The organism is Lacticaseibacillus mingshuiensis (assembly GCF_016861785.1).
Lineage (GTDB): Bacteria > Bacillota > Bacilli > Lactobacillales > Lactobacillaceae > Lacticaseibacillus > Lacticaseibacillus mingshuiensis.
Genome location: NZ_BOLS01000011.1, coordinates 1 through 55,262, shown reverse-complemented (window position 1 = coordinate 55,262; position 55,262 = coordinate 1). Strand labels below are relative to the sequence as shown.

General features: G+C 55.5%; 61 protein-coding genes and 1 other annotated feature (1 of these 62 running past the window's edge). Of the genes, 43 read left to right on the top strand and 18 right to left on the bottom strand.

Annotation, left to right across the window (positions count from 1 at the left end; all coding sequences use genetic code 11):
• The 20 genes from glyA to JUE67_RS08025 all read left to right on the top strand — a co-directional run.
• Nucleotides 1-970 carry the 3' portion of a serine hydroxymethyltransferase gene (glyA, locus tag JUE67_RS08120; RefSeq protein WP_203627414.1) on the top strand. 263 nt of this gene lie to the left of the window's left edge, so the window shows 970 of its 1,233 coding nt (coding positions 264-1,233); its start codon lies off the left edge, out of view; its stop codon occupies nt 968-970.
• 86 nt (nt 971-1,056) lie between these two features.
• Entirely contained in the window at nt 1,057-1,686 is a 630-nt protein-coding gene (upp, locus tag JUE67_RS08115) for a uracil phosphoribosyltransferase (RefSeq protein WP_203627415.1), read from the top strand.
• Between the two features lie 827 nt (nt 1,687-2,513).
• The gene (gene atpB, locus JUE67_RS08110; RefSeq protein ID WP_203627417.1) at nt 2,514-3,230 is read left to right on the top strand and encodes a F0F1 ATP synthase subunit A; all 717 of its coding nucleotides are present in this window, start codon (nt 2,514-2,516) and stop codon (nt 3,228-3,230) included.
• 15 nt (nt 3,231-3,245) lie between these two features.
• Nucleotides 3,246-3,461, top strand: coding sequence for a F0F1 ATP synthase subunit C (gene atpE / locus JUE67_RS08105; RefSeq protein WP_203627418.1), 216 nt, complete (start codon nt 3,246-3,248; stop codon nt 3,459-3,461).
• A gap of 38 nt (nt 3,462-3,499) precedes the next feature.
• Entirely contained in the window at nt 3,500-3,991 is a 492-nt protein-coding gene (gene atpF, locus JUE67_RS08100) for a F0F1 ATP synthase subunit B (protein WP_203627420.1), read from the top strand.
• Entirely contained in the window at nt 3,978-4,523 is a 546-nt protein-coding gene (gene atpH, locus JUE67_RS08095) for an ATP synthase F1 subunit delta (RefSeq protein ID WP_203627422.1), read from the top strand. The genes atpF and atpH overlap by 14 nt, the downstream gene beginning before the upstream one ends.
• A gap of 22 nt (nt 4,524-4,545) precedes the next feature.
• Complete coding sequence (gene atpA, locus JUE67_RS08090; RefSeq protein WP_203627424.1) at nt 4,546-6,060, top strand: F0F1 ATP synthase subunit alpha; 1,515 nt, start codon at nt 4,546-4,548, stop codon at nt 6,058-6,060.
• 11 nt (nt 6,061-6,071) lie between these two features.
• The gene (locus JUE67_RS08085; RefSeq protein WP_125697366.1) at nt 6,072-6,998 is read left to right on the top strand and encodes a F0F1 ATP synthase subunit gamma; all 927 of its coding nucleotides are present in this window, start codon (nt 6,072-6,074) and stop codon (nt 6,996-6,998) included.
• Between the two features lie 21 nt (nt 6,999-7,019).
• Nucleotides 7,020-8,477 carry a F0F1 ATP synthase subunit beta gene (atpD, locus tag JUE67_RS08080; protein WP_203627426.1) on the top strand — a complete coding sequence of 486 codons (1,458 nt, stop codon included), beginning with the start codon at nt 7,020-7,022 and terminating at the stop codon, nt 8,475-8,477.
• 35 nt (nt 8,478-8,512) lie between these two features.
• Complete coding sequence (locus JUE67_RS08075; RefSeq protein ID WP_203627559.1) at nt 8,513-8,923, top strand: F0F1 ATP synthase subunit epsilon; 411 nt, start codon at nt 8,513-8,515, stop codon at nt 8,921-8,923.
• Between the two features lie 232 nt (nt 8,924-9,155).
• Nucleotides 9,156-9,392, top strand: coding sequence for a DUF1146 family protein (locus JUE67_RS08070; RefSeq protein WP_125697368.1), 237 nt, complete (start codon nt 9,156-9,158; stop codon nt 9,390-9,392).
• A 53-nt stretch (nt 9,393-9,445) separates the two neighbouring features.
• Entirely contained in the window at nt 9,446-10,435 is a 990-nt protein-coding gene (locus JUE67_RS08065; protein WP_203627428.1) for a rod shape-determining protein, read from the top strand.
• Between the two features lie 16 nt (nt 10,436-10,451).
• The gene (locus JUE67_RS08060; RefSeq protein ID WP_125697370.1) at nt 10,452-10,622 is read left to right on the top strand and encodes a DNA-directed RNA polymerase subunit beta; all 171 of its coding nucleotides are present in this window, start codon (nt 10,452-10,454) and stop codon (nt 10,620-10,622) included.
• A 10-nt stretch (nt 10,623-10,632) separates the two neighbouring features.
• Entirely contained in the window at nt 10,633-10,920 is a 288-nt protein-coding gene (gene yidD, locus JUE67_RS08055) for a membrane protein insertion efficiency factor YidD (protein WP_125697371.1), read from the top strand.
• Nucleotides 10,921-10,922: 2 nt separating this feature from the next.
• On the top strand, nt 10,923-11,144 hold the full coding sequence (locus JUE67_RS08050; protein WP_203627430.1) for a DUF2969 domain-containing protein: 222 nt from the start codon (nt 10,923-10,925) through the stop codon (nt 11,142-11,144).
• A gap of 80 nt (nt 11,145-11,224) precedes the next feature.
• Entirely contained in the window at nt 11,225-12,442 is a 1,218-nt protein-coding gene (locus JUE67_RS08045; protein WP_203627437.1) for an FtsW/RodA/SpoVE family cell cycle protein, read from the top strand.
• A gap of 3 nt (nt 12,443-12,445) precedes the next feature.
• Nucleotides 12,446-12,736, top strand: coding sequence for a glycine cleavage system H family protein (locus JUE67_RS08040; RefSeq protein WP_203627439.1), 291 nt, complete (start codon nt 12,446-12,448; stop codon nt 12,734-12,736).
• 403 nt (nt 12,737-13,139) lie between these two features.
• On the top strand, nt 13,140-13,952 hold the full coding sequence (locus JUE67_RS08035; RefSeq protein WP_203627441.1) for a MetQ/NlpA family ABC transporter substrate-binding protein: 813 nt from the start codon (nt 13,140-13,142) through the stop codon (nt 13,950-13,952).
• 21 nt (nt 13,953-13,973) lie between these two features.
• Nucleotides 13,974-15,035, top strand: coding sequence for a methionine ABC transporter ATP-binding protein (locus JUE67_RS08030; RefSeq protein WP_203627449.1), 1,062 nt, complete (start codon nt 13,974-13,976; stop codon nt 15,033-15,035).
• Entirely contained in the window at nt 15,032-15,730 is a 699-nt protein-coding gene (locus tag JUE67_RS08025) for a methionine ABC transporter permease (RefSeq protein ID WP_203627451.1), read from the top strand. Before JUE67_RS08030 ends, JUE67_RS08025 begins: the two co-directional genes overlap by 4 nt.
• Before the next feature lie 74 nt (nt 15,731-15,804).
• On the opposite strand, the gene JUE67_RS08020 is transcribed toward JUE67_RS08025, so the two are convergent.
• Both JUE67_RS08020 and JUE67_RS08015 read right to left on the bottom strand, forming a co-directional pair.
• The gene (locus JUE67_RS08020) at nt 15,805-16,503 is read right to left on the bottom strand and encodes an SDR family oxidoreductase (RefSeq protein ID WP_203627453.1); all 699 of its coding nucleotides are present in this window, start codon (nt 16,501-16,503) and stop codon (nt 15,805-15,807) included.
• Between the two features lie 59 nt (nt 16,504-16,562).
• The gene (locus JUE67_RS08015) at nt 16,563-16,964 is read right to left on the bottom strand and encodes a hypothetical protein (protein ID WP_203637115.1); all 402 of its coding nucleotides are present in this window, start codon (nt 16,962-16,964) and stop codon (nt 16,563-16,565) included.
• Between the two features lie 221 nt (nt 16,965-17,185).
• On the opposite strand from JUE67_RS08015, the gene sufC reads away from it, so the two are divergent.
• The 8 genes from sufC to JUE67_RS07975 all read left to right on the top strand — a co-directional run bounded on the left by sufC (nt 17,186) and on the right by JUE67_RS07975 (nt 24,766).
• On the top strand, nt 17,186-17,953 hold the full coding sequence (sufC, locus tag JUE67_RS08010) for a Fe-S cluster assembly ATPase SufC (protein WP_125697385.1): 768 nt from the start codon (nt 17,186-17,188) through the stop codon (nt 17,951-17,953).
• Complete coding sequence (locus tag JUE67_RS08005; RefSeq protein ID WP_203627457.1) at nt 17,946-18,965, top strand: SufD family Fe-S cluster assembly protein; 1,020 nt, start codon at nt 17,946-17,948, stop codon at nt 18,963-18,965. Before sufC ends, JUE67_RS08005 begins: the two co-directional genes overlap by 8 nt.
• Nucleotides 18,958-20,154: an aminotransferase class V-fold PLP-dependent enzyme gene (locus tag JUE67_RS08000; protein ID WP_203627459.1), complete on the top strand. Its 1,197-nt coding sequence runs from the start codon at nt 18,958-18,960 to the stop codon at nt 20,152-20,154. Before JUE67_RS08005 ends, JUE67_RS08000 begins: the two co-directional genes overlap by 8 nt.
• A complete protein-coding gene (gene sufU, locus JUE67_RS07995; RefSeq protein ID WP_203627461.1) occupies nt 20,141-20,584 on the top strand; it encodes a Fe-S cluster assembly sulfur transfer protein SufU in 444 nt (147 codons plus the stop codon). Before JUE67_RS08000 ends, sufU begins: the two co-directional genes overlap by 14 nt.
• Nucleotides 20,577-22,013: a Fe-S cluster assembly protein SufB gene (gene sufB / locus JUE67_RS07990; RefSeq protein ID WP_203627463.1), complete on the top strand. Its 1,437-nt coding sequence runs from the start codon at nt 20,577-20,579 to the stop codon at nt 22,011-22,013. The genes sufU and sufB overlap by 8 nt, the downstream gene beginning before the upstream one ends.
• Before the next feature lie 252 nt (nt 22,014-22,265).
• Entirely contained in the window at nt 22,266-22,646 is a 381-nt protein-coding gene (locus tag JUE67_RS07985) for a DUF1694 domain-containing protein (RefSeq protein WP_203627465.1), read from the top strand.
• 15 nt (nt 22,647-22,661) lie between these two features.
• On the top strand, nt 22,662-23,639 hold the full coding sequence (locus tag JUE67_RS07980; protein ID WP_203627467.1) for a DUF2785 domain-containing protein: 978 nt from the start codon (nt 22,662-22,664) through the stop codon (nt 23,637-23,639).
• A 251-nt stretch (nt 23,640-23,890) separates the two neighbouring features.
• Nucleotides 23,891-24,766: a helix-turn-helix transcriptional regulator gene (locus JUE67_RS07975; protein ID WP_203627469.1), complete on the top strand. Its 876-nt coding sequence runs from the start codon at nt 23,891-23,893 to the stop codon at nt 24,764-24,766.
• Between the two features lie 343 nt (nt 24,767-25,109).
• On the opposite strand, the gene JUE67_RS07970 is transcribed toward JUE67_RS07975, so the two are convergent.
• The 4 genes from JUE67_RS07970 to JUE67_RS07955 all read right to left on the bottom strand — a co-directional run bounded on the left by JUE67_RS07970 (nt 25,110) and on the right by JUE67_RS07955 (nt 28,171).
• A complete protein-coding gene (locus JUE67_RS07970; RefSeq protein WP_125697252.1) occupies nt 25,110-25,610 on the bottom strand; it encodes a universal stress protein in 501 nt (166 codons plus the stop codon).
• Nucleotides 25,611-25,665: 55 nt separating this feature from the next.
• The gene (locus JUE67_RS07965; RefSeq protein WP_203627471.1) at nt 25,666-25,956 is read right to left on the bottom strand and encodes a hypothetical protein; all 291 of its coding nucleotides are present in this window, start codon (nt 25,954-25,956) and stop codon (nt 25,666-25,668) included.
• A gap of 411 nt (nt 25,957-26,367) precedes the next feature.
• The gene (locus JUE67_RS07960; RefSeq protein ID WP_203627473.1) at nt 26,368-27,645 is read right to left on the bottom strand and encodes a replication-associated recombination protein A; all 1,278 of its coding nucleotides are present in this window, start codon (nt 27,643-27,645) and stop codon (nt 26,368-26,370) included.
• Nucleotides 27,646-27,718: 73 nt separating this feature from the next.
• On the bottom strand, nt 27,719-28,171 hold the full coding sequence (locus JUE67_RS07955; RefSeq protein ID WP_203627475.1) for a YueI family protein: 453 nt from the start codon (nt 28,169-28,171) through the stop codon (nt 27,719-27,721).
• An 83-nt stretch (nt 28,172-28,254) separates the two neighbouring features.
• Between JUE67_RS07955 and JUE67_RS07950 the strand changes: the two genes are divergently transcribed.
• Nucleotides 28,255-28,857: a DUF1054 family protein gene (locus JUE67_RS07950; protein ID WP_203627477.1), complete on the top strand. Its 603-nt coding sequence runs from the start codon at nt 28,255-28,257 to the stop codon at nt 28,855-28,857.
• A 10-nt stretch (nt 28,858-28,867) separates the two neighbouring features.
• Nucleotides 28,868-29,881, top strand: coding sequence for a TMEM175 family protein (locus JUE67_RS07945; protein ID WP_203627479.1), 1,014 nt, complete (start codon nt 28,868-28,870; stop codon nt 29,879-29,881).
• Nucleotides 29,882-30,159: 278 nt separating this feature from the next.
• On the opposite strand, the gene JUE67_RS07940 is transcribed toward JUE67_RS07945, so the two are convergent.
• A complete protein-coding gene (locus JUE67_RS07940; RefSeq protein WP_203627481.1) occupies nt 30,160-30,780 on the bottom strand; it encodes a hydrolase in 621 nt (206 codons plus the stop codon).
• Nucleotides 30,781-30,884: 104 nt separating this feature from the next.
• Here JUE67_RS07940 and JUE67_RS07935 point away from each other — a divergent pair, with 104 nt between their 5' ends.
• Complete coding sequence (locus JUE67_RS07935; protein ID WP_203627483.1) at nt 30,885-31,082, top strand: helix-turn-helix domain-containing protein; 198 nt, start codon at nt 30,885-30,887, stop codon at nt 31,080-31,082.
• Between the two features lie 111 nt (nt 31,083-31,193).
• A complete protein-coding gene (locus JUE67_RS07930) occupies nt 31,194-31,808 on the top strand; it encodes a hypothetical protein (RefSeq protein WP_203637114.1) in 615 nt (204 codons plus the stop codon).
• Nucleotides 31,809-32,019: 211 nt separating this feature from the next.
• Here JUE67_RS07930 and JUE67_RS07925 read toward each other — a convergent pair whose 3' ends face one another.
• Together JUE67_RS07925 and JUE67_RS07920 are read right to left on the bottom strand one after the other, a co-directional pair.
• Nucleotides 32,020-32,295, bottom strand: a complete 276-nt coding sequence (locus tag JUE67_RS07925) for a hypothetical protein (RefSeq protein WP_203627486.1) — start codon at nt 32,293-32,295, stop codon at nt 32,020-32,022.
• Between the two features lie 16 nt (nt 32,296-32,311).
• Nucleotides 32,312-32,650: a hypothetical protein gene (locus tag JUE67_RS07920; protein WP_203627488.1), complete on the bottom strand. Its 339-nt coding sequence runs from the start codon at nt 32,648-32,650 to the stop codon at nt 32,312-32,314.
• A 313-nt stretch (nt 32,651-32,963) separates the two neighbouring features.
• On the opposite strand from JUE67_RS07920, the gene JUE67_RS07915 reads away from it, so the two are divergent.
• Both JUE67_RS07915 and JUE67_RS07910 read left to right on the top strand, forming a co-directional pair.
• Nucleotides 32,964-33,227: a hypothetical protein gene (locus JUE67_RS07915; protein ID WP_125697263.1), complete on the top strand. Its 264-nt coding sequence runs from the start codon at nt 32,964-32,966 to the stop codon at nt 33,225-33,227.
• 319 nt (nt 33,228-33,546) lie between these two features.
• Entirely contained in the window at nt 33,547-34,788 is a 1,242-nt protein-coding gene (locus JUE67_RS07910) for an MFS transporter (RefSeq protein ID WP_203627497.1), read from the top strand.
• A 78-nt stretch (nt 34,789-34,866) separates the two neighbouring features.
• On the opposite strand, the gene JUE67_RS07905 is transcribed toward JUE67_RS07910, so the two are convergent.
• The 3 genes from JUE67_RS07905 to JUE67_RS07895 form a co-directional block, all read right to left on the bottom strand.
• Nucleotides 34,867-35,073: a hypothetical protein gene (locus tag JUE67_RS07905; RefSeq protein WP_203627500.1), complete on the bottom strand. Its 207-nt coding sequence runs from the start codon at nt 35,071-35,073 to the stop codon at nt 34,867-34,869.
• Between the two features lie 69 nt (nt 35,074-35,142).
• Nucleotides 35,143-35,592: a hypothetical protein gene (locus JUE67_RS07900; protein ID WP_203627502.1), complete on the bottom strand. Its 450-nt coding sequence runs from the start codon at nt 35,590-35,592 to the stop codon at nt 35,143-35,145.
• An 81-nt stretch (nt 35,593-35,673) separates the two neighbouring features.
• Nucleotides 35,674-36,096 (bottom strand): MerR family transcriptional regulator, encoded by a 423-nt coding sequence (locus JUE67_RS07895; protein WP_203627504.1) that lies wholly within the window; start codon nt 36,094-36,096, stop codon nt 35,674-35,676.
• A gap of 78 nt (nt 36,097-36,174) precedes the next feature.
• Between JUE67_RS07895 and JUE67_RS07890 the strand changes: the two genes are divergently transcribed.
• Nucleotides 36,175-37,644 (top strand): MFS transporter, encoded by a 1,470-nt coding sequence (locus JUE67_RS07890; protein WP_203627506.1) that lies wholly within the window; start codon nt 36,175-36,177, stop codon nt 37,642-37,644.
• Nucleotides 37,645-37,870: 226 nt separating this feature from the next.
• Nucleotides 37,871-40,045: a Tex family protein gene (locus JUE67_RS07885; protein WP_203627508.1), complete on the top strand. Its 2,175-nt coding sequence runs from the start codon at nt 37,871-37,873 to the stop codon at nt 40,043-40,045.
• A gap of 134 nt (nt 40,046-40,179) precedes the next feature.
• Here JUE67_RS07885 and JUE67_RS07880 read toward each other — a convergent pair whose 3' ends face one another.
• The 4 genes from JUE67_RS07880 to JUE67_RS07865 all read right to left on the bottom strand — a co-directional run bounded on the left by JUE67_RS07880 (nt 40,180) and on the right by JUE67_RS07865 (nt 42,889).
• Nucleotides 40,180-41,121: an alpha/beta hydrolase gene (locus JUE67_RS07880; RefSeq protein ID WP_203627510.1), complete on the bottom strand. Its 942-nt coding sequence runs from the start codon at nt 41,119-41,121 to the stop codon at nt 40,180-40,182.
• 68 nt (nt 41,122-41,189) lie between these two features.
• Complete coding sequence (locus tag JUE67_RS07875; RefSeq protein ID WP_203627512.1) at nt 41,190-41,558, bottom strand: Crp/Fnr family transcriptional regulator; 369 nt, start codon at nt 41,556-41,558, stop codon at nt 41,190-41,192.
• 48 nt (nt 41,559-41,606) lie between these two features.
• A complete protein-coding gene (locus JUE67_RS07870) occupies nt 41,607-41,780 on the bottom strand; it encodes a hypothetical protein (RefSeq protein ID WP_203627514.1) in 174 nt (57 codons plus the stop codon).
• 98 nt (nt 41,781-41,878) lie between these two features.
• Nucleotides 41,879-42,889 carry an NAD-dependent epimerase/dehydratase family protein gene (locus JUE67_RS07865; RefSeq protein WP_203627516.1) on the bottom strand — a complete coding sequence of 337 codons (1,011 nt, stop codon included), beginning with the start codon at nt 42,887-42,889 and terminating at the stop codon, nt 41,879-41,881.
• Nucleotides 42,890-43,091: 202 nt separating this feature from the next.
• Between JUE67_RS07865 and JUE67_RS07860 the strand changes: the two genes are divergently transcribed.
• Nucleotides 43,092-43,673 (top strand): TetR/AcrR family transcriptional regulator, encoded by a 582-nt coding sequence (locus JUE67_RS07860; RefSeq protein ID WP_203627518.1) that lies wholly within the window; start codon nt 43,092-43,094, stop codon nt 43,671-43,673.
• 107 nt (nt 43,674-43,780) lie between these two features.
• Here JUE67_RS07860 and rpsD read toward each other — a convergent pair whose 3' ends face one another.
• Both rpsD and msrC read right to left on the bottom strand, forming a co-directional pair.
• Entirely contained in the window at nt 43,781-44,392 is a 612-nt protein-coding gene (gene rpsD / locus JUE67_RS07855) for a 30S ribosomal protein S4 (RefSeq protein ID WP_203627527.1), read from the bottom strand.
• A 174-nt stretch (nt 44,393-44,566) separates the two neighbouring features.
• Complete coding sequence (gene msrC, locus JUE67_RS07850; RefSeq protein WP_203627529.1) at nt 44,567-45,049, bottom strand: free L-methionine (R)-S-oxide reductase MsrC; 483 nt, start codon at nt 45,047-45,049, stop codon at nt 44,567-44,569.
• Nucleotides 45,050-45,248: 199 nt separating this feature from the next.
• Between msrC and ezrA the strand changes: the two genes are divergently transcribed.
• The 6 genes from ezrA (at nt 45,249) to JUE67_RS07820 (ending at nt 54,950) form a co-directional block, all read left to right on the top strand.
• Complete coding sequence (gene ezrA, locus JUE67_RS07845; protein ID WP_203637113.1) at nt 45,249-46,955, top strand: septation ring formation regulator EzrA; 1,707 nt, start codon at nt 45,249-45,251, stop codon at nt 46,953-46,955.
• 292 nt (nt 46,956-47,247) lie between these two features.
• The gene (locus tag JUE67_RS07840) at nt 47,248-48,411 is read left to right on the top strand and encodes a cysteine desulfurase family protein (protein ID WP_203627533.1); all 1,164 of its coding nucleotides are present in this window, start codon (nt 47,248-47,250) and stop codon (nt 48,409-48,411) included.
• A 13-nt stretch (nt 48,412-48,424) separates the two neighbouring features.
• Nucleotides 48,425-49,642: a tRNA uracil 4-sulfurtransferase ThiI gene (gene thiI / locus JUE67_RS07835; protein WP_203627535.1), complete on the top strand. Its 1,218-nt coding sequence runs from the start codon at nt 48,425-48,427 to the stop codon at nt 49,640-49,642.
• A 174-nt stretch (nt 49,643-49,816) separates the two neighbouring features.
• Nucleotides 49,817-50,458 carry a redox-sensing transcriptional repressor Rex gene (locus JUE67_RS07830; protein WP_203627537.1) on the top strand — a complete coding sequence of 214 codons (642 nt, stop codon included), beginning with the start codon at nt 49,817-49,819 and terminating at the stop codon, nt 50,456-50,458.
• A 163-nt stretch (nt 50,459-50,621) separates the two neighbouring features.
• Nucleotides 50,622-52,019 carry an MFS transporter gene (locus JUE67_RS07825; RefSeq protein WP_203627539.1) on the top strand — a complete coding sequence of 466 codons (1,398 nt, stop codon included), beginning with the start codon at nt 50,622-50,624 and terminating at the stop codon, nt 52,017-52,019.
• Nucleotides 52,020-52,047: 28 nt separating this feature from the next.
• Nucleotides 52,048-52,257: a binding site (T-box leader), on the top strand.
• Between the two features lie 47 nt (nt 52,258-52,304).
• Complete coding sequence (locus JUE67_RS07820; RefSeq protein WP_203627548.1) at nt 52,305-54,950, top strand: valine--tRNA ligase; 2,646 nt, start codon at nt 52,305-52,307, stop codon at nt 54,948-54,950.
• Nucleotides 54,951-55,262 lie beyond the last annotated feature (312 nt).

The window sequence follows — 55,262 nt, the reverse complement described above, 5'->3', positions numbered from 1 at the left end:
TCAGCCACATTCCGGCTCGCAGGCCAACGAAGCCGCCTACAGTGCCTTTTTGGAAAATGGGGACAAGGTGCTGGCCATGGATCTGACCGATGGCGGCCATTTGACGCATGGGGCGCCGATGAATTTTTCCGGCAAGATCTATCACTTCTATCATTACGGCGTGGCCCCCGAGACCGGGTTGCTCGACTACGACCGGATCCTCGAGCAGGCGCTTGAGCTGCATCCGAAAATGATCGTCGCCGGCGCCTCTGCCTATAGCCGCGCCATCGATTTTGCCAAGTTCCGCGATATCGCGGATCGCGTCGGCGCGTTTTTGATGGTCGACATGGCGCATATCGCCGGGCTTGTCGCGGGTGGGCAGCACCAAAATCCGGTGCCGTATGCTGATGTCGTGACGACCACCACCCATAAGACCTTGCGCGGCCCCCGCGGCGGCATGATCTTGGCCAAGGCACAATATGGCAAGGCGCTGAACGCCGCTGTTTTCCCCGGCACGCAAGGCGGCCCACTGGATCACGTGATCGCGGCAAAGGCTGTTGCCTTGGGCGAGGCGCTGCGTCCGGAGTTCAAGGATTATGCCAAGGCCGTGGTCACCAACATGCAAGCCATGTGCGAGGGCTTCCTGGATGATCCGCAGCTGCGGTTGATCTCGGGCGGCAGCGACAATCATCTGGTGTTGGTCGATGTAACGGGCTACGGGCTCAATGGCCGGCAGGTGCAAGACTTACTGGACAGCGTGATGATCACAGCCAACAAGAATCAGATTCCTGGCGAGCAAAATGGGCCGTTCAAGACTTCGGCTATTCGCGTTGGGACTGCGGCGATCACGACGCGCGGTTTTAGCCCGGCTGAATGCAAGACAGTCGCCCATTTGATCTCACGGGCCATTGCTGAGCGCGACGATCAAGCAAAACTTGATGAAATTCGCCAGTCAGTACTTGCGCTCACAGGGGCTCATCCTTTATCATAGGAAAGGTTTTGTGCACTTACAGTTGCGCCTTGTTGCCCCGCGTGGGCGGCAAGGCGCATGTCATATGATCGAAGGAGGACCCTTGCATGGGCAAATTTACGGTTTTGAACCACCCGCTGATTCAGCATAAGCTGACCTTGATTCGGGATAAGAATGCAGGCACCAAAGAGTTTCGCGAGATCGCAAACGAGATCGCGGAGTTGATGGTGTACGAGATCACGCGCGACCTGCCACTGGAGGACGTCGAGATCGAGACCCCGATGGGCAAAACGGTTCAAAAGCAGCTCGCTGGTAAGAAGCTTTGCATCGTGCCGATCTTGCGCGCAGGATTGGGCATGGTCGATGGCGTTTTGGAACTCATTCCGGCAGCCAAGGTCGGCCACGTCGGCATGTACCGCGATGAAAAGACGCTTAAGCCGCACGAGTATTTCGTAAAGATGCCTGCTGACATCGACCAGCGTGACATGATCATTGTCGATCCAATGCTGGCGACCGGTGGCTCCGCTAACATGGCCATCGAGGCGCTGAAGAAGCGCGGCGCCCAGAGCATTCGCCTGGTCGTTTTGGTTGCGGCGCCTGAAGGGGTCAAGGCTGTTCAAGACGAAAATTCGGATGTCGACATCTACGCCGCTGCGCTCGATGATCATCTGAATGAAAATGGCTATATCGTGCCAGGACTTGGTGACGCAGGTGACCGGTTGTTTGGGACAAAGTAAAGATGCTACTATTAAGGTTGAGTGAAAGCTCAACCTTTTTTGATGCCGCCGTTTTCGAGCATCGTGAGTCTGGGCACCCTTTGCAGTTGGGCTCCGGCTCGCATGGTGGGGACATCTAACTGTCTTGTGCACTCGGTGGCAAGGGGCGCCACCAAGCACCCAAGCCAAGTTAGCTGCCCCACCATCCCGCGAGCCTACGCACCCTTTTTTAGTTGGGCTCCGCGGGGCAGGGGTGGGACATCTAGTTGACCCAGTTACTCGGGGCCAAGACCAGCCCCAAGCGTCTGGGCCAAACTAGCTGCTCGCCCCAAAGCGCCCCGCTCCGCACCCCTTGCAGTTGGGCTTCGGCTCGAATGGTGGGGACATCTAACTGTCTTGTGCACTCGGTGGCTAAGAGCGCCACCAAGCGCCCAAGCCAAGTTAGCTACCCCACCATCCCGCGAGCCTACGCACCCTTTTTCAGCTTACGATTTTCTAAAGTTGCGGGGATGACTAGCATTTCGTACTTACAAGGTGTAAAACAGGGGAGTTGCGGTTCAGTGTCGCGCGCTTGCGTGGCGTCCGTCATACACTTGTCAAACTGCACCGCCATCCGGCTGAAAAGAAGCCGCTTTCACTGAAAAAAACGATGAAAAGCCCCGTGTGGTAGGCATTAAAAAACCATGAATCGTTTTGTCTTTTCATGTGAATGGTGTTACAGTAATGGTTGTGTTTTGGGGGATCTGTATCCGTCATACCGCGATTTTTAAAACTCGCGCGCTGGCAAGCACGGCCGCTTGCGGCTTTCATACATACTAGCGAGTCAGTTTTGCAAGGAGGTGAATTCTGTGAACGAAAAATATCCCTATGTTACATTTCTCGGGCTCCATTTCAATCTGACCAACGACATTGCGATCTTGGTCTCCGCCGTGATCGTATTTTTCTTGCTCTTTTGGCTGGCGCGCAAGCCGCAGCTGAGACCAGGGGGCAAGCAAAATGTCTTGGAATATCTGATCGACTTCACCAATGGAATCGTCAAACAGGCGATGCCGGGTCCTGAAGGCAATCGATTTGGGCTTCTGGCATTGGTGCTGTTTGTTTTCATCTTTGTCAGCAACCAGATTGGGCTGATCTTCCAGGTCGATGCTGGCGGTTTGACCTGGTTCCGCTCGCCGACTGCTGATCCTGTGATCACGATGGGCCTCGCGCTGATCGTCCTAGTGATGTCGCATTTCTTCGGGGTCGCTGTCAAGGGCATTTCCGGGTATCTGAAGGGATACGTTTCGCCAGTTGCATTTTTGGCACCGATCAATGTGATCGAAGAGTTTACCAACTTTATCACATTGGCGCTACGTCTTTATGGGAATATCTATGCTGGGGAAGTCCTGCTTCTGCTTGTTCGACAGCTTGCATTTTCCGGTGCTGGCGGTCCAGTCAGCTTTGTTGCAGGATTCCTGCTGGAGATCATCTGGCAAGGGTTCTCAGTCTTCATTGGTTCGATCCAAGCATATATCTTTGTCACCCTGGCGATGGTCTACACCTCGCACAAGGTAGTTTCGGAATAATAGGAGGAAAAGAATATGAACTACATCGCAGCTGCTATCGCATCCGCCTTTGCCGCGCTTGCCGCATCCTATGGTAACGGCCAAGTCATCTCCAAGACGCTTGAGAGTATGGCACGCCAGCCGGAGATCTCCGGTCAGCTTCGTGGGACCATGTTCATCGGTGTCGGCATGATCGAAGCTGTTCCGATCATGTCGATCGTTATCGCGTTCATGTTGCTACTCGCCAAGTAAGCACCGACTATCTTGTCTAGAAAGGAGTGGCATGATCAATGGCTACATTAGGTGATACGCTTTTTCTGGTCGCGACGTTTGTTGTCCTGCTTATTTTGGTCGGGCATTTTGCGTGGAAACCAGTCACCAAGATCATGACAGAGCGCCAGACCAAGGTCGATGGTGACCTGGATTACGCAGAAAACGCGCGTAATGAGGCGCAGACCCTCCAAGCAAAGCGTGAGGCAGAGCTCAAGAACTCCCGCGCCGATGCCGTCAAGATCGTCAATACGGCGAAGGAAAACGGTGAAAAGCAGCGTCAGCAAATGCTCGATACCACGACGCAAGAAGTCGCGACGTTGAAGCAAAATGCGAGTGCCGACATCGCCCAAGAGCGCCAAGATGCGCTTGCGAGTGCGAAGGACGACGTTGCCGAACTCTCCGTTGCAATTGCAACGAAGATCATCGGTAAGGAACTGAACGCAGCCGATCAGCAGGCGCTGATCGACGATTACATCAAAGGCTTAGGTGATGCCAATGGCGTTGACTGATCGCGCTGTGGCACCGCGCTATGCCAAGGCCTTGTTTGAAGCGGCTGAAGACCAGCAGCTTCAATCACAGGTCCATGATGAACTTCAGGCTTTGCTCGGCGTGGTCGAGCAAGAAGCTGGCCTGATGCAACTGCTCACATCTCAGACTGTCCCGCAGCAGGCAAAAACTGAGCTGGTGGCCGCCATGTCTGATGGCGCCAGTGACTTGGTGAAAAATCTGCTCACGATTTTGGCCGGCAACGGCCGCATCGGCGGGCTCAAAGATGTGATCGACGATTATGAGCGACGCTATGAAGCGACCAACGGCATTTTGTCCGCGACCGCGACCACAGCTGTTGCTTTGACCGACGATCAGGCAGCGGCATTACGCCAAGCAATCGCAAAGAAATTTGACGTCCAGCGTGTGACCCTTACCCAAAAGGTTGATGCGCACATTGTGGGCGGCGTCAAAGTCGAGACTGGGACCGCCATTATCGATGGCACAGTCGCCACTCGACTGAAGAAGCTCCACACATTGCTGACAGCCAAATAGCGAAAGTGAAGAGGTGAACCGGATGAGCATCAAGACTGAGGAAATCAGTTCTCTCATCAAAAAACAACTAGAAAATTACCATGATGACCTCGATGTTCAAGAAGTCGGCACGGTGACCTACGTCGGTGACGGGATCGCACGTGCAACAGGCCTTGAAAATGCGATGGCCAGTGAATTGTTGCAGTTTAGCAACGGCTCATACGGGATGGCGCAAAACCTCGAGACCAATGATGTGGGTATCATTATTTTGGGGGATTTTGACGACATTCGTGAAGGTGACCAGGTCAAGCGAACTGGCCGTATCATGGAAGTGCCTGTCGGTGAAAATATGATCGGGCGCGTGGTCAACGCGCTGGGTCAGCCCATCGACGGCAATGGTCCGATTCAGACCGACCATACTCGTCCAATCGAAGTCAAGGCACCGGGCGTCATGCAGCGCCAGTCTGTTTTCGAACCATTGCAGACAGGGCTCAAAGCGGTCGACGCCTTGGTCCCGATCGGTCGTGGCCAACGTGAATTGATCATCGGCGACCGTAAGACCGGGAAGACCTCGATCGCGATCGATACGATCATCAACCAAAAAGACCAGAACATGATCTGTGTGTACGTTGCGATCGGTCAAAAGGATTCGACCGTGCGTACCCAGGTCGAGACCCTGAAGAAATACGGGGCGATGGATTACACCATCGTGCTTTCTGCTGGGCCGTCCGAACCTGCCCCAATGCTCTACATCGCGCCTTATGCCGGTGCTGCGATGGGCGAAGAGTTCATGTACAACGGCAAGCATGTCCTCATCATTTACGATGATCTGTCCAAGCAGGCCACGGCTTACCGTGAGCTCTCCTTGCTGCTCCGTCGTCCGCCTGGTCGTGAAGCCTACCCAGGGGATATCTTCTACACGCACTCCCGTTTGCTCGAGCGTGCCGCGAAGTTGTCCGATAAACTGGGTGGGGGCTCGATGACGGCTTTGCCGATCATCGAAACGCAAGCCGGCGATATCTCTGCATACATTCCGACCAACGTGATCTCGATCACCGATGGCCAGATCTTCCTGCAAAGCGACCTCTTCTATTCAGGCACACGCCCAGCGATCGATGCTGGGGCCTCTGTTTCCCGAGTGGGTGGGGATGCGCAGATCAAGGCGATGAAGAAAGTTGCCGGGACCTTGCGTTTGGACCTCGCGTCCTTCCGTGAGCTGGAAGCCTTCACGCAGTTCGGCTCCGATCTGGATGCGGCCACTCAGGCCAAACTCAATCGTGGTCGCCGGACGGTTGAAGTGCTGAAGCAGCCCGTTCACAAGCCGTTGCCAGTGGCCAAGCAGGTCTTGATCCTGTACGCGCTGACCCACGGCTTCCTGGATGCAGTGCCGATCGATGATATCACTCGGTTCCAAAACGAACTGTTCGATTATGCTGATAGCAACGGCGCGGATCTTTTGAAGACCATCGCCGAAACAGGCCAATTACCGGATACTGATAAGCTTGATGCACTCATCAAGGCCTTTGCCGATGGGTTCACCAGCAGCGCCGCGAAATAAGGAGGTGCCGCATGGCTGAATCATTGATGGACATCAAACGCCAGATCGCTTCGACCAAGAAAACAGGTCAGATCACGCAGGCCATGCAGATGGTCTCCGGGGCAAAATTGACCCAGATCGAAAAGCGAGCTGGTGAATATCAGCTCTATGCCGGTAAAGTGCGTGAGATCGTCACGCACTTGGCGGCCGCTCAGCTGCTCGCCATCGAACGCGAACAAGCCACAGAGCTTGCCGGCGATGGCAACAAAGCACGTCTGCAGTTGGCCACACTTTTGGAGCAGCGTCCTGTCAAGAAAACAGGTTATCTGGTCATCACCTCTGACCGTGGCCTTGTCGGGGCGTATAACAGCACTATTCTGAAGGCAATGATGCAGATGATCAAACAAGATCATCAGGCTGCCGATGACTATGTGATCATGGCTGTCGGTGGGGTCGGCGCGGACTTTTTCAAGGCCCGTGGCGTCAATCTCGCCTATGAGTACCGCGGGGTCTCCGATATCCCGACCTTTAACGAGGTGCGGGAGATCGTTAAGACCGCGGTCACGATGTTCGATAGTGGTGTCTTTGATGAGCTTTATGTCTGCTACAACCATCATGTCAATTCACTGACATCGGCTTTCCGCGCTGAACGGATGCTGCCGATCTCTGACCTTGATGTCGATGAAGTATCGGACAAGCCGATCGAATACATCACCGAACCGGATCCAGAACAAGTGCTTGAAGCGATTCTCCCGCAGTATGCTGAAAGTCTGATCTTCGGGGCCATTATGGACGCGAAGACAGCGGAGCATGCCGCGTCGACCACCGCGATGAAGAGTGCGACCGATAACGCAAATGATCTGATCTCTCATCTGTCTGTGACCTATAACCGGGCCCGACAGTCGGCCATCACGACCGAGATCACCGAGATCGTTGGCGGTGCTGCAGCACTTGAATAATCAACAGGGAGGACGATTTCATTGAGTAATACTATTGGTAAAATCGTGCAAGTGATCGGCCCTGTTGTCGATGTTGAATTTCCTCTTGATCAGAATCTGCCTGAGATCAACAACGCGCTTCATGTCCATAAATCCGACGACTCCCTGCTGGTGCTCGAAGTCGCTTTGGAACTTGGCGATGGCGTGATGCGGACCATCGCGATGGAGTCCACTGATGGGCTTCAGCGCGGCATGGCAGTGGAAGATACCGGCGGCCCGATCACGGTGCCAGTCGGCAAGGATACCCTTGGGCGCGTGTTCAACGTGCTTGGGGAAAGCATCGATGACGGTCCAGTATTTGGCCCTGATCACGAACGCGACGGCATCCATAAAGACGCGCCCGCCTTTGAGGATCTGAGCACGAGCTCTGACATCCTCGAGACCGGGATCAAAGTCATCGACCTGCTCGAGCCCTACCTGCGTGGGGGTAAAGTTGGTCTGTTCGGTGGTGCCGGTGTTGGCAAGACCGTTCTGATTCAGGAATTGATTCATAACATCGCCGAAGAGCACGGCGGCATCTCGGTCTTTACCGGTGTCGGCGAACGCACGCGTGAAGGGAACGACCTGTACTTCGAAATGAAGGAATCAGGCGTGCTCCAAAACACGGCCATGGTCTTTGGTCAGATGAACGAGCCGCCTGGCGCCCGGATGCGGGTCGCCTTGACTGGCCTGACCATTGCGGAATACTTCCGTGATGTCCAAGGCCAGGACGTCTTGCTTTTCATCGACAACATTTTCCGCTTCACTCAGGCGGGCTCAGAAGTTTCCGCGCTGCTTGGTCGTATTCCTTCTGCCGTTGGGTATCAGCCAACGCTGGCCACCGAAATGGGTCAGTTGCAGGAACGAATCACTTCGACCAAGAAGGGTTCTGTGACATCGATTCAGGCCATTTATGTGCCTGCCGATGATTACACGGATCCAGCGCCGGCGACGACTTTCGCCCATTTGGACGCGACGACTAACCTCGAGCGTCGCCTGACTGAGCAGGGCATCTACCCGGCCGTTGACCCGCTGGAATCTTCTTCCAGTGCGCTGACTCCGGAAATCGTTGGTGATGAGCATTACGCCGTTGCGACCCAGGTCCAGCAGGTCTTGCAGCGCTATCGTGAACTCCAGGACATCATCTCCATTTTGGGGATGGATGAATTGTCCGACGACGAAAAGATCACCGTTGCGCGTGCTCGCCGGATCCAGTTCTTCTTGTCACAAAACTTCAACGTCGCTGAGCGGTTTACCGGCCAGCCAGGGTCTTATGTCCCAGTTGAAGAAACGGTCAAAGGGTTCAAGATGATCCTTGACGGCAAGATGGATCAATATCCCGAAGATGCCTTCCGTCAGGTCGGGCGCATCGAAGAAGTGGTCGAAAAGGCCAAGAAGATGGGTTTTGCCCCTGACGATGCGGACGAGGCTGACCAGCCTGCTGCCGCCGCCGCCAATTAAGGAGGCGAGGGCCTGTGGCTGATGAAAAAACGCCGATGACGGTCAACATCGTGACGCCGGATGGTAAAGTCTATGATCACCATGCCAACATGGTCATCGTGAAGACGACTTCTGGCGAAATGGGGCTGATGGCCAATCACGAGCCAGTTGTTGCGCCTCTGGAGATCGGTGAGGTGCGTGTGCGCCGGGTCGATAATCCAGGCCACGAAGACTCGATCGCGGTCAATGGCGGCTTCATGGAGATGTCCAACAACGTCGTCTCCGTAGTCGCCGATTCCGCTGAACGTGCGCGTGATATCAACTTGTCCCGTGCCGAAGCGGCTCGTCAGCGCGCCGAAAAGCGCATTGAAGAAGCCAAAACGACTCAGGATACGGATGAACTGCAGCGTGCCCAAGTGGCCCTGCAGCGCGCCATCAACCGAATCAACGTCAAAAACGGCAACTAAACAAAAAGCGACAGTCCACCGTGTCCAACACAGGTGGCTGTCGCTTTTTTTGATTCAGGGTGCAAAGGTGCGCGGGATGGTCGGGGTGAAAGAAAGTTTGGGCATTTTGCGTTGCGGCCGCCAGCCCCCACCCGCTATTTTCAGAATAATTTCTTAAGACCTCTCACCGGTTCGCGTTTACCGCGAAATATCGGTATAATGAAAGCCAGTGGTCAATCAAGGAGGGGTGTGGATGTATCAGAGTATGGGCCTTTCTGGGCTGGTGACGCTGTTGTCGCATTTCTTTTTCATCACCCTGACGTTCAAGCTGCTGCTGAGTTTAGACATGAATAAATGGTTCAAGCCGCATCAGGTACGGGCCAGTCAGCTGCTTGTCATGTTCCTTGCGATCGCGATCGGCTATAACGTCAGCGAGTTCGTCTTATCGCTGGTTCAAAGCGCGCAGAGTCTGCCGCTGATATTCAAGTAGGCGCAGCGTCTGTGGTATAATGCACTGTTAGCGAATATTGAGGAGAAGAGATCATGGCAAAAGACATCGGAATCGATCTGGGAACCGCCAACGTACTGATCAATGTCAAGGGTAAGGGCATTGTTCTGAATGAGCCGTCGGTAGTCGCGATCGATACACATAGTGGCAAAGTGTTAGCGGTAGGGACCGAGGCTTACAAAATGGTCGGCCGCACCCCTGGCAACATCCGTTCGATTCGCCCGCTTAAAGACGGCGTGATCGCGGATTTTGACATCACCGAAGCGATGCTTGAGTATTTCATTAATAAATTGAACGTGAAGGGCTTTTTATCTAAGCCAAATATTCTGATCTGCGCGCCGACCAACATCACGTCGATCGAGCAAAAGGCGATCATTCAGGCCGCTGAGAAATCCGGCGGCGGCCGTGTCTACTTGGAATTCGAGCCAAAGGTGGCCGCAGTTGGTGCCGGTTTGGATATTTTCCAGCCGCAGGGCAACATGGTCATCGATATTGGTGGTGGGACGTCGGACATCGCGGTGTTGTCGATGGGCGAGATCGTCACTAGTCGCAGTTTGCGTCTGGCGGGCGATAAGATGGATGCGGCGATCGCGGCTTATGTCAAAAACAAGCATAAGCTCTTGATTGGTGAGCACACAGCCGAGCAGATCAAGATTCAGATCGGCGCCGTGTTTGAAGCTGATCCAAAAGAGACCATCGAAGTCCGTGGGCGCGACATTGCGACGGGCTTGCCGCGTGAGGTCGAAGTGACCTCGCCGGAAGTCGCCGAGGCGCTGCATGATACCATGATGCAGATCGTTTCCGCGGCCAAGGATGTCTTGGAAAAGACGCCACCGGAGCTGTCTGCGGACATCATCGATCGGGGCGTCATGCTGACAGGCGGCGGGGCATTGCTTAAGGGCATCAGCCAGCTGTTTGCCTCTGAGCTCAAGGTGCCGGTCCTGCTGGCGGATGATCCACTGGACGCCGTCGCATTGGGCACTGGCACATTACTGGATAACATCGCACATCACAAGCAATATTAAGGCAGGGGGGCCGCAGATGAACACGGATCACGCAAAGCGTGTGACCAAGAAATTGGGCTGCGGTCTTTTATTGGCATTGCTCATGATCGTTTTAGGGGCAATGCTCGGCTATGCGATCGGCGGCGGGAATCCCTGGGCTGTTTTTGACCCGGAGACCTGGCAACATATTTTTGATTTTCTGAAGTGAGGCGAGCAGTGTGAAACGCGTCTTGATGTGGCTGGTCAAAGGCTACCAGCGCTTTATCTCGCCGCTGTTGCCGCCGAGCTGTCGGTATTATCCGACCTGCTCGACGTACATGATCCAGGCGCTGTTCAAACACGGTGCCGTCAAAGGGTTGATCATGGGCTTGGCGCGCATTTTGCGGTGCAACCCATTTGTGCCTGGCGGGCTCGATCCCGTGCCGGACTTTTTCACGCTACGGCGCAACCCGGATCCAGAGAAGAATATGGCCGAAGCAGCGAATTTTAACTATCATCGAGGGTAAATATGGCAAAAGAACAACGTATCAGTGTCACGGAAGAAGAAGTGACGCGCAATGGGCACACCGTCACTGTCCTGACAGTCGGGAAAAATGAGATCGGCTATATTCAGACGGAAGAGGACCGCTTCTTGGCTTACGTCGCCGGCGCGACAACGGCCAACCGGTTCAAGACGATGGACGACGCGACGAACTTTCTCATTTCGGAGTATCATCTGCACCGCGCTTAATTTTTCGTTATCTTGGCCGCGTCGGACTTGTTGCCGAGGTGGCCTTTTTGGAAAATAGGACAAGGAAAGAGGTGCGTGCAATGGCGCAGGAAGTGACGCCTGAAAAAAAGGGCAACCGAATCGATTACGGCATCATTTTATCCGTGATGCTGCTGGCGCTGGTCGGCATGGTGGCGATCTATATGGCCGTCAGTCATGATACGAGTCCGACGATCGGCACACCGCGGCATGCCATGATCATGCAGGCGGTGTGGTATGTGATCGGCGGCGTCGGCATTTTCATCGTGATGCAGTTTGATGCCGAGCAGCTCTGGCGGGTGGCGCCGCTATTGTACGCGCTGGGCATCGGGTTATTGGTGCTGGTGCTGGTCAAGTATGACCCACAAGTCTTCAACAACACCGGGGCCAAGAGCTGGTTTCGGATGGGCAGCATCACCTTTCAGCCTTCTGAGGTCATGAAACCCGCCTACATTCTGATGATGGCGCGGGTGGTCTCGCAGCACAACGCCCGTTTTCGCCACACCACGCTCAACGACTGGCGTTTGTTGGGCGAAATGCTGCTGTGGACGCTGCCAGTGCTCGTGCTTTTGAAGCTCCAAAACGATTTCGGGACCTCATTGGTTTTTGCCGCGATCTACGCGGGGGTCGTGCTGGTTTCCGGGGTCACCTGGAAGATCATCATTCCCGTCGGTGCAGGGGTCGGTGTGGTCGGCGCCGGGGCGTTGACCATGGTCACGACCGACTGGGGCCGCGCGATCTTGGACAAGCTCGGGTTCAAGGCCTATCAGTTCGCGCGTATCGATTCCTGGCGCAACCCATCTGGCGCGGCAAGTAGCGATTCGTATCAGCTGTGGCAGTCGATGAAGGCGATCGGCTCCGGTGAAATGACGGGGCGGGGCTTCAACAACCTGAAAGTGACCGTACCGGTGCGCGAATCGGATATGATCTTCTCGGTGATCGGCGAAGCATTTGGGTTTTTGGGCTGCGCGATCGTCATCTTGCTGTTTTTCTTGTTGATCTACCAAATGATCCGCGTGATCTTCGACACGAAAAACGAGTTTTACGCGTACATCACCACCGGCGTGATCATGATGATTCTGTTCCACATTTTTGAAAATATCGGGATGAACATCGGCCTGTTGCCGCTGACCGGGATTCCGCTGCCCTTTATCTCACAAGGGGGGTCGTTCCTGCTGGCGAATATGCTGTCGGTGGGGATGGTCTTATCGATGCGGTTCCATCATCAAAGCTATATGTTTTCCGGCGATAACGATTCGTTTCAGAAGCAGGGGGTATAACTCATGGCGCAATATTTTTGGCAGGAAACAGAAAATGACCGGGTGCGTATCGGTCTGACGGAAGGCGCGCAAGAAGCGTTTGGCAAGATCAAGTTTGCAAAGTTGCCAGCCGTTGGTGAAACGGTGACAGTCGGCAACGCGTTTTTATCCGTTGAGGCGGAAAAGGCGGTGCTCGATCTGGATGCGCCGCTTTCTGGGCAAGTCGTTGCCGTGAACGAGGCGGCCAACGCGACCCCGGCGCTGCTGGACGACCCTGAGCGCAAGAATAATTGGATTGCGGAGATCAAGGCCTGACGCGGCGTGGCGCAAGAATGGAAAATTATTTTGCGAGAACTGCTTGACAGGGCTTTGAAAGTTGATTAGTATCATAGTCAATTCAACGCAACAAACGAACGATGTGAGAGAGTAGTGATCACTGAGCTGCACAGAAAACCCGGTTAGCTGAGAGCGGGGAAGCAGGTGGTCGCGAACATGGCTCACGGATCGGTGCACCGAACCGCTTGGCGGTAAGGCTGCAATGGGTGGCAACCATTATCTTGCACACGGGTTGAAAACGACCCGTTAGCGAGGACTGTGTGTGCACGCACGGTCGAATTAGAATGGTACCGCGGATGATCCGCTTCTAACTTTGGTTAGGAGCGGATTTTTTTTGTGGCAACGATCCGCGTTTGGGGCAAACATTAGGAGGATAATCATCATGAAATTGTTAAAAAAATTAGCTTTGGCAGCAGCAGTGATCGCACCAGTTTTGGCTTTGGCGGCTTGTGGGAATAGCAGTGCCAGCAGCCCTGATACCGTGAAGGTCGGCATCATGGCAAACGACTTGCCGATCTGGAAAGACATTCAAAAGCGCCTGAAGAAGGAAAATGTCGACATCAAGCTTGTCGAGTTCAGTGATTACAACAAGCCAAACAAATCTCTGGAAGCCGGCGACATTCAGCTCAACTCGTTCCAGCACTATGATTTTCTCGGCAACTGGAACAAGAAGAATGGCACCAAGATCGTGTCTGTCGGCGATACTTACATCGCACCGATCCGCGCTTACTCCAACAAAATCAAGTCGCTGAAGGATCTCAAGAAGGGCGACACCGTCTCCGTACCAAACGATCCATCTAACGAAGGGCGTGCGCTTCAGTTGCTGGATCAGGAAGGCATCATCAAGTTGGATGATGCGAGCCAGCCAACGGTCAAGGACATCAAGACCAACAAGCTTGACCTGAAGATCTCCGAATTGGATGCGGCCCAAGTTGCCCGTAGCCTGAACGATGTGCAAGCCGCGATCGTCACCAACGATATCGCTGCGGCGGCCGACCTCAACCCAGACAAGGCCATCGCCGTTTCCGATCTGAACAAGGCGGCGCATCCATGGATCAACATCATCGCCGCAAAGTCCAGCAAGGATAAGGACAACAAGACCTACAAGAAGATCGTGAAGGCTTATCAGTCTGATCGCACCGCGGCTTTGATCAAGAAGTACTACAAAGGCGCAGCCGTTCCAGCTTGGAAGTAATCAAGAGAAACGAGGAAGAACATGGCGAGTGAAACAGTGATCGAGCTGCAACAGATCGATGTGCAGTTCAGTGAAAAAGGGCAGGAAGTACACGCGGTCGATCATGTCGATCTGACCGTCAGCCGAGGCGATATCTACGGCATTGTCGGGTATTCCGGCGCCGGCAAATCCACCTTGGTGCGCACGATCAACCTGTTGCAGCGCCCGACCGGTGGCAAGAGCCTGGTGCTTGGGCAAGACATGCTGAGCCTGAACGCGAAGCAGTTGCGCCAGGAGCGCCAGCGCATCGGCATGATCTTCCAGCATTTTAACCTGATGAATTCCCGCACCATTGCTGAAAATGTGGCTTTTCCCCTAAAAGGCCACAAGAGCAAGGCGGAGATCAAGGCCAAAGTTGATAGCCTGCTGAAACTCGTCGGTCTGGACGAACGCGCGGATGCGTATCCGGCGGAATTATCCGGGGGCCAAAAACAGCGTGTCGGCATTGCCCGGGCGTTGGCCAGTGACCCCGAGATCCTGATCTCTGATGAAGCGACCAGCGCGCTGGACCCCAAAACCACCTCATCGATTCTGGATCTGCTCAAGCATCTGAATGAAACGTTGGGCCTGACGATCGTTTTGATCACCCATGAAATGGAAGCCGTCAAGCAGATCTGCAACAAGGTCGCGGTGATGGACGCCGGCCGGATCATTGAGCGCGGCGATCTCCTTCAGATCTTTGCCCAGCCGAAAGAGCAGCTGACCAAGGACTTCATCGACACCACCATTCAGTTGGATGCGGCGCTTGAAGCGGTTCGCCAAGAGCCGGCTGTGCAAAATTTGGCGCCAAGCGATCGCCTGCTCAGGCTGACTTATGTCGGTGCGAGCACGGACCAGCCACTTGTCGCAACGCTGTTTAAAGACTACCAAGTCACGGCCAACATTTTGTTTGGCGACATCCAGATCCTGCAGGGCACCCCGTTTGGTAACTTGATCGTGGTGCTGTCCGGGACAAGCGCAGACCTTGCGCGGGCCTTTACCTATCTGCATGACAATGATGTGACCGTGGTCGCCCTGGATGGAAAGGAGGAGACCCCCGCATGACCGGATTAGAAAATTGGATCGAGAAGATCATGCCAAATGTCGTTGAGAACTGGAGCGGCGACACGGGCTTCATCCAATCCACCAAGGACACCATTTACATGACCTTTTGGACGTCGGTGATCGCCGGCGTCATCGGCCTTGCGCTCGGCGTCTTGCTGGTGCTGACCGACGACCACGGCTTGTGGGAAAGTCGCCCGGCGTATTTTATCCTCGATAAGCTCGTCAACATTTTCCGCGCGATTCCGTTTATCATTTTGCTCGCCGTCTTGGATCCAGTCACTCGGGCGCTGGTCGGCATCGGTATCGGCCCGACTGCGGCGTTGGTGCCGTTGGTCGCAGGCACTGCCCCGTTTTTCGCGCGGCAGGTGCAAAATGCGTTGTTGACCATCGATCCTGGGGTCGTTGAAGCGGCCGAAGCGATGGGTCTCTCGCCGCTGGCCATGGTGTGGCGTGTCTACCTGCGCGAAGGCCTTTCTGAGCTCGTCCGTGTCGGCGTTCTGACCATTATCTCGGTCATCGGGTTGACCGCGATGGCTGGGGCGATCGGCAGTGGTGGCTTGGGGAACCTCGCCATTCAGATCGGCTACAACGGCTTCAAGAACGACGTGATCTGGGTCGCCACGATTTTGATCTTGATCATGGTCTTCATCGTTCAGTTTGTCGGCGATATCATTGCCAAAAAATTGCATCACTAAGCTGTCAGGCACAAAAACACCAGTCCATTGTGGGCTGGTGTTTTTGTCTGTCGTCTTGCCGGTGCGAGCAACGGCTAAAGATCCACGCCGCCATCGATGTGCAGGACCTGGCCTGTCATGAAGGTGTTTGTCATGGCGAAAAGGTAGGCCGCTGCAACTTCATCGATCGTCCCGACGCGGCCAAGCGGGATACTACTGGCCAAGGCGTCCGCTTGCTGCTTTTGCTGCGCGTCCGGCATCGTGCGCCACAGACCAGTCGGCGTCCAAAACGGGGAGACCACGTTGACGCGCAAACGCGGCGCAAGTTCGACCCCCAGCCCCTGGACCATGGTGGCGATCGCCTGGTTGCCCACGATCGCCCCAGCCGCGTCATTAGGGTGGCCACCCGAGCCGGCCGTGAACGTCATGCTGCGAAGAAGATGTGGGGACGCGATCTGGGCAAGCTGAAGGTTGGCAAAAAATTTGCCTTCGATCGCCTCACGAATAGCGGTTCGATCGGAGAGAAAGCCGCCACTGGCCGCGCCGCCCAGCATGGAGACGAGATGGTCAAATGTCGCATGGGTGGTGAAGAAAGCCTGGAGCGCCGCTTCATCAGTGGCGTCCAGTGCGGTGCCAGTCAGCTCGGGATGGCTGGCTAAAAAAATTTGCAGCCGGTCTGCATTGCGGCCGATCACATGCACCTTGGCGCCTTGCGCTGCGGCCTGAACGGCGACTGCCGCCCCAAAACCAGAGGTCCCGCCGATGATCAAAATTGTTTGTGTGTCCAATTTCATTCCATTTTCCTTCTTTCTGCATACGGTCGTGACTCAACCTGCGCCTGTTTTTCCCTGCTTTATGCGACTTGGCTGAGAAAATGCCAAATGTCTGGCCCAAACAAAACCAACAGCCCAATCATGACCGCGATCGCGACCACCGTTCCGATAAATGGTTTCGGCGCGGTTCGGGCGCGTTGCCATGTGCCCCGCCAGTCCATGAGCAGGGCGGCGAGCGTGGTCAAAAGCAGCCCCAAGATCAAGAAGAAAACAAAGGGGCTGATATTGGTATTGGCCATGTGTCCAAAACTGTCGCGGCCGAGATACCAGGGGCCGCGGTAGCCTTTGATCGTCATCCAACTATCGCAAGCCACAGCCAGGAGGAAGCCTCCGCCGATAAAGAGCACCATCAGCCGGCCTAGCTTTTTGACGTAATGCGGATGTGCCTGTTCATAGGGACTGGGCGTTTGCGTTTTGGCCATCTTGGACGTTCCTTTCGATTTGAATTTACCCAGTTATCATAACAAATTCGCGGCCAATGATGCGGGGCTTCTCAATTTGTTTTGAAGTGAGGCGAGCTGGCTCGTAAAATATGGTACATTGAGTTGGATGGTCTGCCTGGATCAAGAGACGGGTTGTCGCCGTTTGTTTTAGACAATTAGATGCCGTACAATTAGGCAAGAAGCTTTAGGAGGCGACGTTTGTGAGTATTTTAGAGATCAAAGATCTGCATGTCAAAGTCAAGGAAGAACCCGAGCATCCGGAAATTCTGCGCGGGGTGAATCTGACGATCAAATCCGGCGAGATTCATGCGCTGATGGGGCCAAATGGGAACGGGAAATCGACCTTGGCCGAGACCATCATGGGCAACCCACGCTACTTGGTGACCCAGGGCGACATTGTGCTCGATGGCCAAAGTATTTTGCCCCTGGGTGTGGATGAGCGCGCCCGGGCCGGCCTGTTTTTAGGCATGCAGTACCCAGCGGAGATCTCCGGCGTCACCAACGCGGAGTTTATTCGGGCGGCGATCAATGCGCGGCGGCCGGAAGACGATCAGGTGCCGATCATGCAGTTTTTGAAGGACCTCGACAAGACGATGGCGATCTTGAAGATGCCTGAGGATATGGCGGATCGCTATTTGAACCAAGGCTTTTCCGGCGGTGAAAAAAAGCGCAACGAGATTCTGCAACTGATGATGGTCCACCCGGGCCTGGCGATGCTGGATGAGATCGATTCCGGGCTGGACATCGATGCGCTACGCATCGTGGCCCATGGCGTGAACTTGATGCGCGGGCCGGAATTTTCCAGTCTGATCATTACGCATTACCAGCGCCTGCTGGATTATATCGTGCCGGATGTGGTATCGGTCATGAAAGACGGCGAGATCATCGAGACCGGTGGTGCGGATCTGGCGAAGTCATTGGAAAAGACAGGGTACGAGCATCTCAAAGTGGGTGACGCCAATGCCTGAGACGTTGACACTGCCAAACACGCCGAAAATTCATTTGGCGCGGTATTTGGCGCAGGGCAAGGATGACACGCCTTGCGCGCCGGCCGATGTGGTCGCCCCGACTGCGGTCGCAGTGGCCCATCCGCATCGGCTGACGCAAAAGCCGGTCAACGGGCTGGACAGCTGGTTGTTGGCGGCGCCGCAACAGGTGACCACGATCGACGTGCCCGCCGGCTTTCATGCGGACACGCCAATCGTTTTGCGCGGCCCGGCCACTGGCGGCGGCGTGATTCAGATTCATGTCGGCGAGGACGCGCATGTGGTGCTGCAGGAGCGTTGGCAGGCTGATGGCGATGTGCTGGGGGTGGGCGTGTGGCTGAGCGCAGACGCCGGGGCCACGGTCGATTGGCTCACCTATGATGCCTTCATCGCGCCGGTCGCGGTGGTGCAGCGGACCGTCGATCTTGGCGCCGGCACCACGCTGAATTGGACCATCGCCGGTTTTTCCCACAACAGCGGCGCAAGTCTGGCGACGGTGAACCTCAATGGCCTCGGGGCGCATGCGACGATCAACGTCGGCGTGCTTGCCAGCGGGCGTCAGCATGTCGGTTATGTGACCGCGGTGACGAACCAGGCGCAAAAAACCGTTGGCCACATCAATCAGCACGGGGTGATCACGGACAAGGCGCACCTGATCTTCAACGGCATCGGCCACATTGTGAAGAGCGCCCGAGGCAGTGATGCCCAGCAGGAAAATCGGGTGCTCATGCTCAATCAAGATGCGCGCGGCGATGCCAATCCGATTCTGTTGATCGATGAAAATGATGTGACGGCGGGCCATGCCGCCTCAGTCACCCGAGTCGACGCGCGGCAAATGTATTACCTGATGAGTCGCGGGCTCCAGGAAGCTTTGGCCAAGCGCCTCGTGATTCGCGGCTTCTTGGAAGCGGGCCTGGGCGAGATCGCGGATTCCGAATTGAAGCAGGAATTATTTGACACGATCGATGAAACGCTGGTGAATGCGGATGCGTGAGCAATTTCCATTTTTCGCGGCGCATCCAGAGCTGACGTATCTGGATTCGGCGGCGACCAGTCAGAAACCGCAGGCGGTGCTGGCTGCCTTGCACGATTATTATGTTGAAGATAACGCCAATGTGCATCGCGGGTTGTACCAGTTGGCTTATGCGACCACGGAAAAATACGAGGCGGTCCGCCAGCAGATCGCCGCGCACATTCATGCGGCGCGGCCGGAGGAGATCGTCTATACCCGTAGCACCACCGATGGCCTAAATTTGGTGGCCGCCAGTTTTGGCCCAGTGGTGGTGCGGCCCGGAGATGAGATTCTCGTGTCCGGCGCGGAGCATCACAGCAACTTCATTCCCTGGCAGCAGCTGGCCGAGCGGACCGGAGCGACATTTGTGATCGCGCCCGTTCAGGCGGATGGCAACACCGATGCGGCCCAGGTCGCACAGTTGATCAGTTCGCGCACGAAAATTGTGGCGCTGGCCTCGGTGACGAACGTGGCCGGTGGGGCAGTCGCGATTCGGCCATTAGCCGACCGCGTTCATGCCAATGGCGGCTTCATGGTCGTCGACGGCGCGCAACAGATCGCACATCTGCCGGTCGATGTGCAGGCCATGGGGGCGGACTTCTTTGCCTTTTCCGGCCATAAGATGTACGGGCCGACCGGCATTGGCACCTTGTACGGGCGGTATGACTTGCTGGAAAAAATGCCGCCGGTGCAATTTGGCGGCGAGATGATCGACACGGTGATGGATCAAGACACCACCTGGGCCGAGGTGCCGCTGAAGTTCGAGGCGGGCACGCCGAACATCGCTGGCGTGATCGGGCTCGGGGCCGCTTTTGATTTCATGGCAACGCTGGACCTGGCTGCGGTGCGGGCGCACGAACAGGCGTTGGTCGCGCGGCTGCGCACGGGCTTGGCCGCGATCGATGGCATTCAGCTGTACGGCGACGAGGCCAGCATCGGCATTGTCTCGTTCAACCTCACCGGGGTGCATCCGCATGATGTCGCCACGATCTTGGATGAGGCACAAGTCGCGGTGCGCGCCGGGCATCACTGCGCGCAGCCATTGATGGCGCGGCTTGGCGTGCCGGCGACCGTTCGCGCGAGTGTGGGCGTCTACAACAATGAGGCGGACATCGATCGGCTGATCGCGGCCGTCCAGTCGGCAAGGAGGGTCTTTGATGCCGTTATCTAAGCTGGATCAACTCTATCGCCAAGTCATCTTGGATGAAGCCTATCACCCGCGGCACCACGGGACACTGCCGGACTACGACCACAGTGTCACCCTGCAGAATCCCAGCTGCGGCGATGTGCTGACCTTGCAGCTAAAGCTGAGCGACGGACGGGTCGCCGACGCCAAATTTTCCGGCAGCGGCTGCACGATCTCGCAGGCCTCGGGCAGTTTGATGACTGACCTGATCATCGGAAAAACACCGGCCGCCGTGCAACAACTTGTCGAGACCTTTTCCACTTTGGTGATCGATGGCCACGCCCCAGCCGAAGAGGCGTTGGGGGATGCGGCGATCTTAAAGGGCGTCCATGATTTTCCTGCCCGCATCAAATGCGCCACGCTGGCCTGGAAGGCGGCAAGTCAAGCCTTGAGTAAGGGGGAGCGACATGACTGAAACGAAGAATACGAAAAACAACGAACAGGTCGCCGCGGACATCGACTTTTTACCCGATGACAATCCGGGCGACTTTAAAGATGACATCAAGCCCGTTTTTTCCACCGGCCGCGGGCTGACGGAAGACACGGTGCGGGCGATCTCCAAGGAAAAAGGGGAGCCCCAGTGGATGCTCGATTACCGCTTGGCCAGTTATCGCACCTATCTGAAGCTGGCGATGCCGGATTACGGGCCAGATCTGTCAGACCTCGACCTTGCGCACATGCTGTATTTTCAAAAGGCGACTGACAAGACGTACCGCGATTGGGAAGATGTGCCGGACACGATCAAAAACACATTCGATCGGCTGGGCGTACCGCAAGCGGAGCGCAAGTATCTCGCCGGCGCCAGCGCCCAGTATGAATCGGAAGTTGTTTATCACAACATGAAGGACGAGTTCGATAAGCTCGGTATCATCTTCATGGACATGGACAGTGCGTTGCGCGAGCATGAGGACCTGGTGCGCCAGTATTTTGGCACACTGGTCCATCCGACCGACAATAAGTTTGCGGCCCTCAATGGTGCCGTTTGGTCCGGCGGGAGCTTCATCTATGTGCCGGAAGGGGTCCAAACGGATGTGCCGATTCAGTCGTATTTTCGCATCAATGCGGAAAATACCGGCCAGTTCGAGCGCACGCTGATCATTGTCTCGCCTGGCGCGCATATCAATTACGTGGAAGGCTGCACGGCGCCGAATTACAGCTCGGACAGCCTGCATGCCGCCGTGGTCGAGGTGTTCGTCCAGGATGACGCCTATGCGCGGTATACCACGATTCAAAATTGGTCCAAGAATGTCTTCAGCTTGGAGACCAAGCGCGCCCAGGCGATGAAGAATGCCACGATGGAATGGGTCGATGGCAATCTCGGCTCCAAGACCACGATGAAGTATCCGAGCGTCTACCTCGATGGCGAAGGCGCGCACGGCACGATGCTCTCGATCGCGGTGGCCGGTGCCGGCGTCGATCAGGACAACGGTGCGCGCATGATCCACAATGCGCCGAACACCTCATCCAGCATCGTCTCCAAGTCGATCGCCAAAGACGGCGGTGCGGTGGATTATCGCGGCACGGTCCGCTTCACGAAAAAAGCGGATGGCGCGTTTTGCCATGTCGAGTGCGACACGATCTTAATGGACGAAAAAAGTCGAAGCGACACGATTCCGTATAACGAGATCCATAATGCAAACGTCGCAATGGAACACGAAGCCAAAGTCTCCAAGGTCTCAGAAGAGCAGCTCTATTATCTGATGAGCCGCGGTATCTCCGAGGCCAAGGCCACCGAGATGATCATCATGGGCTTCGTTGAGCCGTTCACCAAGGAACTGCCGATGGAATATGCGGTGGAGCTCAACCGTTTGATCTCCATGGAAATGGACGGTTCGGTCGGGTAAGCGCCAAGTCGCGATGGGCTGGAGCTTTTGACCAAAATTGGGTCGCGGCGCATGCCATTTAGAAACCGGAATGCTCGTTGTTCCGGTTTTTTTGATATGACCGAAGATAGAGGCGTGTCGATCTTTGGGGAAAGCAAGTGGTGAGCGCGGAGGATGGATACAAGTACGGAGGCCGCACTAGCTGCTCAGACCGCCCAGCCCGCACCGCACCCATGAAATGCTATAATGGAACGCGAAAGGCAGGTGGGCACGGTGGCAGAAGATCTGAATGATTTTATCAAGGCGAAGGCATTGGGCCTGTCGACGATCAAGCCGGATGAAAAGCGCGAATTCCTTGGCAATTTTCGCGAGCGGGTGGCGATGGCGGTCACCATCGGCCAGCTGCATGATCCCCGCATTTTTGACCTGCTCGACGAGGTACTCACGCGATATCCGCAGTACCGGATCTATCTCAATGGCCTGATGAACCAGGCCCTGATCACCCAATACATGCAGCAAGCCCTGGCGTATGATTATCCGTTCACCATCATGGCCCAGCCGGGGATGCGGGTGAAAAAAACGCCGCTGGTCAACGATTTTGGCTGGGTGCTTGCCCATCCGACTGAAAAGATCAGCCGCCCGATCTTGCTATGACAGAAGGAGGCTCATATGGCAACTGAACAAGAGGCCGTGCAAACGGTCAAAGACGCGATGCAGACGCTTCGAAAACAATTGCTCGATGGCAAGGTCTTCAAACACTTGCCAGATGCGCTGGGTGAGATCTACAACGCCCGGCCGGCTTTTCAAGAGACCCCGATCACCACACCGGATGATGATATGCGTGCCCTCGCGCGGATCTCGTCGATCAGCAAGCGCATCAAAGGGAGCAACGATCCCAAGATCAGCGATGAAGAGTTGAGTTTTCTCATGGACCACCTGGCGAGCCTCAGTCCTGCGGTACGTGACAAGGGCGTCTTTTTCCTGATGGGTGATCTGTTTCAGGCGGATGCCTTCACCGTTGCCCAGATCGATTGGTTGGCCACGTATCTCCAGCAACCCGATGTGCTGTTCGCGCACATTCTCGAGCCGCAAAATGATGCGGTCTTTCTGCGCAGTTTTGCGGTGATGTTGCTATCCGGCCTCGTGTATGCGGACAGCCGCTATCACGTGCTATCGGCCGAAGCGTATGAGGCGCTCACGCTGAATTTTGCTACCTACATTATCCTCGAGCGCGATGGGCGCGGCTATGTCGATCCGCAGGGGTGGGCGCACGCGTACACGCATATCGGCAACCTCGCCGATGAGTTGAGTCAGGTCAAGGCGCTGAGCCGCGGGCACAAACTCTTCCTGATGGCCACGGTGCTGGAAGGGTGGCAGCGCATGGATGATGCCCTGGTCTTCGGCGAGGATCAGCGCATCGCGGGCTACCTGACCAACCTGGCAGTGAAGCATCAGTTTTACGCGGAGTCGCTCGTGATGTGCTTAACGAGTTGGCAAAAACGCGTGACGACCATGCGACCACGCGAATCGGAGGCGTTTTGGAACCGCTGGTACAACCGCTCGCGCTTGCTGGAGGCGCTGATCATCCGCTCTGACATGCCGAAGGGTGTCATTGACTATTTACAAAAAATAATCGACGTCTATTAATTTCGTCTGACTACGTGAAAATTTCCGCAACCGCATCTGATCGATTGATGCGGTTTTTTATATTCTGTTATCTTTACGCTGAAACACAATCTTATAAATTTTTTTGTTTGCTTAGACTTCAATGATACGCGCCGATACGCGCCCGAAAAAACTAGCCAAAACTCATACTCGCCAGTATAATAATGTTATGGAAAAAAGAGCGTAGGGAACTCGCCTGCCTGACGCAGGCACCAGCTAAGGGAGTGTAAGTCATGCAACGAGAACAGGGACCACTGCGGATCTTGGGGGAAAGGGTCCGCTACTATCGCAAACTCAAAGGCCTTTCGCAAGCCGAGTTGGCCAAGGATATTTGCACCCAGGCGACCATCAGCCTGATCGAAAAGCGCAACAAGGTGCCGAGTATGAATATCTTGATGCGTCTGATCGGGCGGCTGGATATCACCATGGATGATATCGTCGTCGCTAATCACGACAGCATTCAGCAATCACTCAGCGACACTGACAAGGCATTGCGCCGCGGGGCTTATCCCCAAGCCGCCGAGTTTTTGGCCAAGGTCCGTTCGGAAAAACTCACCACGGAAGAGGACAAGCGCCGGTTCAACTATTACTCGGGGATGGTGGAGCTTTTTGCTCATAAAGCCCCAGACGAGGCGATCTATTACTTCGGCCGTGTGCTGACGCCGATGTTGGTCAAGGACCGCGATCTGCTCACCATCATGGCGACGCTGGGCCTGGGCCTCGCCTATGCCGAAAAAGGGACACATGAACGCGCACGGGTCTATATCGACCAGGCGCTGGCCCTGCTTCATGATGCGCCTTTTCCGGAAGGCCGCTACCTCGATGTTGTGATCACGATCTTTTGGCACATCAGTCGCGTCTTTTTCGAATTAGAAGAGTATGCGGCCGTCCTGACCAATGTGAAAACTGGCATCGACTTTGCAACAAAACACGACAGCCTTTTTCTGCTCGACGAATTGTACGCGCTCCAGGCACGGGCGTATGATGCCTTGGCCGATAAGCGCGCAGATGAAAATTATCAGATCGCCGTGGCGCTTGCCCGGGTCAACCACTCGCCGCAGCTGTTAGCAGCCCTGGAGACTGAGACCAGCCGGCGCGAACTGGCGTGAAAGATGCAAAAGATCGCCCCACCAGACAGAATTTAGTGTCTGGTGGGGCGATCTTTTTGGTGTGGCGGGCGAAACGCAAGCTGCGCTACGCACCCTTATAGTTGGGCTTCGGCCCGCATGTCCGGGACATCTAACTGTCTCGTGCACTCGAGGCGAAGACCGCCTCAAGTGCACGAGACAAGTTACCTGCCCGGCCAGCCCGCGGGCCTCCGCACCCTTTTCCAGTTGGGCTTCGCGGGGCAGGGGTGAGACGTCTAATTGGGACTGTCACTCGGGGCTAAGTGCGGCCCCAAGCGCCATTCCCAAATTAGCCGCTCACCCCAAAGCGCCCCGCTACGCACCCTTATTTCTTTGGCGCCTGTTTCTTTGGTGCCTTGGTGGTTGCCAGGGCCGGCTTGTTGTTCAAGTCGGTGCGGACCACGAGGACGTCGCATTCGGCGTTGCGGGTCACGTATTCAGTGACGCTGCCGATCAACAGACGTTCGACCGCATTGAGCCCAGTGGCGCCGATCATGATGAGATCGATCGAGAGCTTCTTTGGCAGATCGCGGGCGATCAGTGTTTTCGGCGCGCCGTATTCGATGCTATAGGTGACCTTTTCCAGACCGGCCTTATGTGCTTGGTCGATGTAGTCTTCCATCGTCTTTTTGGCGGTAGCGGCCACTGATTCCACCATGTTGGTATCAAAACTCGACACGTTCGAGAAAGAGCGTGTGTCTACCACGTTGACAAGATCGAGTTCGCCGTCATTTCGTTTCGCGACGGCAACCGCCTTCTGGAAGGCAAGCTCGGATTCATAAGAGCCGTCGATCGCGACCAAGATATGCTTGTATTGTTGTAACATTGCCATCACCTCCGCTTTAATTGTACTTTATTGGCGCATGAAATGAAACCAGACGCTATTCTTCGTCATCTTCGATCAGGGTTGGCAGGCGCAGCCCAAGTACGCCGACACTCACCGCGCCAATCAAAAGCGCGAGAATATCGACGATTGCGTTTTGCCAGATCACCGGCACTAAGGCGATCACACCGGCAATCAAAATGAACCACGCATAGTTGCGTAAGGCCTGGCCCGTTTTTTCCGACACGGTCTGGCGGGTGAGAAAGCCGTGTTTTTTATACCCAAACAGGTAAGCGGCGAGCGCAAAGAGTAAGATGGCGTACAAGACAAAGACGATTCTGATCAGCATAAGCGGGTCCCTTCGTGTGCAAAAATTATCATGAAACCATTGTAACAAAGCCCTGCGGCAAAACAACTGCGCGGCTGATTGCTGGGCAAAGAAAAAACCGGCAGATGCCGGCCTAAAGTTTGCACTTTATACGAAAGCCTAGTGGTGCCGTTTTCTTCCCGTTAAGTTGAAACCCGCTTTTCAGTAGGTGGGACTAGACGACATGCACGTCAGTCATTCAGTGAAAGAACAACACGATGCCTGCCACTTCCGGTCCCAATGTGGTGAGACTGTTCGGTCAACTGATAGATGGGAAGCGCGCACACCTTAGAACTTCCATGACTCTATGGTAGCACTGAACCGCCGATCGCGCAAGAATCCTTGCTTGGGCGAAACCGCTTTAAAAGACAGAATGGCGGGAATGACAGCGCTTCATTTGCTGCGTTTTTCCAAATCGTGCAGGCGGGTCAGTTGGGCGGCCAAGGCCTGTTCATACTTGCCGGTATTTTTCGGCGCGTAGTAGTGATGGCCCACCAGCGTATCCGGCAGATATTGTTGTTTGACCCAGCCGCCTGGAAAATTGTGCGGGAGCTGATAGCCGACCCCGTGGCCCAACGCTGCGGCGCCTTTGTAATGGGCATCGCGCAGATCGTCGGGAATACTGCCGGCGTGGCCCGCTTGAATGTCGGCCAGCGCGGCATCGATCGCGCTCATCGCACTGTTGCTTTTCGGCGCGAGGCACAGATCGATCACGGCGTTGGCGAGGGGGATGCGCCCCTCAGGCAAGCCGAGCCGCTCCGCCGATTGAATCGCGGTGAGCGTTCGGCTCGCGGTCTGAGGGTTGGCGAGGCCGACGTCTTCGTAGGCGATGACTAAGAGACGCCGCAAAATACTTGGCAGGTCGCCGATCGTGATCAGTCTTGCGAGGTAATGGAGGGCCGCATCGACATCGGAGCCGCGAATCGATTTTTGAAAGGCGGAAATGATATCGTAATGCGCGTCGCCATCGGCATCACCGGCGATGGCGCGCTGCTGAAGCGATTCGTGCATCACGGCCAGCGTCAGGTGAATCTCATCGTCCGTTTCCGGTGTGGACAACGTCGCAAGCTCCAGCGCGTTCAGGGCACTGCGCAGATCGCCGTTGGTCGCGGTGGTGAGAAACGCGCGCGCATCCTCATCCAGGCGGACCGGGTAGCTACCGAGGCCGCGTTCCTTGTCGGCCAGCGCCCGGTCGATCGCCGCGCTGATATCGTCAGGCGTCAGCGGGAAGACTTGGAAGATCTGCGACCGTGAGCGGATGGCAGGCAAAATACTCATGTAAGGATTTTCGGTGGTCGCGCCAACTAGGACGATGCTGCCACTTTCAAGAAGCGGCAGCAAAAAGTCCTGCTTTGTTTTGTCCAGCCGATGAATCTCGTCCAGCAGCAAGATCACGGTGCCGCTCATCTTGGCTTCCTCCGCCACGATCTGAAGATCTTTTTTCGTGTCGGTGGCCGCGTTCAGCATGCGAAAGGCGTATTTGGTGGTGCCGGCGATCGCGCTGGCGATGCTGGTCTTGCCCGTGCCAGGCGGGCCATATAGAATCATTGAACTCAGGCGTTTGGCCACCACCATTCGGCGAATGATCTGGTCGGGGCCAACAAGGTGCTGCTGACCGACGACCTCGTCCAAGTTGCGTGGCCGCATGCGATATGCGAGTGGTTGTTGCATAATATCCCTTCTTTAATGAAGAAAACGCGCAGGCGACTGCCGCGCGTTTTGTGTCCTGCATTGTCAGGTTGCGCTAGTGCTCACCAAACAGCCGGTCAAACAGGCTCGGTTTGTCCTTTGGCGCCTGGGCCGCCTGCTTTGGCAAAAAGATGTCGGCGTGATCGATCGCCTCGTCGCTGGTGATCAAAAGGCCGCACGCGGTTTCTTCAGGCTGCGCCGTCTCATCCGAAACAAGGGTGAATGGCAGGCCAAGCTGCGTCGCTTCTGTCATGTAAGGGGCAGTGAGCTCAGCCGGCAGTTTGCCATTGAGCAGGAGTTTGAAATTCGCCTGCGCCGCATACTGTTTGAGCAGGGGCTGCACCTGGGCCAATGTGGTTGGCTCGCGCAACGTTTGATTGTCCACAAACAGCGCGGTGCGCTCCCGCAGCGACCCGAGGTAGTGGCGTCGTTCGTCAGGCTTGGTCTGCGGCGGGCCGTACAGCGCGGAGTTGAGGTGGTCTTGCATCTGGTTTTGGTCGTCTGCCATCGGGATCCTCCTTGGGGGCTGTTATCGAATGCTCAAAAGCGCTAACATAGGTCCTATCTAGTATAGCAGAAAGGGTGAACGCCGTGTTTACAACGGCTGACTTTACCATCTTCGAAGACCCCACCTTGGCCGGGCGGTTAGGAAAAATTCGCACGTTGCTCGATCCTAAATTCGTGATCGCCGGCCAAACGCTGGCGGATCAGCTCGCCGCCGAGGGCCTGCCGACGCAGACCGTGCATCTGGCCAAACATCTGCGACGGCACAAAAATCCGCCGCCGGATACTTGGCTGGCGCTGGCGACAAGTACCCGCGGGTATAAAATGCAGCCGCACATCGAGGTGGGGCTGTGGGATGATCGCCTGTTTGTGTGGCTGGCGCTGCTTCAGGAAAGCAAGGCCACTGGGGTGAAATTCGACCTTGCGCGCCTTGGCGCGCAGGCGGACAGCTTGCCGACTCAGTTCGAGCTTTCCGGGGATCACACGCAAAAGGCGGTGCTGCCACTTGACGCGACGAATTTTGCCAAACTCAGCCAGCGCTATGCGACCACGCAAAAAGGGGAGCTGCTGATCGGGCAGACGTATCTTGCCACGGATCCGTTGTTCGCCGCACCGGATGAGTTGTGGGCCGATATTCAGCGCCGAGTGGGGATGCTGGCGCCGCTTTACGCCGGGTTGTTAGACGCATAGGAGGGCACACATGGAAAAATTAAAGAACAGGCTGGACGCCTTCAGTGATGCGATCATCGCGATCATCATCACGATCATGGTGTTGAATATTCCGCCGGTCATGCATGATTCCTGGGCGAATTATCTGCAGCTGGGCAAAGCGGTCGGTATTTTCCTGGTCAGTTTTATTTTCGTGGCCAATATGTGGTATCAACATGGGACCGCGTTTTCCGAGATCGAGACGATGACGTACCGCATCCTGATTCTCGACATGGCTTTCTTGGCGCTGCTGGCGCTGATGCCGCTGTTCACGAACATGATGGCCTTGCACACGACACGCGTGTCGGTGATTCTGTATGGCGGGTTGCAGGTCGCGGTCAACTTCCTGTTTCGCTACCTCGCCAAGGCAATCGTCCATTTGCAATACACGGAAAAATCTGAGATGCAGAAGGTCTACACCAAGATCTACGGCACCGCCAACCGCTACTTGGACTTGATGAGTCTGGCAATGTTGGTCGTCGCCTTTTTCCTGCCGGATTTTGCCGTCATTTTCTACCTGGCGTATCCGATTCTGATGTTTTTGCTCAACAGTCAGGCGCGCCAGCAGATGTACGATGTGGCGACTTTGCCTAGCGACCAGCAAGCGGATTTCGTGTCATTGACAGCCGATGGGGTGCGCGATTTTCGCAAGGCCTGGCGTGAAGCCTCGGGCCGCACGAGCGGGTCGCTGCCGGGCCGCCAGCCCAGGACGACAGGCGGACAGGAACCTGGCCGCGGGTCACGCGCGACGACTGCAGCTCACGAGACACCGGTTGAAAAACGCAGGGCGGATGGGGGCGACGCAGACGTCTTCAATCTACATCAATGGTTAGATACGAGTGTTGATCCGCGCTGGCGCCATCAGGTCGAGCGGCGTTTTGATCATATGTCGCCGACCGAGCAGGCCCAATTTGAGCAGAAAATGGGCAAGTGGTTCGAGTTGCAAAAAGCGGCGCGGGAGCAGCGATTGCAGGCGTCCAAGGACGAGCAAAAACCGCGAGAATGAGATGAGCGGTTCTGGGGCGCCGTGTGTCGGCGTTTGCCCAAAACGCAAAAAAGGAACTGGGCCAAAACTTTTTGTTTTGGCCCAGTTCCTGTATGGTGCACTAATGTTACTGCAGTGTCGTGGGCCAAATGTCCGGGTCCGAGCAGCTAAGGTCCCAATCACCTGGTCCAAAGTTCGAACCTGGCGCTTGGAACACTTACCTGTCGGACCCAAGATCGACATTTGTCCCACTTCCTTTTGCGTCTCATCGCGTTTTTGGTAACCGCGCGCGATCGTCGCTATTCCAGTGAGATAAAGTCGCCGGCTCCAAGTAGCAGCTGGACAAAATCTGGGACGGTGGCCGTGCGATTCCAGTCGCGCTGCCATTCACAGGCCAACTGGGCATTGGTGGTCAGCTCCGCGCCGGCTTGGGCGATGCGCGACAGGGCCGTTTCGTGCGCCACAACGGAGGTTCCGCCGACCGCATCGACAACCGGATGGACATAATAGCCTTCTCGCAAGGCGTCGAGCGCTGGAAAAGTGAGGCAGGCTTCGGTCCACAAGGCAGCCATGACGAGGTGCTTGCGGCCAGTGTTTTTAACGGCTTCGACAAAGTCTTGGTCTTGCCACGCATTGATACTGGTGCGGTCGATCGTTGGTGTGCCTTCGAGCAGTTTTTTCAATTGGGGCACGGTGTCCTTGTTCCGGCCGGTAGCGACGTTCACGGTCGACAAAATGATCGGCACTTGATACGCTTGCGCAAGTTTCACGGTCATCTCGATATTGTTGATCAAGGTCGGATGGTCGATCGAGCGAATCGAGCTGATCTGGGTCGGCTGATAATCGATCACGAGCAGCGCACTATTTTCCGGTGTCAGCAGGCGGTCTTCAACAGGATCTCTTCGTGGATAGCTGGTCATCTGAAATCTCCTCCTTAAAAAACGTAATCTATTAGACAAGATGATTATAAAACGACGCCGGGGAAAGCGGTAACAATATGCTCAGCCGGACAAGGAGGTCCACCATGACAGTGACGCTCAAATACTTGGTCGAACATGGCGTCACCCGCGCCGAGCTTGCCAGGCAGATCGGCTTGGCCCCAACCACGGTGACGCGTGTGTTGCGGCAGCAGCGAACGACGACCGTGACGAAGCGGAAGGTCAAGTCCTATTTGCGGCAACTCAAAAAAGGGACACGCCAAATGCCACCTGGACTTGAGTAATCCGTCCAGAAAAGAATAGCGCTGGGGACGGCGATCGCAGTCGGCGGGAAAACACCTTTGGCCACCATCGGACTTCCCGCGCAAGTTGGCAAACAGGGGCCGGTTCTCTTTTTGGATGAATCCTTTACCGACCCGACCCAAATGGTGGTCTCGCTCACTGCTTGGGCGGAAGGCGCCCGGTTCAGTCAGTCCTTGACGGAAGGCCTCAATCCTGCGGGCTGGTATCCTGGGGCGGAATCAAAGGCGCATATCGCAAGTCCCCAGCGGTTGAATAAGGTGCTCGGTCAAGTCGGTCGATCGATGAAAGCACAACTTCTGTGGTTGCCTTTCCGGACGTTTCAACTGGCAAGTGGCAAGCAAGATCCACTTTATCCCTACCTGATCGCGATTCTCGCACGCGTTCTGGCCATCAACGCATCGGCTTTTACAGTCGTCCTCGATCAGCGCTCCGATATTAAAGTCGAGCAGCTGACCGCAGATCTCCGGCATCTGGCCGCATTCATCTATGTTGAAACGGGTCGGCGCGTGACACTGCAGGGGCTGCTCATGGATTCAAAGAAAAGTTTGGGTGTGCAGACAGCCGACTTCTTGGCTTTTGGGGGGATGCATCTCCTGATGCCAGCGCTTGCGGCGTTCCACATCAGACGCTTGGAGTATGACACTTTGATCGGGGAGCCCCTGTATCAACGCTACACGCGACTGCATCGCGAGTTTGCCGAGCGGTGAAGATTGGGGTCAGGATTTGTCGGGGGTGTTCGCAATAAATGCCAGGTCTCGATTTGGGGACTTGGCATTTCGACGTGGGCAGGGCACTTGGATCGAATGAAGTTTTCCTGGTTGTGGAAACGCAAAAACGCCAACCGACAAAGATCCTCGGTTGGCGCCTCGAGACACACTAAACAGGCCTTGAGAGGCGTTGTGAACGCTGACGAAAAACTTATTCTTTGCCCTCGGCACGATCGCCCAAGAGTTCCCCATAGCGGAAGCACATCGCACAACACCCACCTGCGATGATCACCCAGCTGCTTTGATCGGCGGGCATGCCATGGTTCCAGTACGCGAGGTAGCACGCGGCCAGTAATACGACGAAAACGGCTCGCAGCATTGCCCGAGGAACGGCATGGGTGAGGTGGCACGTGGTCAGCCCGCTATAAAAGCCGATCGCCAGTGTCAACGTTGCAAGCATCAACGTCGCAGTGTCTGGTCCCATCATGCCCAAGCAGCCTCGCTCACAGCGGAATTTTCCCAGTATCGATCAGTTGGCGCATCGTGGTCTGGACGTGCATCAGGGTGCGATGCGCGTCGGTTTTGAACGAGGCGATCTGCGCGGACGCCACGAGCTCGGCGCCAGCGTAAATGACGGTGCCGTTGATATCCGTCACCTGAAAGCCAGTCGGGGTCCAGGCCGCGGTGAGATAGCCGCCTTCGATTGCCTCGTCTAGCAACTCCTGCATCCAGTTGCGAAGGCCTGCACCGATCACATCGTCTTCGCTGGTCTGCTCGCCCCGCGCCCGCGCCTTGTCTACCAAGTTTGCGACCGCTGCCATTGTTTCTGGAATCTCATGCATGTTTGTCTCTCCTTTCGCTCACAGCGGCAGTGTAGCACAAACCCGCCGCGCCGTCTGCTTTGGGGCCTCACAGCCAGACCTATTTTTATTAAAAAATAGTGGGGTGAATTGTGCCGGGATAGTCTTATGTAAGAAATACCGGAAATGGATTTGATTGTGAGAATTATAAAATAATTAAAAATCGGGCCCAAAAGCTCGCCGCACTCAGGTATAATGAAGACAATGGTGCTCGCCACGATGGGGGGCCAAGCTGCGGAAGCCGACGTCGCGGACCGCGGCCGGACTGAGCGACGGACAATGAAGGGAGTCTGTGATGGCAAGACCACAACAGCACTGGGAATTGTTCGAAGAAAATGAGGTCAACGCGCAGTTTCATGAAGGACAAGTGATGCGGTTTCGCTCTGCGCTACTGGACGGCAAGCAGGCGCAAGGCGTGATCACAAAGCGTTATAAAAATTCCTGCATGATCGATTTTTCCGCGTGCCCAAAGATCTCACAAGCCGCAAAAGAGGAATTGAATTCGAAAATCGTGATCAGTTATCAGGCGCTTGAGCCGCTGACTGGGACCGACGACTAAAAAAGCTGGGCAGAGGCCCGGCTTTTTTGCAAATGGGGGCGTTGCCGCAACTGATTCTTTTTCGGTTCTTGCTGCGTGCGTTTCAGACGGCGTGAGGCAAGCTAACGGAACCGCTATCAATGTGATCAATAGCGGGATGGGTCGAGTCCGGGCAGAATCGGCATCTGCGTCGAAACCGAGCGGCGCACACGCGGTCAAATTGTTATCTGGCGCGCGCATCGCCTAATTGCCCCTTGCGCCGCCTGCATTCTAGTGCCACAATGAATCAGAACAAAATAACGGCCGACAGAGAGCGGCCATTTTGGAGGCAAAATTGAATATGAATCAAGCAGAAGTGCACACTGTTGACGGCGCTACTCACGAGCAGAAACTCGTGATCGCGTCCACCGCGTCAGGGTTTTCGCTGGAGAACATGGACATCATGTTTCTCTCGTTTTCCTTGACCCCGATCATCGCCGAACTCCACATCTCAAGTGGGGCGGCTGGTTTGATCGGCTCGATCACCAACATCGGGATGTTAGTCGGCGGGGCACTTTTTGGTTTGCTCGGGGATAAATACGGGCGAGTCAAAACGTTCTCGCACACTATCTTGATCTTCGCCATCGCCACGGCGGCCATGGCGTTTGCCAACAACTTATGGATGATCTACTTCCTGCGTTTTCTGGCCGGCATCGGGGCCGGTGGGGAGTATGGCGTGGGCATCGCGCTGATCGCGGAAAGCTTTGACAAGCACCAGATCGGGCGAATGACTTCTGTCGCGGCGATCGGCGGCCAGATTGGGGCGATCATCGCCGCGTTGGCCGCGTCCTTCATCATTCCTCGGTGGGGCTGGCACGCGCTATTTTTGCTGGGGGTCTTCCCGGTGATCTTGACCTTCTTCGTGCGCCGTCACCTTAAGGAATCCGATGATTTTCTGGCGGCGCGGGCCGAGGCAAAAGTCAAACATGAAAAAGTCAGTTTCGGCGCGCTGTTTGCCACGCCCCATCTGGCCGCTCAAACCCTGGGCCTGATGGTGATGACCATTGTCCAGATCGCCGGTTACTTCGGCCTGATGAACTGGCTGCCTGTGATCGTTCAAAAGCAGCAAGGGCTATCCGTTTCCGGCTCCGCGCTGTGGATGATCGCAACGATCGTCGGGATGTGCCTTGGCATGGTGGTATTTGGCAACATTTTGGATAAGATTGGCCCGCGTTGGGCGTTTGGCCTGTTTCTTTTGGCCAGTGCCATGATCGTGTTTGCCATCACGCTGGCGCGCTCCGCCACCGTCCTGGTCTTCATCGGCGCCATCGTTGGTTTCTGCTCCAACGGGATGTTTGGCGGCTATGGCGCGGTCATCAGCCAGCTTTATCCTGCGCGAATCCGCAGCACGGCCAACAACGTCATCATGAACGTCGGCCGGGCGATCGGCGGGTTCTCCTCAGTGGTTATTGGCCTGTTGATGGACCGCTACAACTTGATGGTCACCATGGGCTTCTTGTCCGCGCTGTACCTGATCAGCTTTATCGTGATGCTTTCCTTACCGGGGTTGCGGACCTTGAGTAAGCAGGCAAAAGCGGCCTAAGTGACCGGCCAGTGTGAGTAAAATTGAGAAAAAAACGGCGATGCTTTTCCGAAAAATCGGACAGGCATCGCCGTTTTGTTATTCCTGACTATCGCGTTTGGCTTCCAGTTGCGTGATCTCTTCGTTCAATGCCGCGAGCTTGTCTTTGATCTCCTGCAGCGACAGGCCGCGGCCGGAGTAGCCCTTCGCCATGGCGCTGGGGTAATCATAATCCTCCAGCTGTTGGCGCGCGTCGTTGAGCTTGCCAAGCTTGGTGATCAAGGCATCGTATTCATCATCGGTCATCGGGGCACCTTCTTTGTTGTGATGACAACAGTATACGCGGCGACCGGAAAAATGCAAGGTCGCACGTCCTCAGCTGCGCAAAACAGGCACTTTGTATTTATCAAACCAGCTCTGCTTGAGCGTACGCTCGGCCGCAAAAACGATGCGGCGGCTCGGATCACTGGTGACATGCCAATTTTGGCCGGCATAGTAGCTGCGCACCGCCGTCGCATCGGCGCTACTTTTGGTGATCACGAGCACGAATTTGACGCCCGTATCGTTGGTGAACGTCGCGGCGCTGGTCAGGTCGCCGCCGACCTGACTGGCGAGCTTTGCCAACGCGTTTTCATCCAGCGCCTGCTGGTTGCTGATCGGCAGGCCACGGTCTTCGATCGCCGCCATCATGCTGGCGGGCGTGGCCGTCTGAGTCGAGCTTGCCTGACTGGTGGTCGTGGTGGTGGTCTGCGGCTGGCTGCAGGCGGTCAGCAGCAGTAACGGGATGAAAGCCAACGCAAGGGCCTTCTTGAATGTCTTTTTCATAAGTCCTCCAAATAACTGATTTTCATGAGTATATAAAAAATATGCCCTGTCTGCATCAGTCGAAAGATGGACGCGAGCTGATCAATGGCGATCGATGTCGTTTCCAGAGACATCCTTCGGCAACCCCAATGCCGCATCCTCTGCCGGGGTCGGGATGTGCTGACCGCCCGTCGCCAGCCGCTGGCGTTCGTGAGCGATCTTGGCGGTCAAAAAAGTGAGGGTCTCCTGCATCTCGGCGAGCTGGTCGACCACTTGTGCGCGTGTCCTGGTCAACAGCGCGATCATCTCGGTTGTTTCCATGCCAGCGAAAATTGTTTGAATCTGCTCGACGGACAGGCCGGCGCGGCGATACAGCACGATGCGATCAAGGGCGGCAAGGTCCTCCTGGGAGTAATCGCGGTCACCGCGGCTGTCACGCCCCGGATGGAGCAGGCCTTTTCGCTCGTAGAAGCGTAGTGAATATGTGGTGAGACCGTATTTCGCGGCCATTTCTTGAATTCGCATTTTTTCTCCTTAGCATTGCTTGACTTACACCTAGTGTAACCGCGTAAGGTTGTGCTTGCAACTATGAGGAGGAACAGCATGGACAACAAAAAACAAAACATTGCGATGCGTGCCTTTGCGCTGTCAAATGTGATGGTCGGCTTGGAATCGACCATCGTGGCAACCGTCATTCCGGCAATCGTTGATGACCTCAGTGGGATCCGGCTGATGAGCTGGGTGCTGACGGCCTATTTTCTGATGATGGCGGTCACAGCCCCGCTTTGGACCAAACTCGCGGAACGGTTTGGCACAAAGCCACTGATCTTGATCGGGACAGGAATTTTTGTGCTTGCCTCATTGACTGAGGGCCTCGCCGTCAACATGTACATGCTGATCGGCGCGCGCCTGGCGATGGGCATCGGCGCTGGCGCGATGGTGCAACTGCCATATGTGATCTACGGCACGCAACTGCCCACCGCACAACGCGTGAAGCAGGTCGGCAATGCCAATGCGGCGTATTCGATCGCATCTGCAATCGGGCCGTTGATCGGTGGCTGGATCGCGGATAGTTTGGGCTGGCGCTGGGTCTTTTTTATCAATATTCCGATCGGCTTGTTCATGATGTGGCTGATCTGTCGCAACTACCAGGAGTCGTTCACGCCAAACCGCCAGGCGATCGATTATCGTGGGGCATTGAGCTTAGCCACGACGATCATTGCACTGATGCTGATGATTCAGGCACTCGGCGCACAGACGCCGAATCTGGGGCTGGTCGGTTCGACGGCCGTGATCACGGTGGTCGTTGGCGTGTTCTTCTTTTGGATCGAGCATCGCGCCGTTGATCCAATCATTCCGTTGGGGCTGTTTCGCAATTGGTCCTACATGGCAAAAAATGTGCTGATGTTTTGCCAATACGGCGTTTTAAGTTTCGTCAACAGCTACATTCCAATGTGGGGCCAGGGGGTCTACGGACTGACGGCCCTGGCAGGTGGATTTTTGCTGGTGCCATCATCCGTTATGCTGGCCGTCGGGACCCGGCTCAACGCACCGCTGCTTGCACGCCATTCGGAAAAATCGGTGGTGCGGCGCTGGAGCTTGGTGATGTTCGCCGCAGTGCTGATCTTGGCGTTTATCTGGCAAACGAGCAGCGTCGGGTTCGTAGTCGTCGCGGGCGGCTTGTTTGGCCTGGGAGCGGGGGTCGTGACGAGCACTGCCCAAGTCGCAGTCCAGGACGCGGTGCCAAAGCGCCAAGTGGGTTCGGCCACCGCGCTCAACGCCTTGATTCGGACGATTGGCTCCACCTTGGTGCTGTCGATGTTGTCGCTGAGTCTCAACACCACCTTCCGCCACGCGATCGCGGCGCATTCTGGCAAACTCAAGATCGATCAGCTCAACGCGATCAGCAGTGCTGCCTCCGCTGCAAAATTGCCGAGCAACCTGGTGCCATTGCTGCGGACGATTCTTTTTCAAGGCTTTCACTGGCTGGCGATCTGGGCTTGCCTGATCATGGGGGTGAGCCTGCTTGTCAGTTTGATGGATCCGTGGCACAAGGGTGGGCTTCACGAGTAAAGACCAGTGGAAAACCGCATGGCCTCGCAACTGGCCACGGTGCGGCCGGTACGGCGCAATTGGAGGGGGCTGGGCTCTGAAATGCCGACACCAGCCAATTTTTCCTGTCACGACTGACTGCCCTGAAGCGGCTTCTTCATCCGCGATCCTCATCGTGGACGATTTTGCGATCTTATGTTAAACATAGTGAGGGACAATCGCCCAGAAAAAAATAAGGGATGATCGCATGATCGAAGCACAGACACTACAGCTCGTGAAAAATGAACTCACCGGCATCACCAGCCGCCAGATCAGCGCGGTGCTTGAACTGATGCAAGAGGGCAACACGGTGCCATTTATTGCTCGGTATCGGAAGGAACGCACTGGTAGTCTTGATGAGGTCCAGATACAGACGATCGAGGCCGCTTTTCAGCGTGCGACGGCCTTGCAAGACCGCAAAGCCGCGGTGCTGAAAAGCATCCAGGAACAGGGCAAGCTCACGCCGAAGTTGACGCAACAGGTCAATGCCGCCACCAAAATGCAGGATGTGGAAGATCTCTACCTGCCATACAAACCAAAACGCCAGACCAAAGCCACGGTCGCGCGGTCGCAGGGGCTTGCCCCATTTGCGGATTGGATCAGCCGTTTTCCCGCCGAGGACCTCCGCCAGCAAGCGAGGCGCTATGTGAATCCGGCCAAGAAGGTCAAGAGTGTCACCGAGGTTTTGGCTGGCGCGCATGAGATCCTGGCAGAAAATTATGCGGATCAGGCCGCGCTACGCAACTGGGTCCGCACCTACACCACCAAAAACGGGAAGATCGAGGTCGCACTCAAGCCCAAGGCCAAAGCGCTTGATGAAAAAAGGGTCTACCAACAATTTTATGACTTCAGCGCGCGGGTCAACGAGATGTCTCCGACCCGCACGCTGGCGATCAATCGCGGCGAAAAAGAAAAAATTTTGACGGTCAGGGTGACAGTCGCCACCGGCCCTATTTTGCAACACTTGCATGAGCGACTGATCGGCCACCACCAGCGCAGTCAGGCGACGCAGTTTGTCACAGACGCGTATGAGGACAGCTACAAGCGGTTCATCGGTCCAGCCATCGAGCGCGACCTGCGCAATGAATTGACGGAGACCGCCGACACCAAATCGATCGAAGTCTTCGGGAAAAATTTGTACAATCTGTTGATGCAGGCGCCGCTCAAGGGCCGCGTGGTGCTGGGCTTTGATCCGGCGTATCGGACCGGGTGCAAACTCGCCGTCATCGACGAAAATGGGAAATTTCTCACCAAGGCCGTGATCTATCCATTTCCGCCTGCGCCTGCTGCCAAGCGCGCTGTGGCTGCAGCGGAGTTCACCGCCCTGCTGGAGCAGTACCATGTCACCATGATCGCGATCGGCAACGGTACCGCGAGTCGCGAATCCGAGCAGTTTGTGGCCGACACCTTGAAAAAAATTCATCGCGAGATCTTCTACGTGATCGTCAACGAAGCCGGGGCATCCGTGTATTCCGCCAGCCAGCTGGCCCGCGACGAATTTCCTGAGCTGCAAGTTGAACAGCGCAGTGCGATCAGCATCGGCCGCCGCTTGCAGGATCCGTTAGCCGAGCTCGTCAAGATCGATCCCGAATCGATCGGGGTCGGCCAATATCAACACGACCTGCCGGCAAAGGCCCTGGCCAGCGAGGTCGATGCCGTGGTCGAACGGGCCGTCAATCAGGTCGGCGTGGATCTCAATACTGCCAGCGTGCCGCTACTCACGCGCATTTCTGGGCTGACCAAGACGACCGCGACCAATATCGTGGCTTACCGCAACGAACACGGCCGTTACACCACGCGGATGGCGTTACAAAATGTACCGCGCCTTGGCCCCAAAGCCTTTGAACAGTCAGTCGGGTTCCTGCGCATCATCGGCGGCGTTGAACCGCTGGACAATACGGACATTCATCCGGAAAGCTATGGGGTGGCGAAGCGCTTGCTTCATGCCGCAAATCTGTCGACGGCCGATCTTGGCGACGCCGCAAAAACGGCGACGCTGACAAAAGTTGATCCGGTGCCACTGTTGGGAACAGTCGGAGCCGCGACCTTAGTGGATATTGTGGCCAGCCTCCAGCATCCGGGCCGTGATCTGCGTGATCAGATGCCTGCCCCACTTTTGCGCAAGGATGTGTTGACGATGGAAGACCTGCAGCCTGGCATGGAGCTGCAAGGCACGGTGCGGAACGTGGTGGATTTCGGCGCGTTTGTCGATATCGGCGTCAAGCACGACGGTCTGGTCCACATCTCGCGGCTGGCGAAAAAACATGTCCGTGATGCCAGCAGTGTCGTTGCTGTCGGCGACATTGTGACTGTTTGGATCACAGAGGTGGATATGGAACGTGAACGAATCGAGCTGACCATGATCGATCCGGATGAGGACTGATCACGAACTAGTTGCCATCGTGTGACAGGCAAGCGCTCTCTTTTGCAGATCAAAAATGGCGACATTCCGTTCGGCACAATTGCCGAGCTGGATGTCGCCATTTTCGAGTTGAGGGGCGTGAGGCTGGTGGCCGCTTACAGGTTACGCTGCAGGAAGTCACTGATCGCGTCATGCAGATCGGCCAAGGCGGTGGCTTCGATCGGGTAATGCGAGCCGTTGCGCAGGGTCGTGCGTGTGACTTGGACCTGAGTCAGCCGATCGAGGAATGGATCGCTGAGTCGCTGCGGGGTCCACCGGTCCGCATCGGGTTGGGTGAGCAAAACGGGGCAGACGGTGAAATCTTCCGGTTCGATATCCGGGGCATAGGTCATATACGTGTTCATGAAGCGCATCGAGACCCGGTTGCCGCCGGATGTGCGATCCTTGAGCAAGATCTTCAAGCAGTCAGGATCATTGACCAGGGCGGACATCTTCGACGGGATGCTCATTTTCATCTTGAAGCCGGATAAGCCGATGCTAGTCGCCATTTTCGTCAGCGGAATGCCGAACGTCCCCCAGAACCAGTTATTGGTCGTGGTCATTTGGACGTCTTTGCTCCGCTGGTCCAAAAAGGTCATGCCGATAATGCCACGAACTTTTTTGTTCCGCGCCGCGACATGGTAGGTCTCCATGCCCCCGGCGGACAAGCCATACAGGAAGATCGGCCGATCATCCTTTGCGAGTTCGCTGTCGATCAGGTCGGAGCCGCACTGGACCCAGTCATCATAGCTGATGATCGTGTGCGGCGCGACATCAGTGACCCCATAAGTCGGCATGTCGACGGTGATCGTTTCGTAGCCGTCCTGTGCGAGCGGGCCGCCGATGATCATCGAGATCTGCCGGCCGTTGGTGCCAACGCCATGAAACAGAATGATCTTCGCCTTTGCGTTCGGGTTGCGGAAAGTGTCCAGGTGTACGCCGTTCCCGCGCCAGTTCCATTGTTCTTCGACCGGGTGGTATGTCTCAGTATAGTGATAAGCTGCCGGTAAAAAGTCTTGCACATCGCGCCACGCTTGTTGGTTTTCGTAAGTTGTCATTGTCATGACCTCCATCTATTTGATGAACTTAGAATACCAAGGGGTGGGGCGCGGCGCGTTGATCTATGTTAACGACTCGCCAGGTTCTTGCGGATGCGGCTCAAACTTTCTTTCGTGATGCCGATGTAGGAGGCGATCTGGTTTTGCGGAATCCGGGCTTCCGCCTTGCCAAAAAGCGCCCGGAATTCCTGATAGCGGGCCGCCGCATCCAAATTTTGAAAACCGTATTCGCGCCGCATCTTGTAGCGCAGGGTGTCCTCAAGCACCGCGATGTACAGTTGCGTCAGGGCCGCGTCGGCCATCAAAATGGGCTTCATCTGCGCGGCCGCAAACCGCAAACAATGGAGGTCCTCGATCGCGCTAAAGCTTTCGGTACTGGTGGCCGAAAACAGGCTTTCGCCGATGAGAAAATCGCCTTCCAGCATAAAGTTTTTCACGATCAGATGGCCTTGTTCATCGACCGCCGAGGACCGCGCAAGCCCGTCTTAAATCAGATAGACCTGCTCTTGCGGCTCATCAAGCTCAAGAATGGTGCTATTGCGGGGAAAATAGACTTGATCTGCCAGTAGCGCCAGTTTGTGGATACTGGCGGCAGGGATGTTCGGGGCGTACCGAGCCGTTGTTTGCGCGATCAGCTGTTCTTTGACTGCGATCTCCATGATGACCTCCTGGGAGTCTGTATTTGGGTCTCATTATATCGCGATTTAGAGGTGAGGTGTGGTTAGCGGTCCCAGAAGAAATCAGACAATTAGAGGTGTCAGCTCAATAAATTAAACGCGTAAAGACTTTTGGCTGTATCGATCACGGTCGTTTTGGCCGGCCGGGGATGCCAATCTAGTTCGCGAATGGCTTTCTGGTTGGTGTGCGCAAATTTGCGGCCAAGCATCCCGACAATTGCGTTCAGTTCAGGTGCCTTTTTTGCGGCGAGTCGAAGGATGGCGTCTGGCAGTTGGGACGTCCGCACGCGGCTCGCAAGTTCGGGAACATCGCTCTTCAATGTCTTGGCAATGTCGCGCATCGCAATGCTTTCGGAGATCGCGTTATAGCGCTGGCCGTTTGCGGCAGGAGTGTTCACAGCCCGTATCTCCAGATCGACCAGGTCCCGGACGTCGATGATCTCAAAGCTGATCTTGGGATTTGGCACGTGGCGGACGATCATTTGCTGAATGACCTGGACCGAGTGGGTGTTTTGCGGTTGCAGAATTGGACCAAAAATAGCGCCAGGAAGAACGGTCGTGAAGGCAGTCTCAGTTTGCGTTTTCATATAGTCCCATGCGGCTTGCTCTGCCAGGACTTTTGATCGGCGATAAGCGTTAAGCTCAGGATTCGTTGGGTCCGTCCAATAAGATTCATCGATGGCCTGATTGGTCTCCGAACTTGGCGGGGTCGCGGCTGCCAGTGAGGATGTCATCACCACATGTTTGACATGGGCTGCAACTGCTGCCTTGAGAACATTTAGCGTCCCATCGATGGCTGGCTTCATCACGGCCGCCTCATCATCTGGATTGTCAGCGCTCATTGGTGAAGCAATGTGTAAGACGAACTCGATGTCTCGCATCGCAGCAGACCATGAGATTGCATCAGTTAGATCTGCGACCTTAAAACTGAGGGCGGTCGTGTCTGTGTACTGACTCAAGGCTTGTTTGAGTGTTTTCCCTTTTTCTTCTGAGCGAACGGTGGTACGCACCTTCTCGCCTCGTTTGAGTAAGGTGACGATTGCCCAGCTTGCAACGAAGCCGGTGCCACCAGTGACTAAATAGGTTGCCATTTTAATTGTCCTCCTCATGTCCTGCAGCAATCTCGCGTTGTTCTCAGATGAGTCAAGTATTGGCTCCGCGCGAGTTGCCGCTGCGAATCATTTGTTTTCTTTAACTGAGAAACATTTGTAACCTCAGCGTCATTAAGGTACACTGTCGTCGAGTTCGAGACAAGCAGGTTACTGGCATGTGTGACATAAAGGAGAAAGTGATATGGCAGCGACGAAGCACGCGCAACAGATCAAAGAGGATTCGCAACAATATTTGACGACTGCGCTTTTGCAGCTGCTGCAGATGCATGACCTGAACGAGATCAAGGTGACTGATCTGATCAAGCGCGCTGGCGTCAGCCGGATGGCATTTTATCGCAACTATCAGGCGCTAGAGGACATTCTTCACGCGTATTTCGCGCCTCAGATCGAGGAGATCTTTGAGGATGTGATCCGACAGGTGCCGTCTGAGGAAAAATTGCGGGATATGGCGGCATTCTTTTCAGATTTTTCTGCAGATCTGGCATTAGCCGCCACGCGGAATTACGAATACATTATTCAGCAGATCTTCACCGACAATATGGCGCGCTACTACGCTCAAGGCAGTGAGTGGGAAGATCTTGATGCGACCAAGCGCAGGTACTGGGTGACTTTTATGAGCGCAGGCGTGTACGGCATTTGGCGTGAGTGGTTACTGCATGGCCAAGAGGAAAGTCTGGATGACATACACATTTTGATTGGGACACTCCAAAACGCGACGGCGGGCGCGCTGAAAGAGGCGGGCTCAATTCACAACCATTCTTGAAGCTAATTTTCCGCAAAAAAACGTGCCAGCCTCGAAAGACTGACACGTTTTTGTTGCACCGCTTTGCACCGGGCAATGTCCGGCAAAAGCTTTGGTGGCGTTTTTGATTACAGCTTCTGGTTGTAGTATTCAACGACCAGCGCTTCGTCGATGTCTGGTTCAAGTTCGTCGCGTTGCGGCAGACGAACGAGGGAGCCTTCCTTCTTGTTGTCATCAAAGGTGACGTAAGCAGGACGGGAAACCGTACCTTCAAGCGAAGCATTGACGATGTCCAGGTTCTGGCTGCGTTCGCGCAGACCGATCACCTGACCAACGGCAACTTCGTAGGAAGGAATGTCAACGCGTTTGCCATCGACCGTGATGTGGCCGTGGGAAACCAGCTGACGCGCCTGCGGACGGGTGGAAGCCAGGCCGAGACGGTAAACGATGTTGTCCAGACGAGTCTCAAGCAGGACCATGAAGTTTTCACCATGGGTGCCTTCCTTGATCTTGCCGGCGCGGATGAACAAGTTCTGGAACTGACGCTCGTTCAAACCGTACATCCAACGAAGCTTTTGCTTTTCCTTCAGCTGGGTGCCGTATTCAGAGATCTTACGACGGCTGTTAGGACCGTGATCGCCAGGGGCGTACGGACGACGAGCAAGTTCTTTACCAGTGCCGGAAAGGGACAGACCCAAACGACGGGACTGCTTCCAGCGAGGACCAGTGTAACGAGACATAAGGTATTTCCTCCAAAAATTTTATTGGAGTAAAATAATGAATTTGTGAACTCAACACACGGACAGTTGCGCTAAGCACTTCGCCATTGCAGCCGCGGTTACTGCGCTCTCCTCAACGGGTCGCACAACTGGAGCCGACCATGCCGTTCACTGCTGCATTATTTTACACGCGAACTAGTATACCGCGGCGAGCAACGTGGCGTCAAGGTGCGCGCTTAACACCGTCGCGGCTTCCTGCAAACTGGCCAGGTCGTCCTCATCAAACCGGGCAAGCAGCGGGGAGTCGATGTCCAAAACACCGACCGTTTCGCCATTCACGATCAAAGGCACGACGACCTCCGAATTTGAAGCGGCATCGCAGGCGATGTGGCCCGCAAATTCGTGGACGTTGGCAACGACGAAGGCGCGCTTTTCGGCAAAGCTGGTGCCGACTACACCACTGCCGGGCCGAATGTGGGTGCACGCGACGAGGCCTTGGAAGGGGCCGAGGTCCAGCGAGTCTGTCTTCCTATTATAAAGGTAAAAACCTGCCCAGTTGAGATCCGACATCGCCGCATTGATCACCGCGCTGGCATTCGCCAAAATGGTGATCGGGTTGGTCTCATCGGCAGACAAGGCATCTAGTTGGGCTGGCAATAAGCTATCGATGGTTGACATGGTTGCGCCTCCAAATATCAGGCCGCGCGCCGTCTTTTCTTATAAAATAGCAGAAATAGGTTTTAAGTTAAGCCCTTTTTTGCGATACTATGAGATAAGGACTACGCGCGGTGCAAGTGAGTTCATTAGCTGAATTTTAAAGGACTTGCACTGAAAATGCAATGAAGCGGCGCGGGGGTCAGCGGAAGGTGTAATAAGTATGTTTTGGATGATCATAATTATTTTGCTGGTTGTCATCCTGGCGGGGGTCGGGATCTGGGCGTGGCAGACCCATCTGACGCATGAGATCAAGGAGCTGGACGCAACGGTAGCGGCGCTGGATACCGGTGAGTTGACCGGCATGATTCGCAGCATTGAGCAGTTGCGGTTGTCCGGTGAAAGTTTGAAGACCTTCACCAAGTGGCAGCGCACGTATCAGCAACTCACCGAAAAGAATCTGACGGATCTGCAGACACAGTTGCTGGATGTCGAACAGGCCAACCGGCAGTTTCGTTTTTCTGTCGTCAATAGCGGCATGAAGGCGATCGACCAGCTCATGCTCGACACCCGCAAGGCACTGGGCGAGGTGCGGACCGCGTTGACCCAGCTCAAGGCCAGCGAAGCCGAGAACCGGACCCGCATGCTCAAGTTGCGGGATGATTATCAAGAGGCCCGCAAGACCATCCTGGCGAAGAGTTTTTCCTTCGGCGAGGCCCTGAACACCCTGGAGCAGTCCCTTGAGACGATTGGCGAGGCGCTCAAGGAAGTCAGTGTGACCAACGATTCCGGTGATCACGAGGCCGCCAAATCGCAGTTGGATGCGGTCAATAAGCAGGTCCGCACCTTGCAGGATCAGGTCAAAACACTGCCACCACTGGTCAACGCCGTGGTCAATGAATTTCCGGCCCAGCTGACTGAGATCGAGACCGGCCACGAAACGCTCACCCAGCGCCATTTTGTTTTCACAGAAGACGTGCCTGGTGGGGTTCAGGTCATTCAAGCCAAATTGGCCAAGGCGCAAACGCAGATCGCCGGGCTCCAGTTGGACGCGCTAAAGGCCAATACGGATGATGTGGCCACGAGTATCGACGCCTTGTATGCGGTGATGGAAAAAGAATTGGTCGCCCAAAAAGCGGTGATGAGTCAGCACAATTCACTGGCCAAGTTCATCGCCCATGCGACCAAGCAAAATAACACGCTGATGCGTGAGCTCAATCACCTGAACGAAAGCTACACGCTGAATCACAACGAGCTCCAGGACGCGGCGAGTCTGCAGAACCAGATCAACCGCCTGAACGAGGACTTCACGCGGGCCCAGGATGCGATTCAGCAAAACACCGCCGTCTACTCTGTGATCTTGGATCAGTTCACCGAGACGAAAAACGCCTTGCATGACATCGAAGCCAAGCAAGTTGCCATCAATACCAGCGTGGTCGGGCTTCGTGCCAGCGAGCAAAAAGCAGACGACTCCGCGACCCAATTTGAGATGGATCTGCGCGACATCAAGTACGAGGTCTCGCGGCATTCGCTACCAGGATTGCCGAAGACCTACCTCGACTTTTTCCGGGTAGTCACGGGAGAAGTGGACGACCTTAATGATGATCTGAATCAGACCAAGATCGACATGGACGAGGTGGCAAAAAATCTGATCAAGATCGCCGAGGACATCGATCAGCTCAAGGACCAAAGCCGCGCATTGGTCGATGCAGCGGGGATGACGGAGCAATTGCTGCAATACGCCAACCGTTACAAGACCAATCACGAAGAGGTGGCCAAGGCCGCCATTCAAAGCAAGACCCAGTATTCGCGCTACAATTATCAAGCGGCAGCCGACACTATTGCCAGCGCGCTTGAAAAGGTCGAGCCGGGCAGCTATAAAAAAGTGGAAAATGATTATCTGAACCAGCGGACTGATTCGTTGTTCTAAGGACGGCGGCGGGACAGATGAGACAACGCGGAACTGGGACAAAACTTTTGTTTTGTCCCAGTTCCTGTATAGTGCACCAATGTGATGGCAGTGTCGTGGGCCAAATGTCCGGGTCCGAGCAGCTAAGGATCCAAGCGCCTGGTCCCAAGTTCGGACCTGGCGCTTGGAACACTTACCTGTCGGACCCAAAAGCGACATTTGGCCCACTTCCTTTTTTCGTGCCTAGAAAAAATGTACAATAGAGCGTGCTTTTGCTATACTTGCCACAACTTACTTAAAAGAAGGAACAACGATGATCTATTTTGACAATTCTGCGACGACCAAGGCGTTGCCGGCAGTGCTCGACACTTACCGCAAAGTCAGCGAGTATTTCTTCGGCAATCCCAGCAGCCTGCATGCCGTCGGGACCAAGGCCGATGAGATGCTGCAAAGCGCGCGCAAACAGATCGCCGGCTTGATTCGGGCTGAGCCGGAGGAGATCTTTTTCACCAGCGGCGGCACGGAAGGCGACAACTGGGTGCTCAAGGGTACGGCAATCGAGAAACGCCCCTTTGGCCGCCATTTGATCACCACCAGCGTCGAGCATCCGGCTGTCATCAACACGATGAAGCAGCTGGAAAGTCTCGGCTTTGAGGTCACGTACCTGCCTGTCGATCACCGCGGCTTTATCGATCCCGAGGACTTGTGGGCGGCGATACGGGAGGACACGATTCTGGTGTCGATCATGGCGGTGAACAACGAGATCGGCGCCGAGCAACCGATTCAGGCCTGCGCCCGGGTGCTGGACGATTTTCCGGCGATTCATTTTCACGTTGACGCGGTCCAGGCGATCGGCAAGGGGCTGATGCCGGCGTTGCGCGATCCGCGCATCGACTTCATCACCTTTTCCGGACACAAGTTCCATGCGCCGCGGGGAACGGGCTTTATTTATGCGAAAAAAACGCGGCACATTGCGCCATTGCTGACAGGGGGCGGGCAGGAAAGTAACCTGCGCTCCGGCACCGAAAATACGCCGGCAATCGCTGCGATGGCCAAGGCCCTGCGCCTGCTTTTGACCGACGAGGACCAAAAAGTCGCCAAGCAGCGCGCGATCAAGCAGCGTATTTATGACCATGTGCGCCAGTTCGATAATGTGGTCATCTTCAGTCAAGAGACGCCGGATTTTGCGCCGCACATTCTCTGTTTTGCCATCAAGGGCGTTCGCGGCGAGACGATCGTCCATGCCTTTGAACAGCACGAGATCTATATTTCCACCACCAGTGCCTGCAGCTCGAAAAAAGGCACCGAAAGCAGCACCCTTCAGGCAATGCATATTCAATCGAACGTCGCCACCAGCGCGATTCGCGTCAGCTTGGACGAATACAACACCCTCGCCGAGGCCGATGCGTTCAATGCCGCGTTTGACCAGCTCTATGCGAAGTTTGCGCCATTGATGCCACAACCCGCCCACAACTGAAAGGAAGATTTGTTTGCAATATTCTGAGATCATGGTCCGCTACGGCGAGCTGTCCACCAAGGGGAAAAATCGCCAAGCGTTCATCGGCCGCCTGAATGGCAATGTGACTAAGGCGCTGCATGAGTTTCCGGCGCTGACGATTCGGCCGAAACGCGACCGTTTGCACATTGAGCTGAACGGGGAGGATTCCGATGCCGTCATGGATCGGCTGTCCCGCGTGTTTGGCATTCAGTCCTATTCGCCAAGTGTTGCCGTTGAAAAAGACATGGCGAAGGTCCACGAAGCGGCCTTGCAACTGATGAATGAAACGGCGCCGCTCGGTAGTAGCTATAAGGTCAATACCCGTCGGTCGGATCACAGTTTTGAACTGGACACCAACGCGATGAATCTGAACATGGGTGACTTTTTCGTTGAGGCGCGGCCGGATCTGGTCGTGAAGATGAAGGATCCGGATCTGATCTTGCGCGTCGAGGTGCGCAAAGAGGCGATCTATCTGTCGACACGCAAGATTCTCGGTGCCGGTGGGTTACCTGTCGGCACGGCGGGCAAAGCGGTGCTGATGTTGTCAGGCGGCATCGATTCCCCTGTCGCTGGGTATTATGCCCTGAAGCGCGGCGTCGATCTGGAAATGGTCCACTTTTTCTCGCCGCCATACACCAGCGACAGTGCGTTGAACAAGGCCAAGCAACTGACCGCCAAGCTCGCACCATATGCCGGCAATATCCGCTTCATGCAGGTCCCGTTCACAGAAATTCAAGAGACCATCAAGGCAAACGTGCCGGAAGGGTATCTGATGACGGTGCAACGCCGGTTGATGTTGCGCCTGGCAGAGGCCTTGGCGAAAAAAGTGGGGGCACTGGCGATCTTCAACGGCGAATCAGTCGGCCAAGTGGCTAGCCAGACACTGGAGAGCATGGTGGCCATCAATGATGTCACCACGTTCCCAATCATTCGGCCAGTCGCGACGATGGACAAAAATGAGATCATCAAAGTGGCCCAGGATCTCGACACGTATGACTTGTCGATCATGCCATTTGAGGATTGCTGCACAATTTTTGCTCCGCCGGCACCGAAGACGAAGCCGAATCTTGATCGCGCGCGCTACTTTGAAAGTAAGCTCGACATCGATGGGCTGATGCAGCGCGCCCTTGATGGCGTCAAAACGACCGTCATCAAGGGGTCCGATCAGTTCATGGATCAGCAACAGGACATTATTTCGGAATTGCTGTAGTCCTCAGACACTCGCTTCACCAAATGACGGTGAGGCGAGTTTTTTGCATTTTGCAGGGGCCACAAAACGGCTTCGATGTAATCGCTAACACTTAATGCTTGCGCCATTTCCGTCATGGTGATACGCTACTATGTGAATGGATTAACAAACATTTTTGGGACGGAGGTGGCGTCGATGCTGAACGCGAGAGCGCGGGTGTCAAAGGCAACGGTGCGGCGTATTCCACTTTACTATCGCGCGGTCCAGCAATTGCAGCAGCAAGGGGTCAAGCGCATTCGCTCAGAGCGGTTGAGCGAGATCATTCATATCCCATCGGCAACGATTCGTCGCGACTTTTCCAGTTTTGGGGAGCTTGGAAAAAGTGGGTATGGGTACAGTGTGGATACGCTGGTCGACGAATTTGGCAAACTGCTTGAGGTGCAGGACGCTGAAAATATTTTGCTGGTTGGCTGCGGGGGATTAGGCGCGGCGCTAATTGAGAACAATTTTCGCCGCAACCCGGATCTGAATATCACGATGGCATTTGATATCGATCCGGCGAAGATCGGCACCGAGATCGGTGGGGTGCCGGTGTATGATTTTCGCGAGCTTGCGATGCGGGTCACGCCAGATATCAAAACGGCGATCATCGCGGTGCCGTCAAGCGCGCAGCCGCAGGTGATTCCGGCGCTGGAGGGCATCGGCATCGACGCGATCTTGACGTTTGCGCCACAGCCGGTTGTTTGCCTGCCGACGACGACGATTCGCTACATCGATCTGACGTCTGAATTGCAAAGTTTACTGTTCACGGCCCATCATCAGCAGCTTGCCGACTAACCGGAAGCCATGGCGCGATGGGGAAAAACGTGTTAAACTAAGCGACAAGTGAAAGTGTCTGGGTGCGCATCCGTGTTAGCGCCGGCTGTAACGAAAAATTACAGGCGGGCTGGCGGATGCGTTTTTGCATGGCCGCGGGTCGCCGTGAAAAGAGGATTCTAGTTTGACTGAACGATTAACACGCCGGACCCAATTGGCGATCTTGGCGACGGCTTTACTTTCTTTTCTTGGCATTTTGATCGAGACCTCGATGAACGTCACGTTTCCGACCTTGATGGCGGATCTTCATGTGTCGTTGACCACCGTGCAATGGGTGACCACTGGTTATCTGCTCCTGGTCACCATTGTCATGGGGGCCAGCGCCTACCTGCTCAAACGCTTTGATGGCCGTCAGATCTTCCGCGCGGCCTTTCTATTTAGCCTGGCTGGCGCGGTCATGTGTGCCACGGCGCCAGATTTTGCCCTGCTGATGACAGGGCGGCTCTTGCAGGCGCTGGCTACCGGGCTGTCGACCCCGCTGTTGTTCGAAATAATTTTCACGCGCGTCCCAAAGCGGCAACTCGGGACCTATACGGGCTTGGCGGAGATGATGATCTCTCTTGCGCCGGCGCTCGGCCCCACATATGGCGGGCTGTTCACCAACGCCTTGAGCTGGCGCTGGATCTTTTGGGTGATCGTGCCACTCATCATCCTGGTCGGAGTGCTAGGTGAGGCGACGATTCGGACCAAGGCCAGTCGCACCGCCGGCAAGTTTGATGTGCTGGGGCTATCCTTGCTCTCACTCTTTTTCGCCGTCTTGGTCTGGGCGTTCAACGCAGCGGGTCAGACCGGGTTTACCAGCAGGTCATTTTGGCTGTGGCTGGCGGTGGCCGTGGTGTTGCTCGGCGCTCAGGTGATTCATATTCGGCGCGGCGGCACGCAGCTCCTTGATTGGCATATTTTGCGCGATCGGGTGCTGAGCCTGCGCCTGGTGACGTATTTTCTCCTGCAATTCATCAATATTGGCGCTTCGTTTCTGATTCCTCTATTTATTGAAGACGTCCTTGGGGAAAATGCGTTGGTGGCTGGCCTGATTCTGTTTCCAGGGGCCATGATCGGGGCCATCGTTGCGCCTTTTGCCGGGCGTCTTTACGACCAGCATGGGTTGCGCCGGCTCATCTTGTTCAGTGGCGCCTTGGTCTTGCTTGGCACGGGGTTGTTTTCGCTGCTCACCGGTCAGTTGACGCTGGCCCTGATCACCTTGCTCTTCATTGTGTTGCGCATCGGGTTCAATAGCGGCTTTGGCAACACGATGTCCGAGGCAAGTCAGTTGGTGCCGGTGGCCAACAAGGCAGATCAAAACTCGCTGTTCAACATGATGCAACAATACTCTGGCTCGCTCTCGACTGGCATGCTGGCGGCGGTCATTGCCGCGGTGGGGACAGGGCGCTCCGTGCGCGCGGCCACACGCTTGGGCAGCGGCTTGGGCTTTGCGCTACTGGCGGGCTTGGCCCTTATTGCGTTGCTGGCAGCTGTGGCGGCAAACCATCTTTCGCAGAAGGAAACTTCTGCGACCCGTTGACGCGCTGGCGCTGCCCACCTATAATGACGGTAACGCGATGAACAAGAGGGCGGTCGAGTTTTTTTTCAGCGACAAGGCGGATGGTGCAAGCCTTGAAAAAACCGATCGTTGTAGCTTGCGAGCAGCCGCTTTGAAGTCAGTAGAAGCGGCCGGGGCCACCCGTTAGAAGGCTTGAGTGGAAGGCGCCGTTTGTGGCACCTTCAAGTTAGGTGGTACCGCGAGCATGCTCGTCCTATTTTTTAGGACGGGCTTTTTTGTTTGTCAGACACACGCAGGAGGAAAAATATGAGTAAAGAAGAACTTGCGCCGAAATTCGACCCTCAGGAAGTCGAAGCGGGCCGCTATCAAAAGTGGCTTGATCAAGGCGTTTTCAAACCAAGCGGCGATAAAAAGGCGAAACCTTATTCCATCGTCATTCCGCCGCCGAACGTGACCGGCAAGCTCCACATGGGCCATGCCTGGGATACGACGCTGCAGGACATGATCATTCGCCAAAAACGGATGCAGGGCTATGACACACTGTATCTGCCGGGGATGGATCACGCCGGCATCGCGACGCAGGCGAAGGTCGAAGCCAAGCTCCGCGAGCAGGGCATCAGTCGCTATGATCTCGGCCGCGATAAATTCATCCAGCAAGTTTGGGACTGGAAGGATGAATATGCGGCGATCATCCATGCGCAATGGGCAAAAATGGGGCTCTCGCTGGATTATTCCCGCGAGCGTTTCACCCTCGATGACGGCCTCTCCAAGGCGGTGCGGAAAGTCTTTGTCGATCTTTACAACAAGGGCCTGATCTACCGCGGTGAGTACATCGTCAACTGGGATCCGCAGGCACGCACAGCGCTTTCCGACATCGAGGTCATTCACCAAGATGATCAGGGCGCATTTTACCATTTGATCTACAAATACGCAGATGGCACCCCAGGCGGTATCGAGATCGCAACGACCCGCCCGGAGACCATGTTCGGCGACACCGCCGTTGCCGTGAACGCCCATGATGCTCGGTATCAAGATGTGATCGGCAAAGAGGTCATTGTGCCTGGCGTCGGCCGCAAGATTCCGATCATCGCCGATGAGCACGCGGATCCGGAGTTCGGAACTGGTGCCGTTAAGATCACGCCGGCCCATGACCCCAACGATTTCCAAGTTGGCCTGCGCCATGACCTGCCGCGCATCAACTGCATGAACGACGACGGGACGATGAATGAAAATGCCGGCAAATATGAGGGGATGGATCGTTTTGACTGCCGCAAAGCCTTGGTCAAAGATCTGCAGGCCAGCGGTGATCTGATCAAGATCGATCCAATCGTCCATTCCGTTGGGCATTCCGAGCGGACAGGGGTTCAGGTCGAAGCACGGCTGTCCACCCAATGGTTCGTGAAGATGAAGCCACTGGCCGAAGCCTCGATCAAGAACCAGCAAAGCGACAACAAAGTGACCTTTGTGCCGGATCGCTTCGAGCACACGTTCCTCAACTGGATGGAAAACATTCACGACTGGGTCATTTCTCGTCAGCTGTGGTGGGGCCACCGCATTCCTGCTTGGTACAACAAGCAAAGCGGCGAGCTGTATGTCGGCATGGAAGCCCCTGAAGACGCGGAAAATTGGGAGCAGGATCATGACGTCCTCGACACCTGGTTCTCCAGCGCGCTGTGGCCATTTTCGACCATGGGTTGGCCGGATACCGACGCGCCGGATTTCAAGCGCTACTACCCGACAAACACGCTGGTCACCGGCTACGACATCATCCCATTTTGGGTCGCCCGCATGATCTTCCAAGGCCTCGAATTCACCGGCGAGCGCCCGTTCCAGTACACCTTGATCCATGGCCTGATGCGCGATGAACAGGGCCGGAAGATGAGCAAGTCACTCGGCAACGGAATCGATCCGATGGACATCATCGAAAAATACGGGGCCGATGCGCTGCGCTGGTTCCTGACTCAAGGCAACAAGCCGGGCCAGGATACGCGGTTCTCGTATACGCAAATGGATTCGGCCTGGAACTTCATCAACAAGATCTGGAACATGAGCCGTTTTGTCCTGATGAATCTCGAAGACACCACCGCCGACCAGCAGCCAGATCCTGCCACATTCGATCTGTCTGATCAGTGGCTCTTCGCTCGCTTGAATGACACCATCGCGCAGGTCACCGATCTTTTTGATAAATTCGAGTTTGGCGAAGCCGACCGGGCGCTCTACAACTTTATCTGGAATGAATTGGCCGATTGGTACATCGAAATGGCCAAGGCGGTCTTGACCGGCGATGATGAGCGGGCCAAGGCGGCCAAACGCGTCAATCTGCGCTATGTGCTGGATCAAACGTTGCGTCTGCTTCAGCCGATCATGCCATTTGTTACCGAGAAGATCTGGTTGACGATGCCACACATTGGCGAATCCCTGGTCACGGCGAGCTATCCGGTTGTGCATCCTGAATTTGAAAATGCCGAAGCGGTGACCCAGATGTCGGCGATCATCGAGCTCATTCGTGCCGTTCGTGGCATTCGCGCCGATGTGAATGCGCCACTGTCCAGCCCGATCGACATCATGGTTAAGCTGCAGGATGAAAGTCTGGCGCCGATCTTCGAGCAAAACCGCGACTTCATCGACCGGTTCGTTCACAGCAAGACGATGACGTTTGGCGCTGGCATCGACACCCCGGCGCTGGCCGCCAGTGCCGTGATCTTGGGCGCAACGGTCTATGTCCCGTTGGCGGAACTGATCGACCTAGACGAGGAGATCGCCAAGCTCGAAAAAGACGTGAAGAAGTTCCAGCAAGAGATCGAGCGCGTTGAAAAGAAGCTTGGCAACAAAGGCTTTTTGGCCAAGGCACCGGCTGCGGTGATCGACGAGCAAAAGGCCAAGCAGGCGGACTATGCAGCCCAATTGCAGGCGACTCAAGCTCGAATCGAAGAACTCGAAGCAGCGAAGTAATGGCTGTTTGCCTATAAAAAGAGGTGGGACAAAACTTTTGTTTTGTCCCACCTCTTTTTTTCAGTTTTGTCAATGTGCCCAAATTTCGGCCGAATTTTTGTGCATGTTTAGATTTTTCGTCGATTCTCGCTTTTTTGAAAAAAGATCAGAATCGAAAATGAATATTTTGGTCCCTATGTACGACAAACACACCGGTCGAGGTGTCGTTTTAAGCATTGCCAGTGTGTTTGCGTGATTTTAGATTAGGATACTGCGGGCGCCTTGCTTGTGGGGCTTGGCGCGATCAGATTTCAACGGCGACAGCGTGATCAA

What these genes read in the sequence shown, in the direction of transcription:
- JUE67_RS08020 (WP_203627453.1), bottom strand. Translation starts at nt 16,503, where the DNA reads ATGAAATTGGACACACAAACAATTTTGATCATCGGCGGGACCTCTGGT.
- JUE67_RS07910 (WP_203627497.1), top strand. Translation starts at nt 33,547, where the DNA reads ATGAATCAAGCAGAAGTGCACACTGTTGACGGCGCTACTCACGAGCAG.
- JUE67_RS08050 (WP_203627430.1), top strand. Translation starts at nt 10,923, where the DNA reads ATGGCAAAAGAACAACGTATCAGTGTCACGGAAGAAGAAGTGACGCGC.
- JUE67_RS07945 (WP_203627479.1), top strand. Translation starts at nt 28,868, where the DNA reads ATGGAAAAATTAAAGAACAGGCTGGACGCCTTCAGTGATGCGATCATC.
- JUE67_RS08005 (WP_203627457.1), top strand. Translation starts at nt 17,946, where the DNA reads ATGCCTGAGACGTTGACACTGCCAAACACGCCGAAAATTCATTTGGCG.
- JUE67_RS08030 (WP_203627449.1), top strand. Translation starts at nt 13,974, where the DNA reads ATGGCGAGTGAAACAGTGATCGAGCTGCAACAGATCGATGTGCAGTTC.
- JUE67_RS08015 (WP_203637115.1), bottom strand. Translation starts at nt 16,964, where the DNA reads ATGGCCAAAACGCAAACGCCCAGTCCCTATGAACAGGCACATCCGCAT.
- JUE67_RS07955 (WP_203627475.1), bottom strand. Translation starts at nt 28,171, where the DNA reads ATGGCAGACGACCAAAACCAGATGCAAGACCACCTCAACTCCGCGCTG.
- JUE67_RS07840 (WP_203627533.1), top strand. Translation starts at nt 47,248, where the DNA reads ATGATCTATTTTGACAATTCTGCGACGACCAAGGCGTTGCCGGCAGTG.
- JUE67_RS07975 (WP_203627469.1), top strand. Translation starts at nt 23,891, where the DNA reads ATGCAACGAGAACAGGGACCACTGCGGATCTTGGGGGAAAGGGTCCGC.
- ezrA (WP_203637113.1), top strand. Translation starts at nt 45,249, where the DNA reads ATGTTTTGGATGATCATAATTATTTTGCTGGTTGTCATCCTGGCGGGG.
- sufU (WP_203627461.1), top strand. Translation starts at nt 20,141, where the DNA reads ATGCCGTTATCTAAGCTGGATCAACTCTATCGCCAAGTCATCTTGGAT.
- JUE67_RS07940 (WP_203627481.1), bottom strand. Translation starts at nt 30,780, where the DNA reads ATGACCAGCTATCCACGAAGAGATCCTGTTGAAGACCGCCTGCTGACA.
- msrC (WP_203627529.1), bottom strand. Translation starts at nt 45,049, where the DNA reads ATGTCAACCATCGATAGCTTATTGCCAGCCCAACTAGATGCCTTGTCT.
- JUE67_RS08025 (WP_203627451.1), top strand. Translation starts at nt 15,032, where the DNA reads ATGACCGGATTAGAAAATTGGATCGAGAAGATCATGCCAAATGTCGTT.
- JUE67_RS07830 (WP_203627537.1), top strand. Translation starts at nt 49,817, where the DNA reads ATGCTGAACGCGAGAGCGCGGGTGTCAAAGGCAACGGTGCGGCGTATT.
- JUE67_RS07965 (WP_203627471.1), bottom strand. Translation starts at nt 25,956, where the DNA reads ATGCTGATCAGAATCGTCTTTGTCTTGTACGCCATCTTACTCTTTGCG.
- JUE67_RS07905 (WP_203627500.1), bottom strand. Translation starts at nt 35,073, where the DNA reads ATGACCGATGATGAATACGATGCCTTGATCACCAAGCTTGGCAAGCTC.
- atpH (WP_203627422.1), top strand. Translation starts at nt 3,978, where the DNA reads ATGGCGTTGACTGATCGCGCTGTGGCACCGCGCTATGCCAAGGCCTTG.
- JUE67_RS07895 (WP_203627504.1), bottom strand. Translation starts at nt 36,096, where the DNA reads ATGCGAATTCAAGAAATGGCCGCGAAATACGGTCTCACCACATATTCA.
- JUE67_RS07970 (WP_125697252.1), bottom strand. Translation starts at nt 25,610, where the DNA reads ATGTTACAACAATACAAGCATATCTTGGTCGCGATCGACGGCTCTTAT.
- atpF (WP_203627420.1), top strand. Translation starts at nt 3,500, where the DNA reads ATGGCTACATTAGGTGATACGCTTTTTCTGGTCGCGACGTTTGTTGTC.
- JUE67_RS08000 (WP_203627459.1), top strand. Translation starts at nt 18,958, where the DNA reads ATGCGTGAGCAATTTCCATTTTTCGCGGCGCATCCAGAGCTGACGTAT.
- JUE67_RS08045 (WP_203627437.1), top strand. Translation starts at nt 11,225, where the DNA reads ATGGCGCAGGAAGTGACGCCTGAAAAAAAGGGCAACCGAATCGATTAC.
- rpsD (WP_203627527.1), bottom strand. Translation starts at nt 44,392, where the DNA reads ATGTCTCGTTACACTGGTCCTCGCTGGAAGCAGTCCCGTCGTTTGGGT.
- JUE67_RS07870 (WP_203627514.1), bottom strand. Translation starts at nt 41,780, where the DNA reads ATGGAGATCGCAGTCAAAGAACAGCTGATCGCGCAAACAACGGCTCGG.
- JUE67_RS07885 (WP_203627508.1), top strand. Translation starts at nt 37,871, where the DNA reads ATGATCGAAGCACAGACACTACAGCTCGTGAAAAATGAACTCACCGGC.
- JUE67_RS07820 (WP_203627548.1), top strand. Translation starts at nt 52,305, where the DNA reads ATGAGTAAAGAAGAACTTGCGCCGAAATTCGACCCTCAGGAAGTCGAA.
- sufB (WP_203627463.1), top strand. Translation starts at nt 20,577, where the DNA reads ATGACTGAAACGAAGAATACGAAAAACAACGAACAGGTCGCCGCGGAC.
- JUE67_RS07865 (WP_203627516.1), bottom strand. Translation starts at nt 42,889, where the DNA reads ATGGCAACCTATTTAGTCACTGGTGGCACCGGCTTCGTTGCAAGCTGG.
- JUE67_RS08035 (WP_203627441.1), top strand. Translation starts at nt 13,140, where the DNA reads ATGAAATTGTTAAAAAAATTAGCTTTGGCAGCAGCAGTGATCGCACCA.
- JUE67_RS07980 (WP_203627467.1), top strand. Translation starts at nt 22,662, where the DNA reads ATGGCAACTGAACAAGAGGCCGTGCAAACGGTCAAAGACGCGATGCAG.
- JUE67_RS08060 (WP_125697370.1), top strand. Translation starts at nt 10,452, where the DNA reads ATGAACACGGATCACGCAAAGCGTGTGACCAAGAAATTGGGCTGCGGT.
- JUE67_RS07860 (WP_203627518.1), top strand. Translation starts at nt 43,092, where the DNA reads ATGGCAGCGACGAAGCACGCGCAACAGATCAAAGAGGATTCGCAACAA.
- atpE (WP_203627418.1), top strand. Translation starts at nt 3,246, where the DNA reads ATGAACTACATCGCAGCTGCTATCGCATCCGCCTTTGCCGCGCTTGCC.
- JUE67_RS07915 (WP_125697263.1), top strand. Translation starts at nt 32,964, where the DNA reads ATGGCAAGACCACAACAGCACTGGGAATTGTTCGAAGAAAATGAGGTC.
- JUE67_RS08065 (WP_203627428.1), top strand. Translation starts at nt 9,446, where the DNA reads ATGGCAAAAGACATCGGAATCGATCTGGGAACCGCCAACGTACTGATC.
- JUE67_RS07880 (WP_203627510.1), bottom strand. Translation starts at nt 41,121, where the DNA reads ATGACAACTTACGAAAACCAACAAGCGTGGCGCGATGTGCAAGACTTT.
- JUE67_RS08070 (WP_125697368.1), top strand. Translation starts at nt 9,156, where the DNA reads ATGTATCAGAGTATGGGCCTTTCTGGGCTGGTGACGCTGTTGTCGCAT.
- JUE67_RS08040 (WP_203627439.1), top strand. Translation starts at nt 12,446, where the DNA reads ATGGCGCAATATTTTTGGCAGGAAACAGAAAATGACCGGGTGCGTATC.
- JUE67_RS08085 (WP_125697366.1), top strand. Translation starts at nt 6,072, where the DNA reads ATGGCTGAATCATTGATGGACATCAAACGCCAGATCGCTTCGACCAAG.
- JUE67_RS07900 (WP_203627502.1), bottom strand. Translation starts at nt 35,592, where the DNA reads ATGAAAAAGACATTCAAGAAGGCCCTTGCGTTGGCTTTCATCCCGTTA.
- upp (WP_203627415.1), top strand. Translation starts at nt 1,057, where the DNA reads ATGGGCAAATTTACGGTTTTGAACCACCCGCTGATTCAGCATAAGCTG.
- JUE67_RS07925 (WP_203627486.1), bottom strand. Translation starts at nt 32,295, where the DNA reads ATGATGGGACCAGACACTGCGACGTTGATGCTTGCAACGTTGACACTG.
- JUE67_RS07920 (WP_203627488.1), bottom strand. Translation starts at nt 32,650, where the DNA reads ATGCATGAGATTCCAGAAACAATGGCAGCGGTCGCAAACTTGGTAGAC.
- atpA (WP_203627424.1), top strand. Translation starts at nt 4,546, where the DNA reads ATGAGCATCAAGACTGAGGAAATCAGTTCTCTCATCAAAAAACAACTA.
- JUE67_RS07960 (WP_203627473.1), bottom strand. Translation starts at nt 27,645, where the DNA reads ATGCAACAACCACTCGCATATCGCATGCGGCCACGCAACTTGGACGAG.
- JUE67_RS08075 (WP_203627559.1), top strand. Translation starts at nt 8,513, where the DNA reads ATGACGGTCAACATCGTGACGCCGGATGGTAAAGTCTATGATCACCAT.
- JUE67_RS07935 (WP_203627483.1), top strand. Translation starts at nt 30,885, where the DNA reads ATGACAGTGACGCTCAAATACTTGGTCGAACATGGCGTCACCCGCGCC.
- JUE67_RS07890 (WP_203627506.1), top strand. Translation starts at nt 36,175, where the DNA reads ATGGACAACAAAAAACAAAACATTGCGATGCGTGCCTTTGCGCTGTCA.